General features: G+C 72.4%; 34 protein-coding genes (2 of these 34 cut by a window edge). 22 read left to right on the forward strand and 12 right to left on the reverse strand.

Features of this window, described 5'->3' with window-relative positions; translation table 11 throughout:
• The 3 genes in view from ACFZBU_RS03720 to ACFZBU_RS03730 are tightly spaced (each overlapping or abutting the next) and all read right to left on the reverse strand, a layout consistent with a single transcriptional unit that may run on beyond the window.
• A protein-coding gene (locus ACFZBU_RS03720; RefSeq protein ID WP_391581838.1) for a phosphopantetheine-binding protein crosses the window boundary here: on the reverse strand, window positions 1-3,093 show its 5' portion. 210 nt of this gene lie to the left of the window's left edge; the window shows 3,093 of its 3,303 coding nt (coding positions 1-3,093); the start codon lies at window positions 3,091-3,093; its stop codon lies off the left edge, out of view.
• Window positions 3,090-4,496 carry a condensation domain-containing protein gene (locus ACFZBU_RS03725; protein ID WP_391581839.1) on the reverse strand — a complete coding sequence of 469 codons (1,407 nt, stop codon included), beginning with the start codon at window positions 4,494-4,496 and terminating at the stop codon, window positions 3,090-3,092. Before ACFZBU_RS03725 ends, ACFZBU_RS03720 begins: the two co-directional genes overlap by 4 nt.
• On the reverse strand, window positions 4,493-5,548 hold the full coding sequence (locus tag ACFZBU_RS03730; RefSeq protein WP_391581840.1) for a threonine aldolase family protein: 1,056 nt from the start codon (window positions 5,546-5,548) through the stop codon (window positions 4,493-4,495). The genes ACFZBU_RS03725 and ACFZBU_RS03730 overlap by 4 nt, the downstream gene beginning before the upstream one ends.
• 369 nt (window positions 5,549-5,917) lie before the next feature.
• On the opposite strand from ACFZBU_RS03730, the gene ACFZBU_RS03735 reads away from it, so the two are divergent.
• Both ACFZBU_RS03735 and ACFZBU_RS03740 read left to right on the forward strand, forming a co-directional pair.
• The gene (locus ACFZBU_RS03735) at window positions 5,918-6,124 is read left to right on the forward strand and encodes an MbtH family protein (protein ID WP_391581841.1); all 207 of its coding nucleotides are present in this window, start codon (window positions 5,918-5,920) and stop codon (window positions 6,122-6,124) included.
• Window positions 6,124-8,817, forward strand: coding sequence for an AMP-binding protein (locus ACFZBU_RS03740; protein ID WP_391581842.1), 2,694 nt, complete (start codon window positions 6,124-6,126; stop codon window positions 8,815-8,817). The genes ACFZBU_RS03735 and ACFZBU_RS03740 overlap by 1 nt, the downstream gene beginning before the upstream one ends.
• Before the next feature lie 274 nt (window positions 8,818-9,091).
• Here the strand turns inward: ACFZBU_RS03740 and ACFZBU_RS03745 are convergent, their stop codons facing one another.
• The gene (locus tag ACFZBU_RS03745; RefSeq protein WP_391581843.1) at window positions 9,092-9,856 is read right to left on the reverse strand and encodes a thioesterase II family protein; all 765 of its coding nucleotides are present in this window, start codon (window positions 9,854-9,856) and stop codon (window positions 9,092-9,094) included.
• A 156-nt stretch (window positions 9,857-10,012) separates the two neighbouring features.
• Between ACFZBU_RS03745 and ACFZBU_RS03750 the strand changes: the two genes are divergently transcribed.
• The 6 genes from ACFZBU_RS03750 to ACFZBU_RS03775 are packed head-to-tail and all read left to right on the forward strand — an operon-like array spanning window position 10,013 to window position 17,875.
• Window positions 10,013-11,341 (forward strand): cytochrome P450, encoded by a 1,329-nt coding sequence (locus ACFZBU_RS03750; protein WP_391581844.1) that lies wholly within the window; start codon window positions 10,013-10,015, stop codon window positions 11,339-11,341.
• Window positions 11,338-14,709, forward strand: a complete 3,372-nt coding sequence (locus ACFZBU_RS03755) for a condensation domain-containing protein (RefSeq protein ID WP_391581845.1) — start codon at window positions 11,338-11,340, stop codon at window positions 14,707-14,709. The genes ACFZBU_RS03750 and ACFZBU_RS03755 overlap by 4 nt, the downstream gene beginning before the upstream one ends.
• Window position 14,710: 1 nt before the next feature.
• On the forward strand, window positions 14,711-15,724 hold the full coding sequence (locus ACFZBU_RS03760; protein WP_391581846.1) for a GHMP kinase: 1,014 nt from the start codon (window positions 14,711-14,713) through the stop codon (window positions 15,722-15,724).
• Window positions 15,721-15,921: a hypothetical protein gene (locus ACFZBU_RS03765; RefSeq protein ID WP_391581848.1), complete on the forward strand. Its 201-nt coding sequence runs from the start codon at window positions 15,721-15,723 to the stop codon at window positions 15,919-15,921. The genes ACFZBU_RS03760 and ACFZBU_RS03765 overlap by 4 nt, the downstream gene beginning before the upstream one ends.
• Entirely contained in the window at window positions 15,918-17,120 is a 1,203-nt protein-coding gene (locus ACFZBU_RS03770; protein WP_391581849.1) for a thioester reductase domain-containing protein, read from the forward strand. Before ACFZBU_RS03765 ends, ACFZBU_RS03770 begins: the two co-directional genes overlap by 4 nt.
• Before the next feature lie 17 nt (window positions 17,121-17,137).
• Complete coding sequence (locus tag ACFZBU_RS03775) at window positions 17,138-17,875, forward strand: class I SAM-dependent DNA methyltransferase (RefSeq protein ID WP_391581850.1); 738 nt, start codon at window positions 17,138-17,140, stop codon at window positions 17,873-17,875.
• 75 nt (window positions 17,876-17,950) lie between these two features.
• On the opposite strand, the gene ACFZBU_RS03780 is transcribed toward ACFZBU_RS03775, so the two are convergent.
• Window positions 17,951-21,028 (reverse strand): amino acid adenylation domain-containing protein, encoded by a 3,078-nt coding sequence (locus ACFZBU_RS03780; protein ID WP_391581851.1) that lies wholly within the window; start codon window positions 21,026-21,028, stop codon window positions 17,951-17,953.
• Window positions 21,029-21,243: 215 nt separating this feature from the next.
• Between ACFZBU_RS03780 and ACFZBU_RS03785 the strand changes: the two genes are divergently transcribed.
• From ACFZBU_RS03785 to ACFZBU_RS03795, 3 genes are all read left to right on the forward strand, one after another.
• Window positions 21,244-22,413 (forward strand): winged helix DNA-binding domain-containing protein, encoded by a 1,170-nt coding sequence (locus tag ACFZBU_RS03785; RefSeq protein ID WP_391581852.1) that lies wholly within the window; start codon window positions 21,244-21,246, stop codon window positions 22,411-22,413.
• A gap of 341 nt (window positions 22,414-22,754) precedes the next feature.
• The gene (locus tag ACFZBU_RS03790) at window positions 22,755-24,296 is read left to right on the forward strand and encodes an alpha/beta hydrolase (protein WP_391581853.1); all 1,542 of its coding nucleotides are present in this window, start codon (window positions 22,755-22,757) and stop codon (window positions 24,294-24,296) included.
• 222 nt (window positions 24,297-24,518) lie between these two features.
• Window positions 24,519-25,736, forward strand: a complete 1,218-nt coding sequence (locus ACFZBU_RS03795; protein WP_391581854.1) for a cytochrome P450 — start codon at window positions 24,519-24,521, stop codon at window positions 25,734-25,736.
• On the opposite strand, the gene ACFZBU_RS03800 is transcribed toward ACFZBU_RS03795, so the two are convergent.
• The 4 genes from ACFZBU_RS03800 to ACFZBU_RS03815 all read right to left on the reverse strand — a co-directional run bounded on the left by ACFZBU_RS03800 (window position 25,704) and on the right by ACFZBU_RS03815 (window position 29,785).
• Entirely contained in the window at window positions 25,704-26,483 is a 780-nt protein-coding gene (locus tag ACFZBU_RS03800; protein ID WP_391581855.1) for a tryptophan 2,3-dioxygenase family protein, read from the reverse strand. The two genes, ACFZBU_RS03795 and ACFZBU_RS03800, sit on opposite strands and share 33 nt — an antisense overlap.
• Complete coding sequence (locus ACFZBU_RS03805; RefSeq protein ID WP_391581856.1) at window positions 26,480-27,733, reverse strand: pyridoxal phosphate-dependent aminotransferase; 1,254 nt, start codon at window positions 27,731-27,733, stop codon at window positions 26,480-26,482. Before ACFZBU_RS03805 ends, ACFZBU_RS03800 begins: the two co-directional genes overlap by 4 nt.
• Window positions 27,734-27,884: 151 nt before the next feature.
• Window positions 27,885-28,766: a class I SAM-dependent methyltransferase gene (locus ACFZBU_RS03810; protein WP_391581857.1), complete on the reverse strand. Its 882-nt coding sequence runs from the start codon at window positions 28,764-28,766 to the stop codon at window positions 27,885-27,887.
• A gap of 218 nt (window positions 28,767-28,984) precedes the next feature.
• The gene (locus ACFZBU_RS03815) at window positions 28,985-29,785 is read right to left on the reverse strand and encodes an SDR family NAD(P)-dependent oxidoreductase (RefSeq protein WP_391581858.1); all 801 of its coding nucleotides are present in this window, start codon (window positions 29,783-29,785) and stop codon (window positions 28,985-28,987) included.
• A 311-nt stretch (window positions 29,786-30,096) separates the two neighbouring features.
• Between ACFZBU_RS03815 and ACFZBU_RS03820 the strand changes: the two genes are divergently transcribed.
• The 9 genes from ACFZBU_RS03820 (at window position 30,097) to ACFZBU_RS03860 (ending at window position 41,191) form a co-directional block, all read left to right on the forward strand.
• Window positions 30,097-31,932, forward strand: coding sequence for an amino acid adenylation domain-containing protein (locus ACFZBU_RS03820; protein WP_391581859.1), 1,836 nt, complete (start codon window positions 30,097-30,099; stop codon window positions 31,930-31,932).
• Window positions 31,932-33,182 (forward strand): cytochrome P450, encoded by a 1,251-nt coding sequence (locus ACFZBU_RS03825; RefSeq protein WP_391581860.1) that lies wholly within the window; start codon window positions 31,932-31,934, stop codon window positions 33,180-33,182. Before ACFZBU_RS03820 ends, ACFZBU_RS03825 begins: the two co-directional genes overlap by 1 nt.
• An 11-nt stretch (window positions 33,183-33,193) precedes the next feature.
• Entirely contained in the window at window positions 33,194-34,369 is a 1,176-nt protein-coding gene (locus ACFZBU_RS03830) for a cysteine synthase family protein (RefSeq protein WP_391581861.1), read from the forward strand.
• Window positions 34,366-35,598, forward strand: coding sequence for an ATP-grasp domain-containing protein (locus ACFZBU_RS03835; protein ID WP_391581863.1), 1,233 nt, complete (start codon window positions 34,366-34,368; stop codon window positions 35,596-35,598). Before ACFZBU_RS03830 ends, ACFZBU_RS03835 begins: the two co-directional genes overlap by 4 nt.
• Window positions 35,595-37,259, forward strand: coding sequence for a lyase family protein (locus ACFZBU_RS03840; RefSeq protein WP_391581865.1), 1,665 nt, complete (start codon window positions 35,595-35,597; stop codon window positions 37,257-37,259). Before ACFZBU_RS03835 ends, ACFZBU_RS03840 begins: the two co-directional genes overlap by 4 nt.
• Entirely contained in the window at window positions 37,256-38,026 is a 771-nt protein-coding gene (locus tag ACFZBU_RS03845) for a thioesterase II family protein (protein WP_391581866.1), read from the forward strand. Before ACFZBU_RS03840 ends, ACFZBU_RS03845 begins: the two co-directional genes overlap by 4 nt.
• A gap of 60 nt (window positions 38,027-38,086) precedes the next feature.
• Window positions 38,087-39,112, forward strand: coding sequence for an ATP-binding cassette domain-containing protein (locus ACFZBU_RS03850; protein WP_391581867.1), 1,026 nt, complete (start codon window positions 38,087-38,089; stop codon window positions 39,110-39,112).
• Complete coding sequence (locus tag ACFZBU_RS03855) at window positions 39,109-40,011, forward strand: ABC transporter permease (protein ID WP_391581868.1); 903 nt, start codon at window positions 39,109-39,111, stop codon at window positions 40,009-40,011. Before ACFZBU_RS03850 ends, ACFZBU_RS03855 begins: the two co-directional genes overlap by 4 nt.
• 334 nt (window positions 40,012-40,345) lie before the next feature.
• Window positions 40,346-41,191: a DUF4097 domain-containing protein gene (locus tag ACFZBU_RS03860; protein WP_391581869.1), complete on the forward strand. Its 846-nt coding sequence runs from the start codon at window positions 40,346-40,348 to the stop codon at window positions 41,189-41,191.
• A gap of 26 nt (window positions 41,192-41,217) precedes the next feature.
• Here ACFZBU_RS03860 and ACFZBU_RS03865 read toward each other — a convergent pair whose 3' ends face one another.
• Both ACFZBU_RS03865 and ACFZBU_RS03870 read right to left on the reverse strand, forming a co-directional pair.
• The gene (locus tag ACFZBU_RS03865; RefSeq protein ID WP_391581870.1) at window positions 41,218-41,733 is read right to left on the reverse strand and encodes a hypothetical protein; all 516 of its coding nucleotides are present in this window, start codon (window positions 41,731-41,733) and stop codon (window positions 41,218-41,220) included.
• 354 nt (window positions 41,734-42,087) lie between these two features.
• Window positions 42,088-42,732, reverse strand: a complete 645-nt coding sequence (locus ACFZBU_RS03870) for an FMN-binding negative transcriptional regulator (RefSeq protein WP_391581871.1) — start codon at window positions 42,730-42,732, stop codon at window positions 42,088-42,090.
• Between the two features lie 378 nt (window positions 42,733-43,110).
• Between ACFZBU_RS03870 and ACFZBU_RS03875 the strand changes: the two genes are divergently transcribed.
• A complete protein-coding gene (locus ACFZBU_RS03875; protein WP_391581872.1) occupies window positions 43,111-44,463 on the forward strand; it encodes a lysine N(6)-hydroxylase/L-ornithine N(5)-oxygenase family protein in 1,353 nt (450 codons plus the stop codon).
• 239 nt (window positions 44,464-44,702) lie between these two features.
• On the opposite strand, the gene ACFZBU_RS03880 is transcribed toward ACFZBU_RS03875, so the two are convergent.
• On the reverse strand, window positions 44,703-44,918 hold the full coding sequence (locus ACFZBU_RS03880) for an MbtH family protein (protein WP_020553678.1): 216 nt from the start codon (window positions 44,916-44,918) through the stop codon (window positions 44,703-44,705).
• A gap of 682 nt (window positions 44,919-45,600) precedes the next feature.
• Between ACFZBU_RS03880 and ACFZBU_RS03885 the strand changes: the two genes are divergently transcribed.
• Window positions 45,601-57,671, forward strand: partial view of an amino acid adenylation domain-containing protein gene (locus ACFZBU_RS03885; RefSeq protein ID WP_391581873.1) — the 5' portion only. The gene runs 5,437 nt beyond the window's last position; 12,071 of the gene's 17,508 nt are visible here — the first part of the coding sequence; its start codon is at window positions 45,601-45,603; the stop codon falls past the right edge of the window.

Genomic DNA, 57,671 nt, shown 5'->3' on the forward strand with positions numbered 1-57,671 from the left:
CACATCGGCGGGAGCGACGTCCACACCGTGGGTCGCGTGCACCCGGGCCAGCACCTGGATCAACTGGAGGGAGGTGCCGCCGAGTCCGAAGAAGTTGTCGTCGCGGCCCACCCGGGGCACACCCAGGACCGGAACGAGTACGTCCCGCACCAGGGCGCGTTCCGTGTCGGTCTCGGGCGGTGTGTACGGGCGGGAGTCGAACCGGGCGTTGCGTTCGGCGGCGGCCCGGGCGGCGTGGTCGAGGTCGGCGCCCGCGGGCATCGCCGCCGCGGCGTCGTGGGCGTCGTGGGCGTCGTCGGAGTCGTCGGAGTCGTCCGCCTCGACCACGAGTACACGTTCGGGCACGGCGACGGCCGGCAGGTCCCGGCGGAGCAGGTCGACCAGGCCCTCCGGTGTCGGATCCGGCCCGGCGGGTGCGCAGATCGCCGCGTACGGATGCTCGGCCCGGCCCCAGTCGAGCGGTTGCACACCCGCCGCGGCCGGCCGGCCGGTCCGTCGGGTGAGGGCTGCCGCGAGGTCCTCGACCAGGATCGAGCGACCGCGCGCGCACACCCGGTCCTCGGGCAGTCGGACCAGGCGCAGCGTGCCGTCGGCGCCGACCCGGACCAGCGCGCCGGTGTTCACCACCCGACCGCCGGTGCCGGCCGGATCGGGCCTGAAGTCCGTTGCGCAGGCGGCTGGTTCGCCGAGGTAGCCCGCGCCGGGGTCCACCGGGGCCCACAACGTCCCGGTGCCGCCGACGGGCACGGCCATCAGGTCGTCGTTGAGCACGTGGTGGGGTGCCGGGCAGGTCGAGCCGCGCGGGTCCGGGCCGGTCAGCACGGCGTCCGGGGCCGCCGCGGCCCACCAGCGGCCGCGCGGCGCCCCGGCATCCTGCTCGCCCGGCGCGGCGGGCTCGGTGAGCCGCCGATACGAGGAGCGCAGCTCCAACAGGTGCACCGGGACGGACTCGGCGAACGTGTACGGCAGTTCGGCCACCGTGGCGCCGGCCTCGGCCAGCGCGTCGAAACGCGCGTCGGCCGTACCACCGGTGGGCAGCAGCAGCGCGGCGCCGGAGCAGGCGGCGGCCAGGACACAGATCGCCGCTTCCTCGCCGCCCCACTCGAAGTCGGGTGCGAACACGTCCGAGGCGGACAGCCCCGAGGCGTCGGCGTGCCGGGCCGCGGCGCGCAGCAGCGCGGGGGAGGGGAGCCGCAGCACGCGTGGCGACGGGTACGCCCGCAGGCCGACAAGGAGTGCGCCCGGGGCGTCGCCGGGCGGGCGGGTCGATGCCGTGCGCGGCTGATCATCGGCGGTCGGGATCGGGGTGATCGTGCCGTCCGGGAACAACTCGAACCGCGCGTGGGCCGCGTGCGCCACCCGCTCCGACCAGGCCTGTGGGTCCGCGGCGCAGCGCACCAGAACGTCCGCCCCGAAGCCGAGCGCGGCGGGCAGCGCGACGGCGCCGGCGGCGGAGTCGTCGGCGTGCAGGACCACCGCGTCCCCGACCCGTACGCCGGCCTCGGCCAGCGCCTCCCGAATCGTGCGCACGGCCGCCGCGGCGCGCGCTGCCGTCATCGTGCCGCGCGGTGCGCCGATCACCACGTCGTCCGGGGACCGAGCGGCCCATCCGGCCAAGGCATCGACGCTGCCGAAGTCGCCATCCCGGGGGGTCGCGGGTGTGGCGTCCGCGTGCGGCGGCGTCGCGGGTGACGCCCCCGCGCGGGCCGGCGGCGGGGGTACGGCACCCGCGCGCGGCGAGGACACGACGCCTGCGGCCGGCCGCGTCCCGGTCCGCGGTGCCTGCTCCCGCTCGGCACTCGCCGCCGGGTCCAGGAAGCGCGCCACGAGGGCCGTGAGCGCGTCGACCGTGGACCGGTCGAAGAGGTCGGGATCGTATTCGGCGAGCAGTTCGGCCGCTCCGCTCGGATCACCGGTCAGCACCAGTTCGAGGTCGTACATCGGCACGGGCGAGGGCAGCAGCCGGATCCGGGCGGGGCCGCCGGCCACTCGCGGCGCCGGCAGGGACACGGCCTCCAGGCCCACCGGGAGCAGCGGTTCCGCCCCCCACGTGGGCGGTTGCAGGTCGGCCAGCGCGGCGATCGGCAACGGATCCGACCCGGATGCCGCGACGGCCTCCCGGGCGCGGTCCGTGAGCGAGGCCGCGTCCACGCCGCCGTCGATCCGCAACGCCAGCACGCCGGCGGTGCCGAGCCGACCCACCAGGTGCTCGGTCTGCGGGGTGTGCCGACCGGGATCGTCCAGGCCCAACCGCAGCGGCGAGGAGGCGCCGAACCGGCGCAGGGCCGCACCCACCGCGGCCACCAGCGCGACCGGCGGGTCGACGGGCGCGGGCGCCGGGCGGCGCAGTGCGGCACCCGCCGCGGACGGCGGCCCGGCGACGGGCGGTCGGTCGTAGGGCAGCAGCGAGGGTCGCGCCGGTCCCAGGCGGTCGGCAGCCCTGGGCAGCAGGTCGGCCAGGCGCTCCGGGCCGAACCGACGACGATGCCAGTACGCGTGGTCCGCGACGTCGAATCCGCCCACCGGCGGCGCCGTGCCGTCCTCGTAGGCACGTGCGACGGCGGCCAGGAGCAGCCCCACGGAGGTCCGGTCGAGGGCATGTCGGGCGACGGCCAGCGACAACACGGTGTCCGGCTCGCCCGCCCGGTTCGCCCCGCCGTCGGTGATCGCCGCGCGGCACAGCGGACCGTGCCGAGGGTCGAACGGCTCGGTCCACGCGGGCTCGTCCGGCGAGTCGTGCCAATCCACCCGGGCACCTCGACCCGGCGTCTGCACGAGGGCGCCGCCGCGCTCGCCGACGAGCAGGCCCAGCGCGGGAGTTGCCGCCGCGACGGATTCGACCGCGGCGCGCAGCCGTTCGTGGTCGAGCCGGTGCCCGGTCTCCAGGCGGCCCGCGACCGCCATCCGGGCCAGGTCCGGCACCGCCGACGCGGCCGTGTACAGCCACTCCTGGTCCAGCGTGAGCGGCACCTCGGCGCCCTCGGGGCGCGACTCGGTGAACTCCCGGTCCCGCGCCTCGTGGTCGATCCGGCGCAGCACGGACCGCAGGGCCCGACGGCGGGCCTGCACCGACAACCTTCCCGGCTCGGTCATTCGAGGTCTTCCCCCTTCAAGCTGTCGAGGATCCGCCGCCGCTCGCCCGGGGTCATCCAGGCCACGTCGCGCACGGCGCGATCGGGCCGGCTCACCGCCCAGTCGAGGAACACGCCCAGTCGGGCGGCCAGATCCGCGCCGGTGGCGTCGTCGAACAGGGCCTTGCTGTAGTCGAGGCGGACCATCGGCCGGGGTCCGCCGAGCAGGAACGTGGCGTTCAGGTCGAAGCGACTCAGCTCGTACTCGGGTGCCACGAACTCGCAGTCCAAACCGTCGAGTTCAAGGGAGGGCGGGGCATCCACCGAGGAGCAGAAGGCGCGGAAGAGCGGGTTGCGATCGTTGCGCCGATCCGGACGCAGCGCGCGGACCAACTCCTCGAAGGGCAACGCCTGATGGGCCAGCGCGTCGGCGAGTGTCAGATGGGTACGGCGCACCAGATCGACGAAGGGCTCGTCCGGGCGCAGCGCCGAACGCAGGCACAGCGTATTGACGAAGCAGCCGATCAGCGGCTCCAGGGCCAGGTCCGTGCGCCCGCTGACCGGGGTGCCCACCACGAAGTCGCGCTGACCGCCGTAGCGGCCGAGCACCGCGAACCACGCGGCCAGCGCGACCGCGAACGAGCTCGCGCCCGCCTGCGCGGCCACCGCGCGCAGGCGCCGCACGGTCGCGGGGGACACCTCGTGCTGCACCGTGCCCATCGCCCCGCCGACCCCGTGTCCCGGCCGGTCGGTGGGCAGCTCCAACTCCGTCACGCCCGCCAGCGCGCTGCGCCAGTGCCGCAGCAGCGATTCGCGTTCGCGGTCCAGCGTCTGCCGCTCCCACCAGGCGTAGTCGCTGTAGGAGACCTCGGGGGCGGGCAGTTCCGGGACGCCGCCCCGGCGCAGGTCCTCGGCGAGTTCGCGCAGCAGGATCGCGGTGGACCAGCCGTCGAAGGCGAGGTGATGCAGGGTCAGGACCAGCACGACGGCGCCGTCCGGGTCGCCCAGGCCGGCCAGCCGGACCCGCAGCGGGGGTTCGCGTTCCAGGTCGAAGACGTGCCGCAGCTCCTCGGTCGCCGTCGCGACGGCGCGCTCCATGGCGTCCGCGCCGGGCGCGGCCGGTCGATGGTCCACGGTGGGCGGGCCCTCGGCCAGGACGCGCTGTACCGGCGGCCCGGCGGGCCGTGGTTCGACCACGGTGCGCAGTGGTTCGTGGCGGCGCACGAGGCGGTGGATCGCGCCGACGAGCGCGTCGACGTCGGGCTTCCCGCGCAGCAACAGCGCGACCTGGAGGTTGTACTCGGCGGTCGGCGGCCTGCTGGTGTGCACGAACCACAGCCGGGCCTGCGCGGTCGACAGCGGCGCGGGACGCTCCGGGACGGGGACGACCGGGGGGCGGGGGAGAGCCGGGTCGGCGGCGCTCATGCGGGCACCGCCGATGCGCTCAGGGCGGCCGCGGCCCGCGCGGCGGCGTGCACGGCCCGCGCCACGTCCGCGTCCGAGACGTCCCGGTGGGTGACGAACCTGACCACGCCCGGAACCACTTCGGTGACCAGTACGCCGTGTGCGGCCAGCGCCGCCACGAACGGCGCAGCCGGGTCGCCGATCGGCATCGTGACGATGTTGGTGGGCGGCGGGTCCGGCGCCGCCCACTCGGGCAGCACCTCGCGCAGTCCGCGGGCGAGTTCGGCCGCACGCCGGTGATCGGCGGCGAGTTCGTCGATCCCGTCCAGCGCGATCGAGCCGGCCGCGGCCACGACGCCGACCTGCCGCAGCGTCGCGCCCAGGCGCCGGCGCACGTCGGCCGCGCGCACCCGCACCTCGGCCGTGCAGCACAACAACGAACCCATCGGCGCACCCAGTCCCTTGTACAGGGAGAACGTCAACGTGTCGCAGAGTGCTCCGACGGCGGTGGGCGGATATCCGCCCGCCAGGCACGCGTTGAACAGCCGGGCGCCGTCGCAGTGCAGCGGGACTCCGGCCGCGCGGCAGGCCGCCGAGACCTCGCCCAGGCGATCCAGGTCCCATACCGAACCACCGCTCGCGCTGTGCGTGTTCTCCACCGAGACCAGGCCGGTGCGCGGGGCCCGCCAGTCGTCGCGGGCGAGCGATTCGGCGATGTGCTCGGCGCCGAACATGCCCGAGTGCCCGCGAATCGGCGTGAGTTGCACACCGGCGAGGCCGGAGGTGGAGTGCGACTCCCAGCGGACCAGGTCGGAGTCGGCCTCCGCGAGCACCTCGTGGCCGGGCGGGACCAGCGCCATCACCGCGGCCAGATTGGCCATCGTGCCGCCGATCACGAACAGCGCGTCCTCGGTGCCGACCAGCCGTGCGGCCCGCTCCTCCAGGGCACGTACGGTCGGGTCCTCGCCGTAGAAGTCGTCGCCGACCCGGGCCGTGGCCATGGCCTCGCGCATCCGCGCGGTCGGCTGGGTCACCGTGTCCGAGCGCAGATCCACGAGTGCGGAATCGCTCACCGGAAGCCTCCTCGGGTTGCCCGGGGCGGTCGACACCGTCGCGCGCGTCATCGCACGACGGACACGAGGGCACGCGTCGCCGGACGAGGGCACGCGTCGCCCCGAACCGGCATCGTGCGCCGGAATCCGACGCGCCGTCGATTATCTTTCAGGAACCCGTCGGCCCTTTCCGGAGTATTTCCCGTGCCCTTCCGGGATCCGGACCCGATGGGTAATTCTGGGCGTGGTGGAATTCACGCCGGAGTCGATCCGTCCGAGTCGATACGCACCGGCCGGCCCGATACACCGGACCCGACGACGGCCCACCCGACGACTGCCCATCGGGCGACAACCACCCGAGGACATGCCCGACGACAATTGGAGAGTTCGATGGAGGAGCAGGCGGACGACCGCGTCTACAACGTCGTGGTGAACGACGAGGACCAATATTCCATCTGGTTCGCCGATCGTGCGTTGCCGGACGGGTGGCATGCGGAGGGCACCGGCGGCAGCAGGCAGGAGTGCCTCGATCACATCGAACGCGTCTGGACCGACATGCGCCCGCGCAGCGTCCGCGAGCGCCTGGCCGTGGACTGATGGGCGAGAGCCCCGCCGACCCGCCGCCCGACCGGGACCGGACCGGGGACGACGCGCCGACGACCCTGCTCGACCTGCCCATGGAGGCGGCCAGGGGCAACGGCCCGGTGCTGCACACCCGGACGCACGTGGTCGCCGCCCCCGACGACATGCCGGACCGCCGGCCGACGTCGGCCACCGTGCTCGCCGCCTACGTCGCCGTCCTACGGCGATACACCGGCGCGCGTGCGCTCGTGATCACCACGGACTCGGCGGCGCGACCGGACGAGCCGGGGCCGCGGGCCGCCGCGGCCGATTCGGACCGGGCCGGCAGCGGCCGGGCCGCCCACCCCGCCGCCCGGATGATCCGGGTGACCGGTGACCCGCGTGCCACCGGCGCGGAGGCGATCGCCGAGGCGGACCGGTGGTTGCGGGAGGCCGCCGAGGTCACCGGATCCGACCGGCCGGCCCGCTACTCCGCAGGCTTTCGGGTCCGGGGGGAGTATGCCGATTGCTCCGGCTCCTCCCGCGCGCCCGGCGCGGACTCCGGCCGGCCCGGGCCCGGCGGGGCGCGCGACGCAGACGGCGGAGGACGCGCACCTGCGGGGCCGGGGGACGCCGACGTCGGCGGGTCCGGGCCCGCGCGGGCGGGCGGTGACGCGGAGCCGGGCCGGTCCGGGCCCGCGCGGGCGGGCACCGCCGAACTGACGCTCACCCTGGTCCGGGACGCCGAGCGCGATGCCGCACACCTGGAGGTCACCCACGACGCGGACCTGATCGACGCCGACACCGCCGCACGATTCGGTCGGCACGTCCTGCGCCTGCTCGACGGCATCTCCCGCCGTCCGCACACCCGCGTCGCGGACCTGGACCCGCTCGGGCCCCAGGACCATGCGCTGCTGCGCACCTGGGGGGCCACGCCGGACATTCCCGACGCGTTGCGCCCGCTCGGGCGGTTGCTCGCCGAGCGGGCGGCGGCCACGCCGGACGCGGTCGCCCTCGGGTACCGGGACGAGACGCTGACGTACGGCGAACTCGACGCGCGCGCGGACGCCCTGGCCCACCGGCTCCTGGCGGCGGGAAGCGGGCCGGGCACGGTGGTCGGCCTGTGCATGCCCCGCTGCCCCGAGTCGGTCGTGGCGATGCTCGCCGTGCACCGTGCGGGCGCCGCCGCGCTGATGCTCGACCCCAAGGCGCCCGACGCCTACCTGGGCCGCTTCCTCGAGCAGGCCGGGGCGCGGCTCGTGGTGACCACGCGCCGATTCGAACGCACCCTGCCGCCGGAGGCGAAGCACGTCCTGGTGCTCGCGCCGACCGGTTGCGTCCCCGGCCCGGCCGCCCCCCGACGGCCGCTGCCGGAGCCGACGTGGGCCGATTCGGCCTTCCTGGTACAGACTTCCGGGTCCACCGGCACACCCAAACTGGTCGTCGTCACCCACCGCGGCGTGGCGCACGCGGCCCTGGCGCAGATCCGCGCGCACGGGGTGACGGCGCGGGAGCGCGGCGGGTGGACCTTCCCGCCGCAGACCAACGTGTCGGTGACGGTCGTGGTGTGGGCCCACCTGGTCGCCGGCGCGTCGTTGCAGATCGCGGCGGACGAGGACCTGTCCACGCCGGAACACCTGCGCGACTGGCTGCTGTCCCGGGAGATCACCCAGGTGTTCGTGGTGGCTCCGCTCGCGGAGGCGCTGCTCGGCATCCCCTGGCCCGCCCGCACCCCGCTGCGCACCCTGTTGACCGGGAGCGATCGGGTGCGCCGCTGGGCGCCCGCCGAACTGCCGTTCGAGGTGGGCAATTGGTACGGCGCCAACGAGGTCAACATCGTCACCTCGCCGCTGATCCCGCGGGAACGACCGATCACCTCGCATACCGCGACGGCACGCGATCGCACCCTGCCGCCGCCGATCGGGCGCCCGTGGCCCGGCGCCCGGCTGTACGTCCTCGATCGCGAACTGCGGCTCGTCCCGCCCGGCGTGGTCGGCGAACTGGCGGTCTCCGGGCCCGAGCAGGCGCGCGGATACCTGACCGCGCGGCAGACGGCCGAGCGCTTCGTGCCGGACCCGTTCGGCGACGTGCCGGGCGGTCGGCTCTACCTCACCGGCGACCTGGTCCGCTTCCGCGCGGACGGGGTCCTCGAACACCGGGGCCGAGCCGATCACCAGCTCAAGATCGCGGGCATGCGGGTCGAGGTGGGCGAGGTCGAACAGGCACTGCTGGCCGCCGAGGGCGTACGCGCGGCGGCGGTCGCGGCCCCGGAGGACCCACGGGGCGTCCGGCGCCTCGTCGCCTACGTGGTGGCATCGGACGGCCTGGACACCCACGCCCTGCGCCGCGAACTCGCCCGGGTGTTGCCGGACCACATGGTGCCGCAGCTGTTCGTGCGGCTGGACGCCCTGCCGCTCAATTCGGGCGACAAGATCGACCGCAACGCGCTGCCGATGCCCGACTGGGCGCCCGCGGCCGGCCCGGGCCCCGACGCCGGCGAGCAGCGTACGGCGGTGGAGGAGGCTCTGGTGCGGGTGTGGGAGGAGATCCTGGGTCGCGAACACCTCAGCGTGCACGACGACTTCTTCCTGCTCGGCGGCGAGTCGCTGAGCGCCGGCCGAGCGGTGCGGCTGATCGCCGAGCGGCTCGGCGTGCCGCTCAAGGTCCGGGCGCTGATGCTCAACCCGACGCCGGCCGAACTGGCCCGCGAACTGGCCCACTCGGCCTGAGCGACTCTGCCGACGCCGGACGCCGGACGCCGGACGCCGGACGCCGTGACCCGGCGCGAGCGATCGATGCCGGATGCCGGATGCCCGGCCGCGTGACCCGGCTCGGGTGACCGGCGGCCGGCGCCCGGCGACGGGAGCACGGCGCCGAGACGAAGGGCGACCGGTCGGGACGACGAGCCGAGGCACGAAACGCGACACGACGAGACGAGGGGCGGTGCCCGACCGGTGCTTCCGGTCGCTCACCGCCCCTCGCCCGTCCGAGCCTGATGTGCGGTCAGTCGGGTGCCCCGGCGCGGGCGAGATCCTCCGTCACGACGTCCACGAGAACCTTGGGGCAGCGCAGGAAATCCAGGTGCCTGCCCGCCAGCGCCACCACGCGCACGTCCGCGCACTCCGCCCACCCCGGCGCCACCGTCTCCGGCGGCACCACGTCGTCCTCGGACCAGGAGATCACCGTCACCGGACACGGCAGCCTGCGGGTCACGTCGTAGCGGTAGGGGCGTTGCAGCACCAGGTCCTCGCGCAGGACCCGGGCGCCGAGTTCGGCCATCTCGTCCGGCGGTTCGCCCTGGCCGGTCTGCCGATACCGCTGCCGTACCTCCGCCGCCAGATCGGCGGTGTCCAGGTCGACGAAGTTCAGCTCGCCGTACAGGCCCTTGTGCGGGGCACCCCAGCTGGACGCGAACAGCCGCTCGGGCAGCGGCAGTCCCCGATCCTCCAGGGTCAGGATCGTCTCCAGCGCGAACGGCACTGCGCCGCAGTGCCCGATGAAGGCGAACGGTCGGTCGAGCAGCGGCGCAAGCTGCGCGACGAGGTCCGCGGCGAAGCCGGCGTGGTCGGTGGGCGCGCTCTCGCGAAAGCGATTCTCCCGGCCGGGCGGCTGAAGCGCGCACACGGCGGTGCCGTCGGGCAGCGTCTGCGGCCACTGCCGGTACGAGGAGGCACCGACCCCCGCGTACGGGAAGCAGAACAACAGTGATCCGCTGTCTTCCGGCGGCTTTCGAAGCAACCATTTCCCGGTCTGCACAGGTGTATTCACCCCAAACACGGTAGTCGTCGAAGGACCGGCCGAAAAGGCGGTCGACGGTTTATCGAAAGACTTCGGAAAGAAGTTCGCGAACGTGTCCGGCCGATTCCTTTCGCGGCCGAGAAAGAATCATTGCCGAGGCGTGCCGGTCGATATACGTTCCGGACTGTGCGTGCGCCGCACCGAGTGCGCCTGGACGCAGGACGGGAGAACTCCGCGATGCTCATGACCGGCCCCGGGACCGACGAGCGAGTGCCCCTCGACTCGATCGATCTCTACGATCCACGTCGATTCCAGACCCACCCGCAACACGTCGCCCTGGCGACGCTGCGCGAGGTGGCGCCCGTATGGGCCCAGCACACGCCCGACGGCGCCCGGTTCTGGTCCGTCACGCGTTACGACGACGTCGTGCGCGTGCTCAAGGACGCCCGCCGGTACAGCTCCGAGCACGGCACGATCCTCGACGTCACCGGCGGGGACAGCGCCGGCGGACGGACCATCAACCTGATGGACCGTCCGCGGCACACGGCGATCCGCACGCCCGCGTTCCACACCATGACGACGAACATCCTCGCCCAGCGCACGGAGAACATCCGCGCGCACGTGTTGCGGATCATCGAACCGCTGACGGCGGGCGGCGACCACGACTTCGCCCGGACGATGTTCGATCTGCCGATGGCGGCCGTCGGCGAGATCCTGGGCATCCCGCGCCGATATTGGGCCGATATCCCGCGCTGGACCATGGCGGGAGTCGCCCCCGACGACCCGGAGTTCGCCAAGGGTCAGACCGCCGAGACGCTGCGCGAGGCGCACCACGACCTGTTCGCCATGTTCAGCGAACTGATCGCCGACCGCCGCCGCGAACCCCGGGACGACCTGGTCTCGCGGCTCACGCGTGTGGAGATCGACGGCGCGCCGATCGACGACAGCCTGGTCCTGCTCAACTGCTACAGCTTCGTCATGGGCGCCACCACCACGACGCCGCACACCGCAACGCACATGCTGCTCGCGCTGCTGGAGCGGCCCGAGGTCTGGCGCCGCGTCCAGGAGAACCCGGAACTGGCGGCGGCGGCCGTACAGGAGTCGTTGCGCTGGTCCACGCCGACCAACCACCTGATGCGCCGCACCCTCACCGAGGTCGAGATCGCCGGCACCAGGATCGGCGCGGGGGAACTCGTGGTGGCCTGGGTGGCCTCCGCGAACCGCGACGACCGGGTGTTCACCGATCCGTTCTCGTTTCTGATCGACCGCAAGCCCAACCCGCACATCGCGTTCGGCATCGGCCCGCACTACTGCGTCGGCGGGCCCGCGGCCCGGGTGGCGCTCACCGTACTGCTGGAGGAACTGGTCACCCGATTCGACCGGTTCGAGCTCGCCGGGGACCCGGTCCATCTGCGCTCGAACTTCATCAACGGACTCACCCGGCTGCCGATCACCGCCCACCCGCGCACCGGGGCGGATGCGGCGGCCCGGGCGAAGGAGGTGACCCGGTCATGACGGCCGCCCCGACCGAGGAACTGCCCGCGACGCCGGTCCAGGAACAGATGTGGCTCGTCGACGAGATGGACCGCGACGCGGCCGTGTACAACGAACATCTGGCCTTCGAACTGGTCGGGCCGCTGTCGGTGGCCGCCCTCGAAGCCGGATTCGACCTGCTCGTCGAGCGGCACACCGCGCTGCGCACGATCCTGCCCGTGGACAAGGGTCGGCTGCGCCAGTCCGTGGTGGCTCCGTGGTCGGTGCGGCTGGATCCGCCGGTCGACTTCACCGATCGTCCCGAGGACGCGCCGGACTGGGCCCGGACGTTGGTGGAGGAGCCGTACAGTTCGGCGGTGACCCCGCCGGTGCGATTCGGCCTGGCCCGGCTCGGCCCGCACCGGCACCTGCTCGTGCTCGCCTTCCACCACGAGGTGATGGACGCGGGCGCCGCCGCGCACCTCCTCGACGAACTCGCGGTGGCCTACACCGCACACCTCGCCGGCCGACGGGCGGAACTGCCCCCGGTGACCGCCGACTACCGCGATTTCACCCGGTGGCACGGCGAACTCCTGGACAGCGGCGCCCTCGACCCGGAGCGGGCCGCCTGGGTGGCCGAACTGACCGACGCGCCCCACGTGTTGCGAATCCCGGAGGACACCCCGCGGCCGGCGACCAAGCGCAATCGCGGCGCACTGGCCATCCATCGTTTCCCGGCGGGCCTGGTGCCCCGGCTGCGCCGGTTCGCCGCGGGCCATCGGGTCACCCCGTTCCACACGCTCTTCGCGGCGTTCACGACCGTGCTGCACCGGCACACCCGCGCCGAGGACATGGTCCTGGGCATCTGCGGGGACGGACGACCGGAGCAGTATCCCGACGTGGTCGGCCCGATGTCCTGCATGATCCCGGTGCGCATGCGGGCGCCGGGCGATCTGCCGTTCGCCGATCTGCTGGCCGCCGCGCGCGACGCCACGCTCACCGCGTACGACCGGCAGTTCATCCCCTTCCGGCAGGTCGTGCGGGAGAGCCTGGCCGGCCGGGACCCCGGCCACTCGCCGCTCGTCCAGGTCGTCTTCAACGCGCCACCGCTGCACTTTCGTCCGGACACCTTCCCGGACCTGACCATGAGCGTGGTGCACGTGCCGCGCGGGCGTTGCCGATTCGATCTGCTGTTCAATCTCGAATGGCACGGTGACGACGTCGTGGCCACCGTCGAGTACGACACCGCGATCTTCGCGGCGGCGACCGTCGAGCGGCTCGTCGACCACTTCGCGACGGCCGTGGAATCGGCGATGGCCGATCCCGGTGCGACCCTGGACACCCTGGAACTGGGCCCGCCCCCAGGCGCCTTCGCGCCGCCGGGACGCCCGGTGGACGACGAGGCCCGGCATACCCTGGACACCCCTTCCGGGCCGGTGCTCTTGGATCCCGATCCGTCCTGGCCGGGCGGCGACCGGGGCGAGGTGTCGGCCGTTCCCGGGCTCGCCGAGGTCAGGGAGCCGACCGGGGCACTCGCGCCCTACGGTCTGGAGGGCGTGCTGCACGTGGACGGGAGCCCGGTGCCCGACCCCCCGACCGGCGGCTCGCTGCGCGTTCGCCGGGTCGAGGACGGCCGGCTGCTGTGGCGGATCGCCGGCCCGCTTCGAGACGACGAGCCGGCGCGGCAGCGGCGGCCCGACGCCGCCCGGGTCGGCCGGCGACGTGCCCCGGCCGTGGAGCGGCGCGTCGTCGAACTGTGCCGTGAACTCCTGGAGGACGACTCGATCACCGGCGCGGACGACTTCTTCGCGGTCGGCGGTCACTCGATGATCGCCTCGCGCCTGGCCCAAGCGCTCTCCGACGAGTTCGGGGTGCACGTCCCGCTGCTGTTCGTCTTCGAGAACCCCGAACTGCACGAGTTCGCCGCGGCGATCGCCGCCCGCCACCCGGCGGTGGCCGACGCGCTCGCCGAGTTGGCGAATCTCACCGACGACGAGATCGGCGCACTCGCCGACGAGCCCGAGGAGCCCGACGGGTCCGACGGGTCCGGGCCAGACGGTCCGCTCGTGCCGAGCGAGCGCAGCACCGCGCTGGGTGCCGCCGAGGAACCGTTCTGGCTGATGGAGCAGTTCGCCCCCGGCAGCGCGGTCAACACCCTCACGCTGTCGCTGCGGGTGGAGGGCCCGCTGGACGAAGGGGCGCTGGAATGGGCGTTCGCCCGCGCCGTGGACCGCGAGGAGATCCTGCGCACCACCTACCATCTGGCCGAGGGCGACGCCGCGCCGAGCCGACGGGTGCACGACGAACACCCGTTCGAGATCGAGGTGGTGGACCTGCGCCGCACGCCCGCCCCGGAGCGCGAGCAGGCCGCCGCGGAGGTGGCCGCAGAACGGGCGCGCCGAGGCTTCGACGTGTCCGAACTGCCGCTCATCCGGCTGACCGTGGTCCGCCTGGACACCGGCACTCGCGACCTGCTGCTGACCTGCCACCACCTGGTGATGGACTACTGGGCGGTCACCAAGGTGCTGTTCCCGCAAATCGCCGCCTGCTACCGGTGGCGCACCACCGGCGAGGGCGAACTGCCCGCGCCGCGCACCACGACCTTCAGCCACATCGTCGCCGCCGAGCGCCGGCGGGCGACGACCGCCGCCGCGCAGGAGCACCGGCGCTACTGGCGGCGTCGCCTGGCCGGCCTGCGCGAGCTGACCCTGCCCACCGACTTCCCCCGTCCCGACGGGCCGTCCTTCGACGGGGACGTCGTCTACCGCCTGGTGTCGCCCGCCGTGCGCGACGCGGTGTACGCCTTCGCCCACCGGGAGCGGATGACCCCGTTCGTGGTGGTGGCCGCCGCCCTGTCCGCGGTGCTGCGGCAGTGGTCCGGGCAGGACGACGTGCAACTGCTGACGCCGTGCGAGAACCGCCTCGACCTGGACGCGGCGGACGTGATGGGGGCGTTCGTCAACCTGCTCGTGCTGCGCTTCGACGACCTCGACACCCGCAAGACCTGGCGCGAACACCTGGCCGCGACCCGGGAGACGGTGGCCGGCGCGTATGCCAACCAGTCCTGCCCGGCCGGTGACGCGCTGCGCGCCGCGGGCGCGGATCCGCTGGTGCTCAGCGGGCGCGGATCGTACGTGACGCTCAACGTGTTCCAGGCCGAGTCCGGCTTCGCGTTGACCGGCTGCCGGACCCACCAGGGACGCATCGTGGCGAACGCGCAGACCGGCACCGACCTGGAGGTGTCCACGCTGATCGTCGAGGACGGGCTGCTCTTCGACGTCAAGTACCGCACCGCGCTGTGGGAGCGCGCCTCGGTCGAGCGTTTCGCGGCCGCCTGCGAAGCGGCTCTGGTCGAGCTGATCGAGCAGCCGGACGGCGCGCTGCCGGCGCACCGCACGGGACTCGCCTGACATGGCGTCCGCCGTCGATCCCGACGCCTTCGACCGGTGCCGTGCGGGCCGACTCACCGTGGTCGGGGCGGCCGCCCGGCCCGGTCCGGCCCGGGGCAGCGCCATGGCCCATCACGGCGAGATCCTTCAGGGCGTCTTCGAACGCGACGACGGGGGGCTGGCGCACGCCGTCGTCTCGCTGCCGCTGCCCGCGCTGCACGCGCACGCCACCTTCGTGCCGGCCCGCACCTTCGCCGTCACGGTCAGCCCGGCGTGGAAGACCAAGGCCGCGGGTGCGGCCCGGGAGACGCTGCGCTGGCTGGGGGTGCGCGAGGGCGGGCGGTTGAGTGTGCACAGCTCGATTCCGGTCGAACGCGGCATGGGCTCGTCCACCGCGGACGTGGTCGGCGCGATCCGGGCGGTGGCCCGGGCACACGGCCGGGCGCCGACCGAAGCGGACGTGGCCGCCCTTGCGGTGCGCGCCGAAGGCGCCTCGGACGGCGTGATGTTCGGACCCCGCGCGGTGTTGTACGCCAACCGGGAGGGCTACGTCCTGGAGGATCTCGGCGGCCCGCTGCCGGCCCTGCACGTGCTCGGCTTCGACGTGGGCGGCCCGGACGTGGACACGATCGCCCAGCCCCCGCGCGAGTACCGGCCGAGCGAGATCGAGCACCTGCGGCACCTGCGGGTGATGGTGCGCCGAGCGGTGGCCGAGGCGGACTGCGCGCTGCTGGCCCGCACGGCCACCGCCAGTGCCCGGCTCAACCAGCGTTTCCTGCCCCAGGCCGCACTGCCGCTCGCCGAGCGGATCTGCCGGGCCGGCGACGGCCTCGGCGTACAGGTCGCGCACAGCGGCCGGGTGGTGGCCGTCCTGTTCGACCCGGCGGCCGACGGGCTCGGCGCACGGCTGGCCGACGCCCGCCGGCGACTGCGAGCCGCCGGAGTAGAGCGTGTGTGGTCGTTTCGTACCGATTCCGTGGCGGCCGGGGAACCGGTCGGGCCGCGCGACGCGGACAACCGTGAGGAGCGGTGGTGAGGACATCGATCCCGATCCTGCTGACGCAGGACGACCTGCGGATTCTGGCCCCGGAGCAACCGGCACCGCCGGCGCGCCCCGACCGGCCGGCATCCGACGAGACCCGCGCCGTCGACCCCGCGGGTGACCGGCCCGCCGGGGCCGCCGAGGACGACGGCTGGGACGACGGCCCCTCGCCGCTGTGGAGCTGGCGATGAGCACCGCCGAACAGGACGCGCTGCTGCCCGCCGACGTGGTGCCGCACAACACGCCCGTGGCATCCGGCGAACCCGGGGCCGCCCTGGTGACCGGCGCATCCGGATTCCTCGGTGCCGCCGTGGTCGCCGAACTGCTGGAGCACACCGAGCAGCGGGTGTACTGCCTGGTGCGCCCCAAGGACGGCACCGCGCAGGAACGCATCGAGGCCGCGCTGCGCGGGTTCGACCTGTGGAGCAGCGCATGCCCGGACCGGGTGATCGCCCTCGCCGGCGACCTGGCCCGACCGGGATGCGGCCTGAGCGACGACGACCGGCGGCTCGTGCACACGGAGGTCGACACGATCTACCACTGCGGCGCGGGCGTGAACGTCAGCTACCCCTACGAGGCGCTGCGCGGCCCCAACGTCGCGGGCACCGTGGAGGTGCTGCGCCTGGTGTGCGAGGGCCGACCCAAACGGCTCGCGCACGTGTCCACGGTCTCGGTGCTCTACGGGAGCCGCCCCGAGGGCACGGAAGGCCCCGGCACGGTCGCCGACTTCACCGAACTCGGGCCGGCCGGGGTGCTCGGCGGCTACGGGCTGAGCAAGTGGGCGGCCGAACGCCTGGTCGCCCAGGCCCGCGAACGCGGCGTGGACGCCCTGGTGTTCCGCTCCGGCACGCTCGCCGGACACACCCGCACCGGAGTGTCCAACCCCAACGACTACGCCTGGCTGTTCCTGCGCACCTGCGCCGTGATGGGAGCCGCCCCGCTCGCGGGCTCCCCGCTCCAGTGGGCACCCGTCGACTACGCGGCGCGCGCCGTGGTGCGGCTGACCCGGGCGAGCGAGGGATCGGCCCCGCCCGCCTACCACCTGATCGCACCCGAACACACTCGCTACACCACGCTGTTCTCCTGGCTGCGCCGCTTCGGCTATCGGCTGCGACCCGTCGACTTCGCGCTCTGGCGGCAGCGGGTCCTGGACGCATCGGTGACCTCGAACCGGGACGAGCTGCGACAGATCGCCGCGACCCTGCCCGACGCCTCGGCCGGCTCCGCCGCGGTGATCCCCGAGGTGGCCTCGGACCGCACCGACGCCGAGTTGGCCGAAGTCGACGTGCGCTGCCCGGTCCTGGACGAGCAACTTGCCCGCAGATACTTCGAGGTTGGGCTCCGTCGGGCGGAGTTGCCCGAGCCGGACCGGATCGTCGGATCACGATGAGCGTCGAGGAGAGGACCATGGCCGCATCCAGCGCCAGCGCGTACAACGCCGTCGCCGAGGTGTACGACGAATGGACGGGCCCGCTGCCCGACACCCCCGCCACCGTGGAGTTCCTGGCCCGATACGCGGGTGGCGGCGCGGTCCTGGAACTGGGCGTCGGCACCGGGCGGGTCGCCCTGCCGCTGGCCGCCAAGGGCCTGGAGGTGATCGGCATCGAGGGTGCCGACAAGATGATCGACAAGCTCAAACTGCGCCCCGGCGGCGACGCGTTCCCGGTCGTTCTCGGGGACATGGCCGACGTCGCGGTGGACCGCACGTTCTCGCTGATCTACATCGTCTTCAACACCTTCCTGTGCCTGCTCGACCAGCGCGACCAGGTCCGCTGCCTGCGCAACGTGGCCGAGCACCTGGAACCGGACGGCACGCTGGTGACCGAGATGTACGTGCCCGACCCCCGGCGTACCGACGCCGACGGCCAGCGGCTGGCCACCGGCAGCGTCGAGCGCGACCGGGTCTTCCTGGAGGCCACGATGCACGACACGCTGCGCCAGCGGATCCGGACCCAGGTGGTGATCGTGAGCGAGAGCGGCATCCGCCTCTATCCCAGCCAGATCCGGTACGTGTGGCCCAGCGAGTTGGACCTGATGGCACAACTGGCCGGGCTCGAACTGGTCGAGCGGCACGGCGGCTGGGCGGGCGAGCCGTTCACGGCCAAGAGCACTCGGCACGTGTCGGTCTTCCGCAAGGCGGCTTGATCGGCCCCGCACGCGACGCCGCGGTCCCGCCCGGGTTGGGCGGGACCGCGGCGTCGGCTTTTTGCCGGGGTGCGGTCAGTCGATGGTCGGCTCCTTGTGCGCGACGGCCGCGACGAAGCGCTCCACGAGTTCGCCCGCCGCGTCCGCGTCGAGCAGGTCGACGCGGTGTTGCAGCAGGCCCACCACGTCGTCGCCGTCCGCCCACAGGTCCACCGACACCGGCAGCGCGGTGCGCTGCGCACCCGGGGTCGGTGCGCTCCCCGGCTCCGGCGCCTCCGGCTCCAGCCATACTCCGGGGGCGAGTTCGCGCGGCGCCGGCAACGCCTTGCGCAGGGTCAGGGCCAACCAGGGCAGTGCGCGGCGCAGTTCCGGAGCCCCACTGCGCACGCCCGCGTCCAGGAGGGCCTGGGCGGAGATCGCCGAGGCGTCCGCAGCCCGTCGGGGCGCGCCCGCCGCCGAGGTCGCCACGGCCGGTTCGGCGTCCTCGTCCCGGTCCACCGCCGACAATGTCAGGGTCGACAGCGGGGCGACCAGATCACGCGTGTCCGCCGAACGACCGGGCTCGACCCGGCCGACCACGACCGAGGATCCCCACTCCCGGGGCAACACCCGCAGCAGCGCCCCGGTCAGCGCGTGCTCCATCGGCACGCCGCGCGCCAGGGCCAGGTCGGATGCCGCCTGCACCGCCGCCGCGTCGAGCCGAACGGGCACCAAAGCGGTGTCGTACCCGCCCTCGGGAACCGGCACCGTGTCGGCCAGCGAGGAGCGGAACGCGGTGACCGCGTCCGCCAGGGCCACCCCGGAGGATGCCTCCCGCCGAGCCTGGGCGAGTGCGGCGAACGGCACCGCGACGGGTTCGACCGCGACGGCGCCCGCGTAGGCGTCCGCGAACTGCGACACGATCACCGCGAGCGACGCGGCGTCGGCCACCGTGTCGTGCACGCGGATCTCCAGCTCGAACCGCTCGTCCTCGAACTGCCGCAGTGCCGCCCGCAACAGCGGCCCCTCGGCCAGGTCGAACGGGGCGTCCATCGCCTCGTCCGCGCCGGTCGCCGCGGTGTCCCGAAGATCCTCCTCGAAGAGATCGAACTCCACGTGTGGCGAAATCAGTTGGCTGCCGTACTCGGCGACCGGGTCGAAGCGGGTGCGCAGACACTCCTGACGTCGCACCACCGCCGTCAGCGCCTCGGCCACCCGACCGGTGTCCACCGGGCCGGTCAGCCTCGCGCGAACCGTCAGACCGGGAGAGGTGATTCCGGGCACCAGCCGTTCGGCGTGGCACAGCGCACGCTGTTCGGGCGACAGCGCGACCCTGCGGTCCGCGGCTTCACCGGCCGCGGCCGGCGAAGCCGCCGCACGGTCGACCACCGCGGCCCACGCGCGCACCGTCGGTTCCGCGAACAACTCCCAGACAGGGAGCTCCAGTTCGTACTCGGTGCGAAGCCGGGAGACCACCTCCATGGCGAGCAGGGAGTGTCCGCCCAGGTCGAAGAAGCTGGTCCGGACGTCGACCTCGGGCAGGCCCAATACCTCGCCCCAGACCTTGGCCACGGCCGTCTCGGTCGGACCCTCCGGCGCCCCGCCCTCGTCGTTGCCGGCGGCCCGTTCGTCGCCGTCCGGGTCCGGGCCGTCGACGCCGGGTTCCTGCCACGCGAGCAGCGCCGCGTGATCGACCTTGCCGTTGTCCGTCATCGGCAGTGCGGGCAGGAACGACAGCCGATCGGGCACCATCGGCTCCGGCAGGAATCGACGGGCGTGCGCGCGCACGTCGGCAACGCTCGGTGTGTGTCCCGGCTCGGGTACCAGATAGGCGGCGAGCGCGTCCGCGTGTACCGACACCGCCGCCTGGCGCACCGCGGGCAGCTTCTCCAACACCGCCACCACCTCGCCGGGTTCGACCCGATGGCCGCGGATCTTGACCTGGTCGTCGGTGCGCCCGAGGAAGTGCAGATCACCGTCGGCGGACAGCCGGACCACGTCGCCGGTGCGATACATGCGTGCGCCGGGCACCCCGGAGAACGGGTCCGGCACGAACTTCTCGGCGGTCAACGCCGGTCGTCGGTGGTAGCCGCAGGACACCTGAAGCCCGCCCACGTACAACTCGCCGCGCGGTCCCGGCGGAAGCAGCTCGCCGTCCCGGTCCAGGACGTAGAGCCGGGTGCCCGGAATGGCGTCCCCCAGCGGCAGTCGGGTCGGATCCGAGATCGGCGCGAACGTGGCGTAGACCGTGGTCTCGGTCGGACCGTAGCCGTTGTGCAACGACTCGGTGCGCTCCATGAGTTCACGGGCCAGTCGCTCGGTCAGCTTCTCGCCGCCGCCGAACGCGCGCACCCGATGCCGGCCGGCCGTACCCAGGCCCGCGAGCACCAGCATCCGCCACAACGACGGAGTGGCCAGGACCGTGCTGACCCGGTGCCGATCGATCAGGTCGAGCAGCACGTCGGGGTCCCGGGTGCGATCGTCGGGCGGCAGCACGACGGACGCGCCCGCCGCCAACGGAACGAACACGTCCGTGATGGACATGTCGAACGCGATCGAGGCCACCGACAACACCACGTCGCCCTCGGCCATGGCCGGCCCGCACGCCCGCAACGCCCGGACCAGGGTGGCCAGTCCGCCGTGCGTGGCCAGCACGCCCTTGGGCGTGCCGGTCGAGCCCGACGTGTAGATCACGTACGCGGGATCCGAACGGAACAGGCGCACCGGCCGGGCCCGCCCGCGCGGCGGCTCCGCGTCCAGGCGCAGCGCCGGGGCCGCGTCGGCGACCGCCGCGGGCGCATGCCGATCCACCAGGACGAGTTCGGGGCGCGCATCCGACAGGGTCAGCGCGATCCGCTCGCCGGGGTGGGCGGGATCCAGCGGCACGTACACCCTGCCCGCCCGCAGGCAGCCCAACGCGGCGGCCACCAGGGCCGCCCCGCGCCGTCCGCAGACCGCCACCCAACCTCCCGGCGAGACCCGATCGGCCACCGCCGCCGCCCAGCGGTCCGCAGCCGCGTCCAGCGCGGCGAACGAGGTTTCGCCGCCCGCGTCGAAGACGGCCGTCAGGTCCGGCGACCGGCGTGCGACCGCGGCCACCGAATCCGGAAGGGACACGATCGCCGGCTCGGCGCAGGCGCCACTCGTTTCGCTCTCGCGATCGGGAACAGGCATCGTCATCCGTTCCGAGGCGACTCGGCACACGCCTCATTTGCCGGGGCAATCGCATTACCTGCACGATTACCCCGGATCGGCGAAGGGCGCAAAGATTCTGTCGCGTCTCTGTACGGAATCCGTCGAAATTCCGGGTGCCGGCGAATATCCGCGTAGCATCGTCATGCATTCCGACCGACGCGTCCGAGAAAGCGATCGAACGAAGAGGTGCACGCGTGAGCCGAGTCGACAGCGAACAGGTGGACCGGGAACAGGTGCTCGCGTTCCGCGCGGCATGCCAGCATCTGACCGACGCGGATCCGGCGCCCGATCTGTGGGCCGCGGCGGCCGCCGCCGGGGCACAGAACACCCCGCCCGGCAACGGACCGCTCGCCCTGCTGGCCCGCTCCCCGGGACTGACCGCGGTCGAGGTGGACCGGGCGCTGGCCGAGGACAAGTCGCTGTTGCAGGCCTGGACGGTGCGCCAGTCGCCGTATCTGTTCCCCACCCGCGACCTGCCGGTGTTCACCCGGCCGATGTTGCCGGAGGACGAGGAATCCTGGCGGGTGGCCGTCCAGGGCTTCGTACCGATGCTCGACGGGACCCGGCGCTCGGCGGTGGAGGTCGTGGAGCTGACCCAGGCGGCGATCGAAGACGCCCTGGACGGACAGGTGTTGACCAAGCGCGAGCTGGGTGTGGCGCTGGGGAAGCGGATGCCCGACGAGTTCTCCGGATGGTTCGAGCCGGACACCTTCAGCAGCTTCACCGCCATCCTGGCCCGGGCCGTCTCGCTCACCGGCGTCTTCGTGATCGCGCCGCGTGCGGGCCGCGAGGCGTCGTTCGTACGCACCGACCAGTGGCTGGGCAAGAAGCCGCCGCACCGGTCGGCGCCCGCCGCCCGCAAGGAGTTCGTCCGTCGATACCTGCGCGCGTACGGGCCCTCCACGCCCGAACACCTCGCGGAGTGGGCGGGCACCTCGCAGACCGTCGCGACCAAGGCGTGGCAGGCGGCGGCGGACGAACTGCGCGAGGTGCGCTACGACGGGCGCACGACCTGGATCCACCGCGACGACCACAAGGCGCTCACCACCTCGCCCGAAGTGCGCGGGCTGCGCGTGCTGCCGGCGTACGACCCGTGGCTGCACCTGCGCGACCGCGCCACCGCCGTCCCCGACCGCAAGCTGCACAAGCAGGTGTGGAAGCACACCGGCAACCCCGGCGTGGTGCTGCGCGACGGCGAACTCGCGGCGCTGTGGCGCGGGCAGAAGAAGGGCCGGACACTGCGGCTGACCGTGGAGGCGGTACGCACGCTGCGCAAGGCGGACCGCGAGGGCATCGAGAAGCTCGCCGCCGACATCGCGCCGTTCCGGGGCTGCGCCAAGGCCGAGACGGAGTTCGCGGACTGAGCCGGCGGCCGGGCAGCCGAGCCGATCGCGCGCCGCGGGCGGCGGGCGCGGCCGATACCCGGGCATCGCGCGCCCGACGCGCCCGACGCCCGACGCGCCCGGGCCGTCGGTGACCGCGCGTCAGGTTCACCCGCCCCGGTTTGCCTGTCGGCACCCGCGTGCGACACGCCCGCCCGGCCCGTCGGCCCTCGCGCGCCCCGCTCCGTCGGCACCCGCCGATCGCGACAGATCCGGCAAAGATCTCGCGCGGTCGGACGGGCGATGTTCGAGCATGTGGTGGCGTCCGACGTACCGCGCGCCCACCCGTCGGGCGAGGCGCGCCCGATCGCGAGGAGACCACCGTGCAGGCGCAGTCGCGACCACCGACCACGTCCCGCCGCCGCTCGTGGCTCGTGTCCACGGTCACCGTCCTGGCCGCCGTGGCGACCACGCTCGCCGTACCGTCCTCGGCCGTCGCCGCCCCCGGGCCCAAGGTGCCGAAGCTGACCTGGACCGGGTGCGGCGGCGGCTTCGAGTGCGCGACCGCCACCGTGCCGATGCGACCGGGGGCGACGGCCGACACGCGGACCGCCGACCTGGCGCTGATCCGCATCCCGGCCCGGGACCGGGCGCACCGGATCGGCACGCTCTTCGTCAACGGAGGCCTCCAGGGCGGCAACGGCGTGGCGCTGCTACGCACCCGCACGGCCCCCTTCGCGGCCCTCGCGGACCGGTTCGACGTGGTCGGCTTCGATCAGCGCGGCCAGTCGAACAGTTCGCCGAGCGCGCACTGCATGACCTACGAGCAGGAGCGGGAGATCGAGGAGCCGCTGCCCGCCTACCCCACGCTCGCCGACCGCCCGGCCAAGCTCGCCGAGGCCAAGGCGTTGACCACCGCGTGCGGGCGCAACACCGACCCGACCCTGTTGCGCACGATGAGCACCGCCGACTCGGCCGCCGACCTGGACCTGTTGCGCCGGGCCGTGGGCGACGATCGGCTCAACTACCTGGGCCAGTCGTACGGAACGGTGCTCGGACAGATCTACGCGGCGCGCTACCCGCACCGGGTCGGCTCGATGGTGTTGGACGGGACGATCGACGGCCGCGGGTACGTGTCGGATCCGCTGCGCTTCGACCGGGAGCAGCTCGTCGCTAGCGAGTTCGCGCTGAGTCGCTTCCTCGACTGGTGCCGGGCCACGCCCGCGCTGTGCTCGTTCGGCGCCGGCGACCCGGCGGCCGCCTTCGACGCCCTGGTGGCCAAGCTGGAGCGCAACCGACTCGCGTATCCGGGGCGGCACGACATCCTCACCGGCGGCCTGCTGCTCACCCAGGTCATCGGGGGACTGATCAACTCCGCCGAATGGCCGCGCTTCGCCGGCTACCTGTCCGCGACGGCCGCCCAGGAGGTGCCCACGACCGAACCGCCCACCGGTCCGGACGACGTGACCGCCCAACAGCTCGCGAACTCCTGCCTGGACCGGGACATCCCCACCGATCTCCGGGCCCACGACCGGCACTTCACGGCGGCGGCCGCGGCATCGGCGCACTTCGGCCGGCTGTACGGCTACGGCGAACTCAAGTGCGCGCTGTGGCCGGTCCGGGCCGACCACCGATTCGAGGGGCCGTGGCGCTACACCGGCCGTGATCGGGCGCTGGTGATCGGCGTCGAGGGTGACCCGCTCGCACCGCTCGCCTGGGCCCGCAACGTGACCGAAACCATGGGCCGGGCCCGGCTGTTGAGCGTCAAGGGCGATGGGCACACCGCGTTCGGTCGGGGCAGCGCATGCGTCGACGGCGCGATCACGGCCTACCTCGTGTCCGGACGGCTGCCCGGCCGGGGCGCGAGCTGCACGTTGCCCGGGCCGTCCACGCCGCCTGCGCCGCCCGCCGGCGCGGCCTCCTGAGCGCGGGTCGGCGGGTCCGGGGGCCCGGGAGCCCCCCGGACCCGCCGACCCGTGGACCCCGCCCGACGCCCCCGTGGAGCCCGTCGACCTCGCGGACCGAAACAGCGTGTCGACCCCGAGGACTCGACACCCCGAGGACTCGACACCCCGACGTCACGACACCCCGACGTCACGACACCCCAACGCCACGACACCCCGAGCAGACACCGGAGCGGGTAGCCGATGAAGCAGGAATCACCGCTCGTACCACCGCTGTTCAGCCCGGCCTTCCTGGCCGACCCCTACCCCACCTACGCGCATCTGCGGCGGACCACACCGGTGCACCGCATCGCGACGCCGCAGGGCTTCGACATGTGGCTGCTGACCCGGTACGAGGACGTGCGCGCCGCGCTGACCGACCCCGGGTTCAGCCGCGACCTGCACCTTGCCCCGCCGGAGGCGACCGCGCTCACCGGTGATCCGGACAGCGCGATGAACCGCAACCTGCTCACCCTCGACCCGCCCGACCACACCAGGGTGCGCAGGCTCGTGCAGAGCGCGTTCAGTACGCGCCGGGTCAACCTGCTGGCCGATCGGGTCGAGACCATCGTCGGGGGGCTGCTCGACGCGGCCCCGCGCACGCGGCCGTTCGACCTGATCACGGCCGTGGCGCATCCGCTGCCGATCACCATCATCTGCGAGTTGCTCGGGGTGCCGGCGACCGAGCGGGACGACTTCCGCGCCTGGACGGACGGCATGGTCTCCAGCGCCCGTCCGGACTCGCAGCGGCTGCTGCGGCAGGCCCAGGAGGACCTGCTGGCGTACTTCCTCGACCTGATCCGGCGCAAGCGGGCCCGGCCGGGTGCCGACCTGCTCAGCGCCCTGGTCGAGGCCCGGGACGGCGGCGAGCGGCTGTCCGAGGCCGAACTGGTCGGCATGGCGTTCATGTTGCTGGTGGCCGGACACGAGACCACGGTGAACCTCATCGCGACCGGCATCAAGCTCCTGCTGACCCACCCGGGTGAGCACGCCCGACTGACGGCCGATCCCGCGCTGTTGCCGGCGGCGATCGACGAGATCCTGCGCTACGACGGGCCGGCCGGGATCGCGTTCATGGTGGCCCGTCGGGAGGTCGAACTGCCCGGCGGCGTGGTGCCGGCCGGGGCGGTCACCGCGGCGCTGTGGCACGCGGCGAATCGGGACCCGGAGCGTTTCCCGGATCCCGACACCTTCCGCATCGACCGGAGCGAACGTTCGCATCTGGGCTTCGGCCACGGCATCCACCGCTGCATCGGCGCGCCGCTGGCCACGATGGAGGCCCGCCTTGCGCTGGGCGCCATTCTCGGCCGGTTCCCCCGGATGCGGTTGGCCGTACCCGCCGGCGAACTGCGCTGGCGGCCCGCGCCGTTCTTTCGCGGCCTGGTGGAACTACCGGTCGTAGCGGACCCCGACGCCGACTGAGTCGACCGGGCCGGGGGAGTGCAACGCGGCCCGTGCCTCCCACAGCTCGGGAAAGGGTGCCGCGAGGCGCCTGGCCAGGAAGTCGGCGCCGGTGGTGCGACCCGTGCCCGGTCGGGCACCGATCTGCCGCACCACGACCTCGACGTGCGCCAACTGGCAGCGCCGTACCGCCTGGGCCAGATCGACCAGACCCTCGGCCAGCAGATACGGCAGACCCGAATGCGGCGCCCGCCGGTAGACCTCGGCCACGGTCAGATCCCGCTCGGCCAGGGCGGTCAGGAAGCCGCGGAACAGCTCGCTGTCCGCGCCGTACAGGCCCAACGCGCGGTAGAGCGCGCGAAACTGCCCGGACTGGGCCCCGCTGGCCCGGCCGAGCGCGCCGCGGAAGCGGGCGAAGGAGGAGACGGTCAGCCGCTCCAGGACGGTGAAGTGTTCGGCGATCATGGCCAGTACGTGCGTCGTGCGGCGGACCTGCTCCAGGCACAGTTCCAGGTCGCGTGGCCGGGAGCGGACCGCGTCGGTGGCCAGCCCCAGGTCCAGGAGTGCCTGCTTGAGCCACAACTCGCAACTTTGGTGGGTCACGATGAAGAAGTGCTCGGCGGCGTACGTGGATCGGTCGCTCTCCGCCGTGGTCGGGGCCTGCGCGGTCAGCACCGTCGCCAGGCGCAGGTACCCGTCGTAGGTCGGCTCGGCGGCGTCGGCGGCACTCTCGTGCGCGGCCGACGTGCGGGCCGCGGAGCCGTTCACGCCCGGCCGCCGCGTGCCGCGGCCAGCACTCGTTCGACGCCCGCCGCCAGCAGGTCGCCGTCGCCGCAGAAGGCGATCCGCAACAGCCCGTGCGACCGGGGCGAGTGCCCGATGTCGGTCACCCGGCACTGCGCGTCGACGGTGGGCCGCAGTGCGAAGCCCCGACCGGGCGCGACCGCGGTACCGTGCTCGGCGAGCAGTTCGGCCGCGAACACCTCGGCGTCCAGGCCCACCGAGGCCACGTCGAGCAGCGCGTACCACCCGCCCGGCGGCACCCGACCGAGCAGGCCCGCCGCCACCAGGCCCGGCAGCGCCCGATCCCGGTTCGCGCGTACCGTCTCGCGGTTGCGCGCCGCCGCCTGCGGCACGCCCAGCGCGGCAAGGGCGGCGTACTGCACGGGAGTCGGCGGGGCCACGATGCTGGCCTCCTGGACCACACGCAGCGCGCTCGCCGCCTCGGCGTGCGGCACGGCGATGTAGCCGAGCCGGTAGCCGGTCATCGCGTAACTCTTGGAGAAGCTGAACGCCGAGTGCACCAGCCGTTCCCGCTCCGGCACATCACGCTCCAGCGAGGCCATGGACACGTGCTCGCCCTCGAACACGAAGTGCTCGTACGCCTCGTCGCTGATGATCCGCCAGCCCCGCCGCCGGGCAATGTGCAACACGTCGCGCAGGAAGGGCTCGTCGAGCACCACGCCGGCGGGATTGGCCGGAGTGTTCACCAGGATCAGCCGGGTGTGCTCGCTGCCGGCGTCGGCCAGCGAGTCCGGATCGGGGCGGAAGTCGCGGTCCAGGGGGTAGAACCTCGGTCGCAGCCCGGCCAGCAGGGCCTGCTGGAGATGGATGGGCCAGTGGATCTCCGGCAGCAGGATCTCGGCGCCGGGCTCGGCCATCGACTGCATCAACGCCGCGAGCCCCTGGCACGACCCCGGTGCGACGAACACCCGGTCGGGGCCGGTGTCGTGGCCGTTCTCGCTCGCCAGCTTGGCGGCCAGCGCCTCGCGCAGCTCGATCATGCCCTCGGCCGAGGTGTACGCGGCGCGCCCCTCGCGGGCCGCCGCGCCCAGGGCCTCGATCGCCTCGATCGGCGGCCCGAACGCCGGTTCGCCCACGTGCAGTCGGATCGGCGCCCGACGGTGGACCAGCTCCCACGCCTGGGCGGACCGGAACACGTCGTGCAGACACGACGGCGGGATGGACGCCGCGCGGGAGACGGCCGGATGCGCGGCGCTCATCTCGAAGGTCGACATGATGGCTCTCTTTCCGCCGGTACGGCTGTGGCTACGGCGATGCGGACGAGTTCGCCGGGCACGCCCCCACGGGTCGCGCCGACGGGAGCGGGCTCGGGACCGGAGCGGCTCGCGGCCGCGGCTCGGGAACCGGGGCGCGCTCGGGATCGGGTCAGGACCTCGGCCGGGGCGCGAACTCGTAGAGGTAGAAGCTCTGCAGGTCCGCCGGCCGGTTGCCGATGACGTTCGTCGACAGCGGCCGGAATCCGTTGAGTTCGAGGTCGCGGCGCACGATCAGCGGCGAGAGCTTGTGCTCCTCGTCGAAGGAGGTGGTCAGGTCGTCGCGGGTGATCTGCAACTCGGCCAGCACCACGGTCCAGTTGTCCTTGGCCATCGCGTAGTCGATGACGAACTTGTACCAGTGCCACAGCGCGCGGCGGCGCTTGGCTTCGAGGTCGCGCGACCACTGCGGGACGACGCCTTGGGCGCGGTAGGCATCCACCTCGCGCTGCGTGGTCAGCACCAGGCCGTCGGCCAGATGGATCACCTCGGCGGTGGTCACCCGGGCCGCGTCGGTGTCGTCACAGTATTCCGGGCAGAACTCGTCGCCGATGATCAGCACGCCGTCGTCCACGAGCAGGCTGCGCACATGGTCGAGGTAGGTGTTCGGCAGATGGTGGTGCGAGCCCCAGGAGATGATCACGTCCAGCGGCTCGCGCCACTCCTGGAACGGCCGGTCGAAGACCTCGCCGCCGGGGATGTCCTCGAGCCGCGAGCGGGCCTGGGCGATCAACCGGGGCTCGATCTCGTTGGCGATCACGCGGTGTCCCGGAAGGTGGTGGGCCAGCATCGCGGAGACCACGCCGGAACCGGAGCCGACGTCCATCACGGTCAGCGGGCGGCCCAGGGTCCGGGCGCGCCGGGCGACCAGGTCCACGATCATGTGGTCGCCGTCGGTGATGTCGGGGTGACCGTGGCGCATCGTGTCGCCGATGTCGATGTCGGCGAACTCGGGTCGTCCGTAGACGGTCGTGGTGTCTTCGGTGGTGGTCACGGTCGGTCCTCCTGCGCTGTCGATGAGGTGCGGTCCGTGGTGCGGATGGCTTTCGGGTGTCCGGGTGTCTCTCGGTGTTTCGGTGTCTCGGAGTCTGTGCCGGTTTCGAAGGTCCGGGTGTTCGGGGTTCGGGTGTTCGGGTGTCCGGGTGCGGAGCGCGCGGTACCGCGCGCCGCGTGCCGGGCGTCGGTCGAGCTGCGCGGGCCGGCGGCCCGGGCCTACGCGGTACGGCCGCCGTCGACCGGCAGCAGGACACCGGTGACCCAGGCGGATCTCTCGGCGTCCAGGAGCGCGCACACCCAGTGCGCGACCTCGTCCGGAGTGCCGAAGCGCCCCATGGGTGTGCCGGCCAGCAGACCCGCGCGCAGGGCCGTGGTCGCGGGTCCGTCCAGGCCGAGATCGTCGTACATCGGGGTCTCCACCGGTCCGGGCAACACCGCGTTCACCCGTACGTCGGGTGCCAGCTCCCGGGCCAGCGAACGGGTCAGGCTGTTCAGCGCGGCCTTGCTCGCGCCGTACAGGGAGCGCCCCGGCATGGCCAGGGCGCCCCCCACCGAGGAGACGTTGACCACGCTGCCGCGGTGTTCGCGCAGCGCGGGCAGGCAGGCCCGGATCAGGGCGACCGGGCCGCGCACATGGGTGTCGAGCATGGCGTCCAGATCCTCACTCGCGGCACTCTCCAACGGCGCGAACCGGGCCACGCCGGCGTTGTTGACCAGACCGTCGATCCGGCCCAGCCGATCGATCGCCGCGCCGACGAGGGCATCCGCGCCGCCGTCGGCGCGCACGTCCCAGGGCAGTACGGCCACGCGGGCCCGCTCGCCGCCGGCCAGCCGGACCAGTGCCGCGGTCTCCTCCAGTGCCTCGACGCGCCGGCCCACGAGGGCGACCGACGCCCCGGCACACGCGGCCTGCACGGCGACCGCGGCGCCGATACCGGAGCCGGCACCCGTGACGAGAACCGCCTTGCCCGCGAGCGCCTTCGAGATTTCCCACGCGGCCGAATCCACAGTGTCCATCCACGGTGTCGTAGGTGTCATGGGTGTCGTTGGAGGTCTTTGGAGGCGTATCCACTCCACCTGTACACAGTGCCGTCATGTTTACCGGTGAAATGCCGTGGCGCCATGATTCTTTCCCGGATGTTTCCCGCCGCGCGGAAGCTTCTCCCCGACTGCCTCGACCGCCTTCCGATCATGTCTGCACCACCTCCCGACCACTTCCCGACTACCTTCCGAATTCCTTCGGGGGCATTGACCGGCCACCGCATCGGGGTGATTGTCGAAAAGCCATTCCTTTGGCTGTTCGGCGAGGCGGAGCGGAGCGGAAGGCGATGACGACGACGAATACGACGGCGTGCGAAACGCATACGATCGAGCGCGAGTCGGTCGTACTGCACGAGCTGGTCGAGGATCAGGCGTTGCGCGACCCCCACGCGACGGCGGTCGTCTCGATCGAGGGCGACACCCTCAGCTACGGAGAACTCCTGGCTCGCGCCCGCGACCTGACGACCCGTCTGCGTGCCGCCGGGGTGGGGCACGAGGATCGGGTCGCGGTGACCGTGCCGCGCTCGCCCACGGCGATCGTGGCCTTCCTGGGCGTGCTGGCCGCGGGCGCCGCCTATGTACCGATCGATCCGGACTTCCCCCTGGAGCGACAGCGGTTCATGGTCCGGGACTGCCGGGTGGCCGCGGTGGTCGCCGAGCGCGGCGGTATCCCCGACTTCGTGGACGACGGTGTTCCGGTGTTGTTCGCGGACGCCGAGGCCGTCGCCGACCCCGCCGGCGAGGATCCGCTCGCGGATCTCGCGGCCGGCCGAGTACGTCCCGACCAGGCCGCATACGTGATCTACACCTCGGGCTCCACCGGCACGCCCAAGGGTGTCGTGGTCGAACACGCCGCCGTGGTCTCGCTCGTCCTGGACGACGAACGCATCGCGGTGCAGCCCGGCCAGTCGGTCGCCCAGTACGCGCCGATGGCCTTCGACGCCTCGACGTTCGAGATCTGGGCCGCGCTGTGCCGCGGCGGCCGGGTGGAGATCCTGCGAGGCGGCCCCGTCGCGGTCGAGGACCTGTCCGCCGAGCTCGCCAAGCGGCGCCCGGACTGGCTGTTCCTGACCACCGGCCTGTTCCACGTCCTGGCCGACCACGCGCCGCACGCGCTGGAACCGGTGGGCACGCTGATCACCGGGGGCGACGTTCTGTCCCCGCAGCACGTGCGAACGGCCGCCGCTGTTCCCGGACTTCGGGTCCTGGCAGCCTACGGCCCCACGGAGACCACCACGTTCGCGTCGCTGCACGCGATCGATCCGGACGACACGACCTGCGATCGGGTGCCGATCGGCACGCCGTTGCGCGGCCGCACGATGTACGTCCTGGACGAGGACCTGCGCGAGGTCGCGCCCGGCGAGAGCGGCGAGCTGTATCTCGGTGGGGCCGGGGTCGCCCGGGGCTACCTGCGGCGTTCCGCACTGACCGCCGAACGTTTCCTGCCCGACCCCTTCGCGACCGACCGGGCGAGTCGGATGTATCGCACCGGCGACCTGGCCCGGCGCCGCGCGGACGGCGCGTTCGAATTCCACGGCCGGACCGACCGCCAGGTCAAGATCCGCGGCTTCCGGATCGAACCGGGCGAGATCGAGGCCGTGCTCAACGCCCGCCCCGAGGTGGCCGAGGCCGTGGTCGCCGTGTTCGGCACCGAGGCGGACGGCAAGCGGCTGGTCGGCTATGCGGTCCCGGCCGGCGACGCCCGGGTGACGGCCTCCACGATGCGCACCTGGCTGCGCGAGCGGCTGCCCGCGCACATGGTGCCCGGCACGTGTCTGGTCCTGGACGAGATGCCGCACGACCCCAACGGCAAGCCGGACCGCGGCGCGTTGACCGCCCCGTGGTCCAGCCGCGACCGACTGGGCGAACTGCCCGATTACCGGGCGCCGCAGAGCGAGGCCGAGTCGCTGATGGCCGACGTCTGGGCCGAGGTGCTCGGCCTGGACCGGGTCGGCGTCGACGACAACTTCTACGAGCTCGGCGGCGACTCCATCCTCAGCGTGGACACCATCGAGCGGCTGCGCCTGCTGGGGATCCACTGCTCGGCCGGGGCGTTCTTCCGGCACCAGACGATCGCGGAACTGGCCGAGGCGACCGGCGGCGAGCGAAACGGCGCAAGCTGATGGAGATCACCGCACCGCCGGCCGGCCCGCACGTACGCTACGACGACGTCGACGTCACCGACCCCGGCGTCTACGAGGAGTGCCAACACGCCAGGTGGCGGGCGATGCGAGCGGACACGGCGGTCACCAGACACACCGCCCCCGCCACAGGGGACGTCTTCTGGGGCTTCCCCCGGTACGCCGAATGCGACCGCATCGTCAAGGACCACCGGGTCTTCGGCTCCGAGGACGGCACGATCCTGGCCTCCGTCGGCGTCGGGGACAGCGCCGGCGGACGGACCATCACGCTGATGGACCCGCCGCTGCACGGCGACATCCGCCGGCCCACCATGCGCACCCTCGGGCATTCGGTCGTGCGCAAGCGCGCCGCCGGGATCCGCGAGCGGGTCCGCACCCTGGCGCAACCCTGCCTGGACGGCGGCGAACACGACTTCGCGAAGCTGATGCGACTGCTGCCGATGGTGGTGATCGGCGAACTGATGGGCATCCCCGACCGGTACTGGGAGACCATCGCCCACTACACCACCGCCAGCATCGCCCCCGACGATCCCGAATACGTCAGCGGCGAGAGCACCCACCAGACGCTGCGCCGCGCCCACCACGAACTCTTCGCCTGCTTCACCGAGATCATCGACGCGAAACGGGCCCATCCGGGCGAGGACCTGATCAGCGCGCTGATCACGCTGGAGACCGAGGGCGCCCCGCTGGACGACCTGCGGGTGGCGCTGAACTGCTACAGCTTCCTGCTCGGCGCCAACTCGACCACGCCGCACGTGGCTTCGCACACCCTGCTCGCGCTGGCCGAACGCCCGCACCTGTGGGACGACGCACTGGCCGACCCGAGCAGCACCACGCTGCTGGTGGAGGAGGGGGCGCGCTGGACGACGCCCACGAACCACCTGGTGCGGCGGGTCCGGGAGGACACCGAGGTGGCCGGAACCACGCTGCGCAAGGGCGATTGGGTGTGCGCGTGGGTGGCCTCGGCGAACCGGGACGAAAGCGTGTTCCCCGACCCCTACACCTTCGATCCGACCCGATCCCCCAACCCGCACCTGGCCTTCGGCGGCGGACCGCACTACTGCATCGGCGCACCGTCGAGCCGGATGGCGCTCGGCATGCTCTTCGACGAACTCGGCAGCGCGCTGGAAGGTGTCGAACCGGCGGGGCCGGTCACGCACTTGCGGTCCAACTGGATCAACGGGATCACCTCCATGCCGATGCGATTCCACCGCCGCCGGAGCAGCCGGTGAACGAGCGAGCGATGGGCGCGCAGGCAGCGAACGGGCATTCGGCGAACGGTCGGACGACGCACGAGCAGGCGGCGGACGGGCACGCCGCGCCCCACCGGATGGAGGTCGTCGGCGACGCGGTGGCCGCCCTCGAAATGCCCCGCCTGGTCAGGCTCGAACACAATCTCTACGCCGCCTGCTTCACCGTGATGAAGCTGCTCCCGGCCCGCTACATCCTGGACACCGCCGCCCGCCGCGGCGAACTGCGCCCGGGCATGACCGTGGTGGAGACCAGTTCGGGCACCTTCGGACTCGGCCTGGCCATGGTGACCGCACTGCGCGGATACCCACTGATCCTGGTCAGCGACCCGGTCCTGGACGCACCGCTGCAGGCCAGGCTGGAATCCCTGGGCGCCCGCGTGGAGATCGTCACGGAACCGGCGGCCGTCGGTGGCCACCAACGCGCCCGCCTGGACCGGCTCGACGCGATCCGCAAGGAGTGCGAACCCGCGTTCGTCCCCTCCCAATACGACAACCCGCTCAACCCCGCCGCCTACGCGGGAGTCGCCGATCTGGTCCGGCAGCGGATCGGCCGGGTGGACACCCTGGTGGGTTGCGTCGGCTCCGGCGGCTCGATGTGCGGCACCGCGTACGAGCTGCGCCGGCACCGGCCGCAGACCCGCGCGGTGGCCGTGGACACCCACCACAGCGTGCTGTTCGGGCTGCCCGACGGCCCCAGGACACTGCGCGGACTCGGCAACAGCCTGATGCCGGCCAACGTCGCCCACGACACCTTCGACGACGTGCACTGGCTGGGCGCCGCCGAGGCGTTCGGGGCGACCGACCGGCTGCACCGCGAACACGCCCTGTTCATGGGCCCGACCAGCGGCGCGGCCTACCTGGTGGCCCGGTGGGAGGCCCGACGCCACCCCGACCGCACCGTGCTGGCGCTGTTCGCGGACGAGGGGCACCGCTACCAGTCCACCTCGGGCGACCCGAACTGGCTGCGCGAACACGGGCTCCATCTGCCCGTGTTGCCCTCCGAACCGCACCCCGTCACCGACCCCGCCCAAGTGCGCGGCCACTGGGACCACATGGTGTGGAACCGCCGCCCCGCACCCGGCGCCGCACGTCTCGGCCCGGACGCGGCCCGGCCCGCCCCCGATTGCGCCCCCCGGCCCGCGGACGAGCGGACGCGCGTCCGATGACCGCGACCCTGGTCCTGGTGGAGAGCAACACCACCGGCAACGGACGGGCCCTGGTGCGGGCGGCCCGTCGCGAGGGCCTGCGGCCGGTGCTGCTGTGCGCCAGCCCGGACCGCTACGACTACGTCCGCGCGGACGGCGTCCCCGCCGTGGTCACCGACACCGGCTCCGGGGATGCGCTGCTGGCCGCCGTGCGGCGGCTGCGCGGACCGGTGGTGGGCGTGACGAGCACCTCCGACCACTACATCGAGCCGGCCGCCGCCCTCGCCGAACGACTCGGCCTGCCCGGACCCGACCCGCACGCCGTCGCGATGTGCCGGGACAAGGGCCGACAGCGCAGCGCCCTGGCCGCGGCCGGGGTGGCCGTACCGAGGAGCGCCACCGTCACCGACCTCTCGCACGTCGAGGCGGCCCGGCACCGGCTGGGCACGGGACCGTTCCTGGTCAAGCCGGTCACCGGAAGCGGCAGCGTGGGCGTACGCCTGTGCGCCGACGCGGACGAGGCACGCCGGCACGCGGGCCCGCTCCTGGCCGAGGCGGTCAACGAGCGCGGACTCGCCGTGCCGACCGGGGTGCTGCTCCAGGAGTACGTGCCCGGCCCGGAGTTCTCCGTCGAATTGCTCGGCGGCCGGGTCGTGGGCGTCACCGCCAAGCACCTGGGCGCGCTGCCGCGCTTCGTGGAAACCGGACACGACTTCCCGGCCGCCGCCGACCCCGGCCTGCTCGCCGCACTGCGGGCCGGGGCCGTGGCGGCCGTCACCGCCCTGGGGCTGGCCGGCTGCCCGGCCCATGTCGAACTGCGGGTGGGTCCGGCCGGACCGGTCGTGATCGAGGTCAACCCCCGCCTCGCGGGCGGCCACATCCCCGAACTCGTGCTCGCGGCCCGCGGCGTGGACCTGATCGACGGCCTCCTGGCCGCGGCCCTGGGCCGCCCGGTGCCGCCGCGCCCGGCGGGAGTCGCGGGCGCGGCGGCCGTACGCTTCCTCCTCGCACCCGCGCACGGCGTCCTGGCCGGCGTCGACGGGACCGCGGATGCTGCTCGGCTGCCCGGCGTGCGACGGGTCGAGGTCGGCGTCGCGGTGGGCACCCCGATGACGCGACACGGCGACTTCCGCGACCGGATCGGGGCGGTCCTGACCACCGCACCCGACACGGCGACCGCCGCGGCCGCGGCGGACCGGGCGCTGCGCACCCTCACGGTGCGCACGACGGCGAACGGGAGCCCGCGGTGACCGGGGAACGGGTGCGGGCCGAATCGGCGCCGACGGCGGAGCAGGCGGCTCCCCTCGACCCGGCCGACGCCGACCGGGTGCACACCGGTGGGCGCGTCCCGCTGCACCCGCGGGTCCGGGCGCTCACCCAACAGCCGGGCGTTGACGCGGCGTTCGCCGGCGATCTCGCGCTGACCACGCAGATCGACCGAGCCCATGTGGTGATGCTCGCCGAGCGCGGCATCCTGCCGACGGCCGCCGCCGCCCAGTTGCTCGGCGCCGTGGACGCGCTGCGCGCCGAGAACTTCGCGTCGCTGCACGGCCGCCCGGCCCCGCGCGGCTGGTACCTGATGTACGAACTGTTCCTGACCGAACGGCTGGGTCCCGACGTCGGCGGCCAACTGCAACTGGGCCGCTCCCGCAACGACCTCACCGCCACCCTCCGCCAACTCAAACTGCGCGGACCGTACCTGGACCTGCTGTGGGAGGCGCTGCGCCTGCTCGGCACGCTCACCCGCACCGCCCGCCGGCACGCCCGCACCGTGATGCCCGCGTTCACCCACCACCAACCCGCCGTGCCGATCACCTACGGCCACTACCTCGGTGGCGTCGCGGTGGCGTTGGCGGCCGACATCGAGGCGCTGGCCCGGGTGGCCGAGGACCTCGACCGCAGTCCGCTGGGCGCGGGCGGGGTGGGCGGCACCACGGTGCCCATCGACGCGGGCCGCACCGCCGCGCTGCTCGGCTTCGCCGGGGCGCGCGCCAACTCGGTCGAGGCGGTCGCCTCGCGGGACGCCGGGTTGCGGCTGACGGCCGCGGGCGCCGTGCTGGGGGTGCTGCTCGGCCGGGTGGCCACCGACCTCTCGGTGTGGACCGGCCCGGACAGCGGGCTGTTGACCGTGCCCGACAACCTGACCAGCGGCAGCTCGATGATGCCGCAAAAGCGCAACGTCTTCGTCCTGGAACACGTCGCGGGCAAGGCGGCGGCCCCCCTGGGCGCCTTCGTCACGGCCGCGACCGCGATGCACAAGACACCGTTCAGCAACGCCATCGCGGTACACACCGAGGGCATGCGTCCGATCGAGGACGCGGTGCGGCAACTCGCCCAGGCCGCAGAGCTGTTGCGCCTGGTGGTGGCGGCCGCGCAGCCGGACGTCGAGCGGATGACGGCGTGCGCCGAGGCGGGCTGCACGGCGGCGACCGAGGCCGCGAATCGGCTCGCCCTCGACACCGGCATCGGCTTCCGGGCCGCGCACGCCGCGGTCGCGGGCGCGGTGCGCGAATCGCTGGCCGACGGCGGGGAACCGCTGGCCGACGTGCTGGCCCGACTGCCCGAGGCGGGTGGCCGGACCGACCTGACGGCTTCGGCACGCACCGTCGCCGAGACCGCCGAGTACGGCGGGGGACCGGGACCGCGGGCACTCGACCACTGTCTGCGCACGACCCGGCGCCGATTGGCCGAACAACTCGGCCTGCTGCGCGTGTTGCGACAGCGCTGGAACGGCTACGAACCCGGCCTGGACGCCGCGGTGGCCGCGGTGCGGCGCGCGGGCGGCGAAGAAGGCGCCGCCGGGAGCGGCGACCGCCGGGCGGCCGACGGGGGACACACCGACCGGGCCGGCGGGTGCGATCGCGCCGACGCATCGAGCGCCCGGGCCGCTGCGGATGGGAGAACCACGTGACGACCAAGCAACGCCGGGGCCCGTGGGTGACGTTGCCCCAACCGCGTCCCGACGCCGAGGTTCGGCTGTACTGCCTGCCGTACGCAGGCGCGGGCGCGTCCGCCTTCCGCGACTGGCCCGGGGCGCTCGCCGCGCTCGGGTCCTACGAGGTCGCCCCGATCCAGTACCCGGGACGGGAGAACCGGCTGCGCGAGCACCCGTTCATCGACGTCGACGCGATGGCCGCCGAGGTCGCCGCGAGCATCGATCGGCCGTACGCGGTCTTCGGCCACAGCATCGGCGGCCGACTCGCGTTCGAGCTGTGCCGCCGATTGCGTGCCCTGGGCTGCCCCGACCCGCTTCGGCTGTTCGCGTCCGGGTGCCCGGCGCCGCAGCACCCACCCGCGGCGATCCGCGACTCGGACCTGCCCGACGACGAGTTCATCGCCCGCGTGGACGGCATGGGCGGACTCCCGGCCGAAGTGCTCGCCGATCCCGAACTGCGCGAACTGGTCGTCCCGGTGCTGCGCTCGGATTTCACCATGGTCGACGACTACGACTACACGCCGCAGCCCCCGCTGGCGTACCCGATCAGCGCCTTCGTGGGCGACGCCGATCCGGAGGCCGACCCGGACACCGCGGCCGGCTGGGGCGAGCAGACCGCGGCCCGCTTCGCGCTGCACGTGCTGCCCGGCGACCACTTCTTCCTGCACAGCGCCCGCCGCGCCCTGCTGGCCACGCTGGTCGCCGACCTGGCCGGCGCAACCGCCGCCGCCGGTTCCCCCTGACCCGCCCGCATCCGTCGACGCCGCCGACGGCGCCGACGCCCTGGAAAGGACCGTGGAGCCATGTCGGACGCAATCGCCGTCGAGGCGCTGCACAAGAGATACGGCGACGTGCAGGCCCTGGACGGCCTCGACCTCACCGTCGAACAGGGCTCGGTCCTGGGCCTGTTGGGGCCCAACGGAGCCGGCAAGACGACCGTCGTGCGGATCCTCGCCACACTGCTGCGCCCGGACTCCGGATCGGTGCGGGTGTGCGGCATCGACGTGTTGCGCGAGCCCGAACGGGTACGGCCCCTGATCGGTCTCACCGGCCAGTACGCGGCGGTCGACGAGAAGCTGACCGGCTTCGAGAACCTGCGCATGCTCGCCCGGCTCGCTCGGCGCGGCCGGGCCGAATCCCGCGACCGGGCCGACGAACTGCTCGCGGAATTCGGCCTCGCCGACGCCGCCGGACGCCTGGTCCGCACCTACTCGGGCGGCATGCGCCGCCGGCTCGACCTCGCGGCCGGCCTGATCGCCCGCCCCGAGGTGATCTTCCTGGACGAGCCGACCACGGGCCTCGATCCCAGGAGCAGGACGGCGATCTGGAAGGTGGTCGCCGACCTCTCCGCCGCCGGCACCACCGTGCTGCTGACCACGCAATACCTGGAGGAGGCGGATCGCCTCGCCGACGCGGTCGTGGTCGTGGACCACGGCACGGTGATCGACCGGGGCACCCCGGAGGAACTGAAGGACCGGGTGGGCGGCGAGCGGCTGGAGATCCGGTTGGACGACGCCGGCCAGTACGAGCGGGCCGAGCAGGTGATCCGGGGGGTCGTCGGGGACAGTCCGTGCAACCACGACGGCGAGGGGCGGATCACCGTGGCGGTCGCCGGCGGGGCGCTGCTGATGCCCGAGCTGATGCGCGAGTTGCACGCGGCGCAGGTGATCGTCGTGGACACCGCTGTGCGCCGCCCGACCCTGGAGGACGCCTTCCTCGCGCTGACCGAGCGTCGCCAGGGCCCGGCCTCGGATGCCGACCCGACGCCGGCACCCCCGGAAGCCGAACACGTCACCGCGGTGACGGCCGGAAGGACGGACCAACGATGAGCGGCATCTCGACGGAAAAGACCGCGAAGACCGAGAAATCCGCGAAGTCCGGGAAGGCCGCGGACACCGCGCGGACGACGAAGGCGTCCGCGGTGGCCCCGGCGGGGTCCGGCGCGAGCGAGCGCGACCCCGGCGGCGGGATCGGCTGGTGGTTCTCCGACGCCGGGGAGATGGCGCTGCGCAACCTCAAGCACCTGCGGCGCACGCCGGACCTGATGATGTACGCGCTCATCCAACCGGTGATGTTCATCCTGCTGTTCCGCTACGTGCTCGGTGGGGCGATCGACGTGCCGGGCGGCGACTACGGGCAGTTCCTGCTGCCGGGCATCTTCGTGCAGATGGTGCTGTTCGGCTCGGTCGCGGGCACCGCCGTCGGAGTCGCCGACGACATGAGCAAGGGCATCATGGACCGGTTCCGGTCGATGCCGGTGAGCCGATCGGCCGTCCTGGCCGGCCGCACGTTCTCCGAACTGGCCCGCACCCTCGTGGCCGTCGTGGTGATGGTGGTGGTCGGGCTCCTGGTCGGATTCCGCTTCGACGGCGATCCGCTGCCGATGGCGGGCGCGTTCCTGCTGCTGTTCGCCTTCGGCTACGCGTTCTCCTGGCTCGCCGCGCTGATCGGCATGGCCGTCAGCGGGCCCGAGGCCGCCCAGGCCGGGGGCACCGCATGGCTGTTCCCCTTCACGTTCGTCAGTTCGGTCTTCGTTCCCGTCTCCTCGATGCCGGGGTGGCTCCGGCCCTACGCCGAGCACAGCCCGGTGACGGTGGTGGTGGACACCCTGCGGGCCTGGCTGGGCGGCACCGACGCGGGCTCGGCCGGCTGGCAGTCCCTGGCCTGGACGCTGGGTATCGCCACGATCTGCGCCCCACTCGCCGTCGCCCGCTACCGCAACAAGTGAGAACGGCCGCCGCAGCTCGTCCGGATCGCGATGCGCCGGGTGATGGCGCCATGCCGGGGTGCCCGGGCTTGAAATGGCGCATGTATTGCGCCACAATGGCGTCATCAGGGCAACCGCCAAGGAAGTCGCCGGTTACGAAGGGCAGTCGGTGGACGCGTGGCCGGAACAGGTAATCTCCACCTGGAGCGGCACGATCGCGCTTCCCGTACCGTCGATCGGCGCGGCAGACGGGACCGGGAGCGCCACATCGCCAGGGTGTGCCGAACCGACCGGACCGATATCCCACCCGTCCCACCTTGGGGGACGCCCGCCGCAATGACGAGAAGGGACAGCCGTGCCTGTTTTCGATACTCCCGAGCCGATCTCCGTCACGCTCGACATCCATGTCGGCGACGTGCAGATCACCGCCGAAGACCGGACCGACACCGTCGTCGAGGTGCGACCGACCGACGAGAGCGACGCCTCCGACGTGAAGGCCGCCGAGCAGACGAGTGTCGAATACGCCGACGGCGTACTGGTGATCAAGGCGGCCAAGCCCACGGTGCCGGCGATGAACTTCTCCCGGAAGACCCGTTCGGTGGATGTGTCGATCACCCTGCCTGCCGGCTCGCACGTGCGCGGCGAAGCCGCCTTGGGAGACCTGCGCGGTTCTGGGCGCCTCGGTGATTGCACGTTCAAGACGTCCACCGCGCATGTCCGACTCGACCACGTCGGTTCGTTGCGTCTGGACACGGCAGGCCACATCACCGTGCGCCGCGTCGACGGCGACACCGAGGTCAAGACCTCCACCGGGCGCATTCGCATCGGCGAGATCGGCGGTGCGGTCAAGGCCAAGAACTCCAACGGCCACACCGAAATCGGCAGGGTCACCGGCGACGTCCATGTCCGCGCCGCCAACGGCGACATCACCGTCGAGCACGCGTCGGGTCTCGAAACCGACGCCAAGACCTCCAACGGCAGCATTCGCGTCGGGGAAGTGACCCGCGGCACGGTCGTGCTCAAGACGGCGTGCGGTGACCTGGAGGTCGGCATCGGCGCGGACCGGCCGGCGAAGCTGGATCTGACCACCGGATACGGGCGCGTACACAACACGCTGGAGCCCACGGACAAGTCGTCCGAGGAATCGGTCGAGGTACGGGCGCAGTCCTCCTACGGCGACATCACCATCCACCGCGCCTGACGAACGGCTCTCCGCACCCGAGACGACTACTGCACCCAGCCGTTGAACTGCTGCTTGCCGCGATGGGATCGCCTGCTGTTGGCCAGTGCCGCGGCGGAGGCTCGAACCATCCACGTGTTGACCGAGACGCCCTGCCTGGACGCCGCCTTCTCGATCTCTTCCTTCATCTCCTGCGGAGGTCGGAAGTTGATCCTGGCCGTGGCGCCGCTGCGGACGCCGCCGGGCGATCCGGCCAACCAGTCGCTCGCCGCGTCACCGGTCTCATCCGCGGCATCGCCGGCGGGGCTGCTGTCGTCACCCGCGGGCGGAGTCACCACGAAACTGGGGTCCATCCCCCGCAGCCGCAGGTCCACCGAGCCGGGTGCCAGCTCCCGGGTGATCTCGTCGGCCGCGGCCGACAGAACCTTGAGCAACGTGAGTCGAACGGCCGATTCCAGCGGGGCGACGAGGCGCTCGGCAACAGCGCGGGCCTCGGCGTCTCCGGCCGCAGCGGCTGTCACCAACTCGTCGCGCAGCGCGTCGACGTACTCCCGTAGTTCCATGGATTCATCATGGCACACCGATTGCGCCGCATGGCGCCTGGTCGGCCCGGCACGCGTGTGACCACCTCCGCCAAGGAATATGTGGTGTTCCCATCGCCCGATGGTGGTTGTCCGTATCTCGGCAGCGCGCCGTACGCGGGCGGATTCGACCCACCTGTCGCCATCGGGATCAACCTGGCGCCATCGGCACGCCACGGGACCCACTGCCGCCGCCGCGTACCGCGGCGGTGACCCGGGACGGGCTCGGGGCCGGTATCTCTCGCGAGATACCGGCCCCGAGCCCGTTCGAACACCCCAGGGCCGACAGGATTCGAACCCGGCGGGGCGCCCGGACGCCGACACGGCGGATTTCGGTCACGGCAACCGGGTCATGAGCTCGGCCGTCTCCCGCTGGAGGCTGCACGCGCGCCTGCTGAACGACTGCTGCACCCGCTCGCGGACCTCGGCCGGTTGCTCCTGGCTGAGTTTGAACATGCCTTCCGCCCCCGTGACGGTGACCCGGAAGGCGCCCACACCGGGGACGATCTTCCGGAAGTAGTCGACCGACTCGGTCTGGTCCCAGCCGGCGCCGAACTCCGACTCGAAGGTCAGCGCGGTGGCCCGCACCACGCCCAGCGTCTCCTCCAGCGAGTCGATCCTCTCCACGACACCGCGTACGTGTACCGAGGTGAAGTTCCACGTCGGAGCGGCGGGCGTCACCTCGTACACGGTGGGCGACACATAGCCGTGCGGGCCGGTGAAGGTCAGCAGCAGGACGGTTCCCGTCTCCAGCGCTTTCCAGTGCGGATTCGCCCGGTTCATGTGCCCGAGCAGGGTGGCGCCCGAAAGGTCGTCGGACCACGACCCCGTCATCTGCGGATCGGGTATGACGGGCAGGTGGGTCGCGAACGGGCCCGCGCTGGGGTCGCCGTTCATGACCGCAAGGGCCAACGGATTGGCGCGGATCAGGTCTACCATCCACGAACTGTCCGGTTCACGATAGTGGCGGGGAACGAACATTCGGAATTCACACCCTTTTGTGATCTGGCTCGCGGTATGGCTCCGACTCGCCGACGCTACTACCGGTGCATCGAGCACTTGCGGCAATTCGGAGCCGGGAGGGAAGGCTGTCCCGTCGACAGGACGGCGGCCATGGGTACGCGGTGCACCGGGATCCTTGAAAGGTGGCTCCCGGTCCCTCTAGCTTGGCATTAATGCGTTCCCGAGAGTAATACTCGATACGCCGCTCCCGGGTGACCGGTCGAGATATTCGAGACCATCGGCCGCACACCTGTGGTGAGTTGACCGTGTTCCCCATTCGGGCCTCTGGGTTGCCGCAACCGACCCATTGAAAATGCGGAAGTCCCTGTCGCAGCGACGCTAGCGGGAGAATTTTCTATGGGTACGTTCGGACACGAGATCTACGACGTGGTCGGCATCGGATTCGGTCCGTCGAATCTGTCGCTCGCCATTGCCCTGGAAGAGCACCGGGCCAACGAGTCGGCCCGACCGGTGACCGCCGCGTTCTTCGAGCGGCAGCCCGCTTTCGGATGGCACCGGAACATGCTCCTCCCGTCGACCACCATGCAGATCTCGTTCCTCAAGGATCTGGCCACGTTCCGCAACCCGGTGTCGCGGTTCGGCTTCATCTCGTATCTGCACGCCTCGGGGCGGCTGGCACAGTTCGTGAACGCCCAGGACTTCTTTCCCACCCGGCAGGAGTTCCACCAGTACCTCGAGTGGGCCGAGTCGAGCGTCACCGACCGCGTCTCCTACGGCTCGGCGGTCACCTCGATCCGGCCGCCGCAGGGCACCGCGGCGCGGGACGCCAAGCACTTGGAGATCGAGGTCGAAGACGTCGCCTCGGGCGCGACCCGGCTGGTCAAGGCGCGCAACGTGACCGTCTCGACCGGCCTCGTGCCGCGCATGCCCCAGGGCATCGAGCGCGACGAACGCGTCTGGCACAGCTCGGAGTTCCTGGAGAAGTTCAACCGGATGCATGCCGCCGGGCTGGGCAGTGTGGCGGTCGTCGGCGCCGGTCAGAGCGCGGCCGAGATCACCCGGTTCCTGTACGACACCCTCCCGCACGCCCGGGTCTCGGCGATCCTGCCGGCCTACGGGTACTCCGTCGCCGACGACACCCCCTTCGCCAACCAGGTGTTCGATCCCGGGGCGGTCGACGAGTACTACTTCGGGACCGACCGGGCCCGGGAGGCGTTCTGGCGCTATCACAGGAACACGAACTACTCGGTGGTCGACGACGAGGTCATCAGGGACCTGTACCGGCGCTCGTACGAGGAGGAGGTGCGCGGCGGTCGGCGCTTGTACTTCCGCAACCTCACCCGGGTCGACCAGGTCAAACGCTCCGGGGACGAGACCCGGGTGTTCCTGCGTTCGCTGCTGGACGACGGAGTGCGCGAACTCGACGTCGACGCCCTGGTCTTCGCCACCGGCTACGACTCCCCGGAGCCCTCCGGCCTGCTCGGCGACCTCGACCGGTACTGCCTGCGCGACGAGGCCGGGCGACACCGGGTGGGGCGCGACTACCGCCTGGTCACCAGCCCCGAACTGTCCTGCGGCATCTACCTGCAAGGCGGCACCGAGCACACCCACGGACTGACGTCCTCACTGCTGTCCAACATCGCGATCCGCAGCGGCGAGATCGCCGACTCCGTCATCCGGCGTCGCGTCGAGCACGAACTCGAACTCGAACGCAAGGCCGCCCTGGAGGTCGCGCGGGAGACCCGCTGACCGCAGGCCCCACCCGCCGGCCCGCCGGCACTGCCGGCGGGCCGTCGGCATGTCCGCGACGAAGACGACCTGTCGAGGCCGAGGGGTGCGCGACGCACGACGAGGAAAAAGGTGGGCCCGGTGCCGCTTTCGGCACCGGGCCCACCCCCGGGGTCGTCCGGATCGCTCACCGAAGCGGGCGACCAGGCCGTGTCCGGCGGACCTTGGTGGGGCCACCACCAAGATCCACCGGACACGGCCTAGCCCGCCGCCATCGCCTCGCGCAGGCTCTTCGGCCGCAGATCGGTCCAGTTCTGCTCGACGAAGTCCAGGCACTGTTGGCGTCCGTCCTCACCGAATACGACCCGCCAGCCGGCGGGGACCTCGGCGAACGAGGGCCAGAGGGAATGCTGCTCCTCGTCGTTCACCAGGACGTAGAACCGGCCGTCCGCGTCGTCGAACGGGTTGCTGCTCATGGGCCACTCCAATTCGGGCTGCTTGCCGCGTGGTTCAGTTCGGGCAGCGTATCGCCATTCTCCGGCCGGTGGGGAGCGGGCCATCGAACGGAAAGTCCGCGGCTTCCGGTAAGCCCGTTCCCGTGCTGCGTCGTCGGGAATTCCCTCTGCTGTGGAAGTGGCTGCCGAGGGGAGCGATGATCCCGTCGTCCCGTTGACAGGACAGCCCCACCCTGGCTGGATGGATTCCGGCGTATCGACCGAGTGTGTTCGAAAGCGCGTCGGATTCCGCGGGGGAATTCCGGTGAGGTTTCCCGCGTCGACATGCCATGCTTTTCCACGGTCGGCCCGCCTCGGGTGACAGCATTCCGATCTCGTCGAGACCGGCCGCGGATTCGGCCGACGGTGATTCCGTCGCCACCGGGCCGGTGGTCGGACGCGCCCGACGTCAACACCATCGGTTCCGTCTCCGATGGGCGGTATGCCGTCGTCGTCCCCCGGAGCGCCTGCTCCGATCGCCGGGAGCTGCTCGGTCCACCCGCCGGGCGAGGCGGGCACGTGGAGGCCCCGCACCGGCGATGTGGTGGCCCGACCCCGACGGAGAGCCGGAGTTCGCCGACGACATCGATGAACCGGCGCCCGCCGAGGAACGCATCGGCGGCAAGCCGGCCCCTCTGCGCACGATGAACAGGAGTGCCAAGCAATGATCCCGTTGTCCTTCGCGCAGCGACGTCTGTGGTTCATCGACAAGTTCGAGGGGCCGTCCGCGACCTACAACGTGCCCTTCCTCATCCGGCTCACCGGCGATCTGGACGGGAAGGCACTCGCGGCGGCGGTTCGTGACGTGGTGACCCGTCACGAGAGCCTGCGCACCCTGATCGTGGAGAACGCCGAGGGCGTGCCCGCACAGCAGGTGCTCCCCGCCGAGCAGGTCCGTTTGCACATTCCGCTCGTCGAGGCGGGTCCGGCGGAGCTGGACGAGGCGGTGCGCGAAGCCGCCAACCAGGTGATCACGCTGTCCGAGGAGATCCCGGTCCGCGCCACCCTCTTCCGCGCCGGTGCGCATGACCACCGGCTCCTGTTGCTGATCCACCACATCGCCACCGACGGCGAGTCGCTGGCTCCGCTCGCGCGCGACCTGGCCGCCGCCTACACCGCCCACGTCCGGGGCGGCGAGCCGGACTGGCCCGAACTGCCGGTCCAGTACATCGACTACACGCTGTGGCAGCGTGAACTCCTCGGCGACGAGGACGATCCGGAAAGCGTCCTGTCCACCCAGCTCGGCTACTGGCGCGACGAGCTGTCCGGCGTACCGCAGCCGATCCGCCTGTCCACCGACCGCCCACGCCCACCGGTGGCCGGCCACCACGGTGACGGCATCGGCCTCACCCTCGACCCGGAACTGTTCGCCAGGGTGGAGCAGTTGGCCAAGCGCACCGACGTGACCACGCCGATGGTGCTCCAGGCCGCGCTCGCGGTGCTGCTCCAGCAGCTCGGCGCGGGCGAGGACATCGCCATCGGCTCCACCATCGCGGGCCGCACCGACGACGAACTCGCGGATCTGGTGGGGTTCTTCGTCAACACCTGGGTGCTCCGAGCCGACCTGTCCGGCGCCCCCTCCTTCGAGCAGCTCCTGGCTCGGGTGCAGCACAAGGCCCTGGCCGCGTACGACAACCAGGACGCGCCGTTCGAGCGCCTGGTGGAGATTCTCAACCCGGAGCGCTCCACCGCGTACCACCCGCTGTTCCAGGTGATGTTCACCTGGGCGACTCGCGGCTGGATCGAGTTCGACCTGCCCGGCGTCAAAGCGCATTTCGGCCCGCTGCCGACGCCCACGGCCAAGTTCGACCTGGAGTTCAACTTCTTCGACGACCCCGACGACCCGGGACTGTTGATCTTCCTGGAGTACGCGACCGAGCTGTTCGACCGGTCCACGGCGGAGGCCGTCATGGCCCGCTTCGTGCGCCTCATCGAGCAGTTGGTCACCGAGCCGTCCCGCGCGGTCGTGCTGGCGGACGTGCTGGAGGCGGGCGAGCGCGAGCTGGTGCTGCGCACCTTCAACGACACCGCGACCACCACACCCGAGCTCGGCATCCCGGGCCTGCTCGAGCGCCGGGTGGCGGCGACGCCGGATGCGACCGCCCTGGTCCACGACGACGAGGAACTGTCGTACGCCGAACTCGACGCACGGGCGGAGCGCCTCGCCCGGGAGCTGAGGGGTCACGGGGCGGGCCCGGAGACCGTCGTCGGCCTGGCCCTGCCGCGCTCGACGGACCTGATCGTGGGGATGCTGGGCATCCTCAAGACGGGCGCCGCCTACCTGCCGATCGACCCCAAGTACCCCAGCACCCGCCTGGACCACATCCTCTCCGACGCGCGTCCGCGGCTGATCCTGACCAACGCCGACACGGTCGGCGTGCTCCCGACGTCGGACGTGCCGACCCTGTTCATCGAGGACGTCGACTTCGCCGCGGTGGGCCCGGATGTGCCGCCGGCCGTGGTCCGGCCCGCGAACGCCGCGTACGTGATGTACACCTCGGGCTCCACCGGCACCCCGAAGGGCGTGACGATCACCCACCGCGACGTGGTCAACGGCGTGCTGCGCCTTGCCGACGCGGTCGGGATCGACGCGGGTACGCGGGTACTGGCGGGCACGTCGGTCAACTTCGACGTCTCGGTCTTCGAGACCATCACCACCCTGGCCGTCGGCGGCACCCTCGACGTGGTCCGCGACGTACTGGTGATCGCCGAGCGCGGCGGCTGGACCGGCGGGGTCGTCAGCACCGTGCCGTCCGTCTTCGCCGAACTCCTGGACCAGGTGGGCGAGAAGATCCGGGCCGACGCGGTCGTGTTCGCCGGCGAGGCGCTGCCCGCCGCACTCGTGGAGCGGGTGCGGAACACCATTCCCGGTGTGCGCGTGATCAACGCCTACGGCCAGACCGAGTCGTTCTACGCCACCACCTTCACCGCCGACCAGACCTGGAGCGGCACGGTCGGCGCGCCGATCGGTGTCCCACTGGGGAACATGCGCACCTACGTCCTGGGCCCCGGCCTTCAACCCGTGGCTCCCGGTGTCGTGGGTGAGCTGTATGTCGCGGGCAACGTGGCGCGTGGCTACCACGGCCGTGCCATGTCCACCGCCGAACGCTTCGTCGCCGACCCGTACGGGCCCGCCGGGGCGCGGATGTACCGCACCGGCGACCTGGCCCGCTGGACGGCCGACGGCGGACTCACGTACGTGGGCCGCGACGACGCACAGATCAAGGTGCGCGGCTTCCGGATCGAGCCGGGGGAGGTGGAGGCGGCACTGACCGCCCACCCCGGCGTGGCACAGGCCGTGGTGGTCCCCCGACAGGGGCACGGCAGCACCCGGCTGGTCGGCTACGTGGTGCCGCGGGGCGCGGGGGAGTCGGGGCTCGGCACAGTGGAGAGCCTGGGCGACCTACAGGTCGACCTGACGGCCGGGGTCTCCTCGCGCGAGCTGCGCAAGTTCGTATCCGGCAGGCTGCCGGAGTTCATGGTGCCGTCGGTGTTCGTGATACTGGACCGGCTCCCGCTGGCTCCCAACGGCAAGCTGGATCGCAAGGCCCTGCCGGAGCCCGAGTTCGCCGGCAGCACCCACCGGGCGCCGCGCACCCCGGTGGAGGAGATTCTCGCCGGGGTGTACGCCGAGGTCCTGGGCCTGGACCGGGTCGGCATCGACGACGACTTCTTCGCCATCGGCGGGGACAGCATCCGCTCGATCCAGGTGGTCTCGCGGGCCCGGGCGCAGGGAGTGGAGGTCACGCCGCGACAGGTCTTCGAGACGCGCACGGTGGCCGAGCTGGCCGAGACGGCGGGCAGCGGTGGCCGGCCCGGGCCGGTCCTCGACGAACTCGAGGGCGGCGGCGTGGGCTTCATGCCGCTCCTGCCGGTGAGCCACTATCTGCTGGAACTGGGCACCGGTCTGAACCGGTTCACCATGTCGATGACGGTGGAACTGCCGGTCGGGATCGACGAAGCCGGTCTGGTCGCGACCCTGACGGCGGTCTTCGACCGGCACGACATGCTGCGTTCGCGCCTGGTCGTCGGCCGGGAGACCGGTCTCGAGGTGGCCGCTCCGGGCACGGTCGACATCGCGCCCCTGATCCACCGGGTGCGCACCGACGGCCGCTGGGCCGACGACTGGCGCGAGCAGGCCGCCGCCGAACTGGACGCCGCCACCGATCGCCTGGACGCCGAGGCCGGGCGCATGGCGCGGTTCGTGTGGTTCGACGCCGGCGCCGGGGGCGCCGGGCGGCTGATCATCGTCCTGCATCACTTCGCCGTCGACGGCGTGTCCTGGCGCATCCTGCTGCCCGACCTCGCCGAGGCGTGGCAGCGCGTCCGCGACGGACGCACACCGGAACCGGAGCCGGTGGGTACCTCCGTCCGACGCTGGTCCCACGCACTGACGCAGGAAGCCCGCTCCGCCGAGCGGGCCGGTGAGCTGGCGCTGTGGCGCACGATCGTCGCCGGTCCGGACCCGGTGCTCGGCAGCCGCCCGCTCGACCCGGCCCTGGACACCATGTCCACGGTCGAGCACGTGCACATGAATCTGCCGACGGCGGCCACCGAGGCGCTGCTGACCACCCTGCCCGCCGCCTACCGCGGCGGCGTCAACGACGGCCTGCTGGCCGCCCTCGCCCTCGCGGTGGCCAAGTGGCGCAGGCAGCGCGGTGTGGACGAGTCCTCGCTGCTGCTGCGCCTGGAGGGCCACGGCCGCGAGGAGGGCGCCGTGCCGGGTGCGGACCTCTCGCGTACGGTGGGCTGGTTCACCAGCATGTTCCCCGTTCGCCTGGACGTGGCGGGGGTGGACCTCGACGACGCCCTGAACGGCGGCACGGCCGCCGGCGTCGCGGTCAAGGCGGTCAAGGAGCAACTGCTCGCCGTGCCGGACAAGGGCATCGGCTACGGCCTGTTGCGCTACCTGAACCCGCGGACCGGCGAAATCCTCGAGCGGCACGCGACCGGTCAGGTGTCCTTCAACTATCTCGGCCGGTACGCGAGTTCGGCCAACCAGGCGCAAGCACCGCGGGGCCCGGGCTTCACCCAGGTCGAGGGCACCACCGAACTCATCGCGGACCCGGACGCGAACATGCCCGCGCTGGCCGCGCTGACCGTCAGCGCGTACGTGACCGACACCGAGCAGGGCCCGCACCTCACCGCCCGTCTCGACTTCCCCCGCGCCCTCTTCACGCAGGCCGAGGTGGCGGAACTGGCCGCGCTGTGGCGCACCGCCCTGGAGGCTCTTGCGCGACATGCCGCCCAGCCGGAGGCGGGCGGTCTCACGCCTTCGGACGTGCCGCTGGTGAAGGTGAGCCAGAGCGAGCTGGACCGATGGGAGAGGCATCGCGCGGGCCTGGTCGACGTCTGGCCGCTGACCGCGATGCAAAAGGGTCTGCTCTTCCACGCCGAGTTGGCCGGTGGCGACTTCGACTCCTATCGGATGCAGTTCGTCTTCCACCTCGCCGGGGAGGTCGAGCCGCAGCGGCTACGGGCGGCCGGGCAGGCCCTGCTCGACCGCTACCCCAACCTTCGGGTCGCGTTCGTCGACGACAGCTCCGGCGACCGCGTCCAGATCGTCCGAAGCGGCGTCGAACTGCCCTGGCGTGAAGCGGACCTGACCGCGATCGCCGAGGGCGAGCGGGAGGAACGACTCAAGCGGTTCCTGGCCGAGGAGCACAGCACCCACTTCGACCCGGCCCGGGCCCCACTGTTGCGCCTGTCGCTGATCAGGATGGCCGCCGACACGTGGGAGTTGGTGTTCACCGCCCACCACGTCCTGTTCGACGGCTGGTCGATCCCCCTGCTCATGCAGGACCTGCTGCGTCTGTACGGCTCGGCCGGGGACCCCACCGCACTGGGCAAGGCGCGCAACTACCGTGACTTCCTGGCCTGGCTCGCGCGCCAGGACGAGCAGGCGGGCCGCCGCGCCTGGGCACAGGAGTTGGAGGGCATCGACGAGCCCACGCTGCTGGTGCCCGCAGACTTGGCCCCGCAAACCGAGCCGACCGGCGTCGGCCAGGTGGATGTGCCGCTCACATTCGACCAGTCCCGTGCCCTCTCCCGTCGCGCGAGCGAGTTGGGCCTGACCCTCAACACCCTGGTCCAGGGCGCCTGGGGCATCCTCCTCGCCGGCCTGACCGGGCGTCAGGACGTGGTGTTCGGCGCCACCGTCTCCGGGCGGCCGCCGCGGGTCACGGGTGTGGACGAGATGGTCGGCATGTTCGTCAACACCCTGCCGGTGCGGGTGAACTGCCCACCGAGCCAATCGCTCGGCGTCGTCCTCGGCCGGCTCCAGGAGCGGCAGGGCGCGCTCTTGGACCATCACCACCACGGCCTCCTCGACATGCACCGATCCACCGGATTGCGCGTGCTGTTCGACACGATGGTGGTCTTCGAGTCGTACCCGATCGACGGTGCCGCCCTGAGTGAGGCGTACTCGGCCGCAGGGATCTCGGTGACCGGGATCAGCCCGCTCAGCAGCACCCACTACCCGCTCGTGGTGATGGCCTTCGCCGAGCCGCACCTGAAGGTCAGCCTCCAGCACCAACATCACCTCCTCGACCGCGAACGGGCGGCCGACATCGCCGCGCGCTTCGGGCGGATCCTCAACCTGTTGGCCGAGGACCCGCAGGCCCGAGTCGGTGGCATGGACCTGTTGTTGCCCGCCGAACGCGAGCGCGTCCTCGTCGAGGTCAACGACACCGCGGCCGATACTCCCGAACTGACCATCCCCGGCCTGTTCGAGCGCCAGGCGGCCGCCACGCCGGACAGGATCGCCGTGACGTACGGCGAAATCTCCCATACCTACGCCGAGTTGAACGCACGCGCGAGCCGGCTCGCCGGTGAGCTGACCGGACGCGGAGTGGGCCCGGAGACCGTGGTCGCTCTGGCGCTGCCGCGCTCGGCCGACCTGGTCACCGGCATGCTCGGCATCCTGAAGGCGGGCGGCGCGTATCTGCCGATCGACCCGAGGTATCCCAGCACGCGCCTGGACCACATCATGGAAAGCGCCCGCCCGCAGCTGGTACTCACCGACGCCGCCACCGTCGGGGTGCTTCCCGAGACGGACGTCGCGACCCTGTTCCTGGGCGACGTGGACCTCGAAACCGCCGATACGGGCGTGGCGTCCGCGGTCGAACCGCGGCCGGGGCACGCGGCGTACGTGATGTACACCTCGGGCTCCACCGGCACCCCCAAGGGTGTCGTGATCAGCCACGCGAACGTGGTCAACGGTGTGACGCGACTCGCCGAACGGGTGGGAGTGAGCGCGGATACGCGGATGCTCGCCGGTACGTCGATCAACTTCGACGTCTCGGTCTTCGAGATCGTCACGACGCTGGCCAACGGCGGCACCGTCGAGGTGGTCCGGGACGCACTGGTGCTCGCCGAACGCGAGGTGGTGTCGGCGAGTGTGATCAGCACGGTGCCCTCCGTCTTCGCCGGGCTCGGTGACCGCATGGCCACGATGACCGCTCTGGAGACGGTCGTCTTCGCCGGCGAGGCGCTGCCTGCCACACTCGTGCACCGTGTCCGCGAGGCGCTGCGGGGAGTGCGGATCGTCAACGCCTACGGGCAGACCGAGTCCTTCTACGCCACCACGTTCGCCGTTCAGGCGGGCCAGGAGTGCCGGGCCGCGGACAACACCCCGATCGGCACGCCGCTCGCAAACATGCGCACCTACATCCTCGGCCCGGGCCTGGCGCCGGTACCGCCGGGCGTGGTGGGCGAGTTGTACGTCGCGGGCAACATCGCCCGCGGCTACCTGGGTCGTTGCGGGCCGACCGCCGAGCGGTTCGTGGCCGACCCCTACGGCCCGGCCGGTGCGCGCATGTACCGCACCGGCGACCTGGCTCGCTGGAACGCCGACGGGCAGCTCGAATACGCCGGTCGCGAGGACGACCAGGTCAAGATCCGCGGAGTGCGGGTCGAGCCCGCCGAGGTCGAGCGGGCCCTGGCCGCGCACCCGGGCGTCGCCCACTCCGTGGTCGTGGCCCGTGACATCGCGGGCGCGGGGGACAAGCAACTGGTCGCCTACGTGGTGCCGGATCCGGACGGCATCGACGACACCGAACAGGCGGAGCAGCAGGTCGACGAGTGGGAGAAGATCTACGACCAGGTCTACTCGGGCGAGAGCACCGAGTGGGGCGAGAACTTCTTCGGCTGGAACTCCAGCTACGACGGTCTGCCCATCGAGCCGGCCGAGATGCGGCACTGGCGCGACGCGGCGGTCGAGCGGATCCTCCGCCGGCAGCCCCGCCGAGTCCTGGAACTCGGCGTCGGATCGGGGCTGTTGATGGCCCATGTGCTGCCACACGTGGAACAGTACTGGGCCAGTGACCTGTCGTCGGCCGCCGTCGCGCGGCTGACCCGCGAGGCCGAGCAGGCCGGGTACGCCGACAAGGTCACCCTGCGGCATCAGCGCGCCGAGGACGTGACCGGGCTTCCGGCCGGCCACTTCGACGTGGTGGTCCTCAACTCGGTGATCCAATACTTCCCGCACGCCGACTACCTCGACCAGGTCCTCGGTCAGGCCTTCGAACTCCTGGCACCGGGAGGCCGGATCGTCGTCGGTGACGTACGCAACGCCGCCACCCTTCCCCTGTTCGGTACCGGAGTGCAGTACGCCCGACACCCCGACGCCGCGCCGTCGGCGGCGCGCTCGGCGATCGCCCGCGCGGTGCTCACCGAGCCGGAACTGGTCCTGGACCCCGAGTGGTTCACCCGGTGGGCCGAGCGACACGGTGCGGCGGGGGTGGACATCCGCCTCAAGCCGGGGCGCGCGCACAACGAACTGACCCGCCACCGCTACGAGGTCGTCCTGCACAAGCAGCCGGCCGACCCGGTGGACCTGGCCGGGGTGCCGGCCGTGCCCTGGGGCGGTGAGACCGACGCCGACACCCTGGCCGGCCTGGTGGAACGGTACGCCGAAGCCGGTGGCCCGGTGCGGGTCACCGGCATCCCCAACGCCCGGCTGGCCGGCGAACTGCATCTCGCGGTGGAGGCCCGGGTGCTCGACGGCCCCGCCTTCACGGGTGCCGCGGTGGACCCGCAGGACGTGTACGAGTGGGCCGCCGGACGCGGTTGGGGTGTGCTGACGACCTGGTCGGCGCAGTCGGCGGAGTGCTTCGACGCGATCGTTTTCACCGACGGCCCGTTGGCGATGGGGGAGTTCACCGGCACCTTCCTGCCCTCCGGTCGCGCCGACCACACGCTCGCCAACGCCCCGGCCTCGGCCGCACGGATCGGCGCGTTGATCGGCTCACTGCGCGGCTATCTGCAGAAGCGGCTGCCGGTGAACCTGGTGCCCGCCGCCGTCGTGGCGATCGCCGCGGTCCCGCTGACCGCCAACGGCAAGCTGGACCGCAGGGCGCTGCCCGCACCGGACTTCGCCCCGGCCGCCGGACGGGCCGCGCGCACCGTGCAGGAGGAACTGCTGTGTGAGCTGTTCGCCGAGGTGCTGGACCTGGAACGGGTGGGTGTCGACGACGATTTCTTCATGCTGGGCGGGCATTCGCTGTCGGCCACCAAGCTCGTCAGCCGCATCCGGTCCGAACTGGGCGCCGAGGTCGAACTGCGCACCCTGTTCGCCCACCCGACCGTGGCCGAGATCGCCCCGCACCTGGACGGGAGTGCCGGCGTCCAGACACCCCTGGTGCGAGCCATCGAGCGGCCGAAGCGGCTTCCGCTGTCGTTCGCGCAACAACGATTGTGGTTCCTGCACAGGTTCGAGGGTCCGTCGGCGACGTACAACATGCCGATCGTCCTGCGGTTGAGCGGCGAGCTGGACGTGCCGGCGCTGGAGGCGTCGCTCAACGACGTCGTCACCCGCCACGAGTCGCTGCGTACCGTCTACCCGGAGATCGGGGGGAAGCCGTACCAGGACATCCTCGACCCGGAGCAGGCCCGCATCGGTCTCACCGTGCAGCCGATTCGGGACGAGCAGGCGCTGCGGGACGCCATTGTCGCGACGGCCCGTCACACCTTCGACCTGTCCTGCGAAGTGCCGCTTAAGGCATGGCTGTTCAGCACCGCGCCGACCGAGTACGCGCTGGCGCTGGTGGTCCACCACATCGCCGCCGACGGCTGGTCGGCCGCGCCGCTGGCCCGGGACCTGGCCACCGCCTACACCGCCCACGTCCGGGGTGCGGTCCCCGAGTGGGCGCCGCTGCCGGTGCAGTACGCCGACTACACACTCTGGCAGCGCGAGTTGCTCGGTGACGACGGTGACCCGGACAGCCGGTACACCAGGCAGTACGCGTACTGGGCCCAGCAGTTGGCCGGCCTGCCCGAGCAGGTGACCATACCCGGCGACCGGCCGCGCCCGGCGGTGCTCGAATACCGGGGCGATCTGCTGCAGTTCACCCTGGGAGCGGACGTGCACGCGGGGGTCGGTGAGCTGGCCCGGGCTGCGAACGCGACTCCGTTCATGGTGTTGCAGGCGACCATGGCCGCGCTGCTCACCCGCCTCGGCGCGGGCACGGACATCGCGATCGGCAGCGGAATCGCCGGCCGCACCGACGATGCCCTCAAGGACCTCATCGGCCTGTTCGTCAACACCTGGGTGCTGCGCACGGACACCTCGGGGGACCCGACCTTCGCCGAACTCATCGCCCAGGTCCGCAGGTCGAGCCTGGCTGCCTACACCCACCAGGACATCCCGTTCGAGTCGCTCGTGGAGAAGCTCAACCCGAAGCGCTCGGCGTCGGTCCACCCACTGTTCCAGATCGCCTTGGTGCTGCAGAACAACGAGGAGGCGGACTTCGAGCTGCCCGGCCTTCGGGTGCGTGGTGAGGGCGTGGGCACCGGGACGGCCCGCTACGACCTGATGCTGAGCCTGAACGAGACGTTCACCGACCGCACCACACCCGCGGGCATCCAGGTCGCGGTGGAGTACTCCACCGAGTTGTTCGACGGCTCCACGATCGAGACCCTGATCGCCCGCTGGGAGCAGTTGCTGACCGCCGCGGTCACCACGCCGTCGCATCGCATCAGCCACGCGGACCTGCTCACCGCACAGGAGCGGCGCGAGTCGCTGATCGGCGAGCAACGGCACACCGGACCGAGCCTGGCGGCGGCCACGTTCCCCGACCTGTTCCGGGCCTGCCTGGAGCGGGCGCCGCAGGCGCTCGCCGTGGAGTCGATCGACGACGCCTGGTCGTATCGGGAGCTGAACGCGCGGGCGAACCGCATCGCGCACTGGCTGATCGCCCGGGGCATCGGGCCCGAGCAGCCTGTCGGTGTGTCCCTGCCCCGCAGCGCGCACCAGGTGGCGGTGGCGCTGGGCATCCTGAAGGCGGGGGCGGCCTATCTGCCGATCGCCCTGGACTACCCGGGCGACCGCATCACCCACATGGTCGCCGACTCGCGCCCCGCGGTGGTCTTCACCACCCGGTCCGCCGCCGCGGAGCTGCCGCTCGACCTGCCCACCGAACTCGTCGCCATCGACGACGAGGAGCTGCGGCGGGCCTGGCGGGAACTGCCCGACACCGACCCGGACACCGCTGCGGTCCCGGAGCACCCGGCGTACGTCATCTACACCTCGGGTTCCACCGGGCACCCCAAGGGCGTGAGCGTCACCCACACCGGTCTGGCCGCCCTGAGCGCCACGCACCGCGAGCACTTCGGCCTCGACGCGCACTCCCGCGTCCTGCAGCAGGCCTCGCCGAGCTTCGACGCGGCCTTCTGGGAGCTGGTGATGGCCCTGACCACGGGCGCGGCTCTGATCGTGCCCGAGCAGCAGCGCATGGCCGGTGAGGATCTCGCACATGCCCTGGCCACCCGTGGCGTCACGCATGTCACCGTGCCGCCCAGCGTCGTCGCCACCATGCCTGCCGACGCCGCGCGCACCCTCACCCGGCTGCGGGTGCTCACGGTGGCCGGTGAGGCGTGCCCGCCCGCACTGGCCGCCCAGTGGGCGCCGGGACGCCGGCTCATCAACGCCTACGGCCCCACCGAGACGACGGTGTGCGCCACCGCCAGCTCCCCCCTCACCACCGAGCGCGCCCCGATCGGCACGGCCGTCACCGACACCCGTCTGTACGTGCTTGACGGGCGGTTGGCCCCGGTCCCGCCGGGCTCTCCCGGCGAGTTGTACGTGGCGGGCCCGAGCCTGGCCCGCGGCTACGTGCACCGCCCGGGCCAGACCGCGGGCACCTTCGTGGCCGACCCGTACGGCCCCGCGGGCTCGCGCATGTACCGCACCGGTGATGTGGTGCGCCGCGGCAACGACGGGCAGCTCGAATACCTGGGCCGCAACGACGACCAGGTCAAGATCCGCGGCTTCCGGATCGAGCCCGGCGAGATCGAAGCGGCCCTGGCCGAGCACCACGGTGTGGCCCGGGCCGTCGTCGTGACCCGCAAGCTGCGCGGCAACCCCCAACTCGTCGGCTACGTGGTGCCCACCGGCGACCGCAACGCGGAGGCCGGCGACGACTTCGACCTGACCACGGGCGTGTCCGTCGACGAACTGCGCAAGTTCGCCACCGGACGGCTGCCGGAGTTCATGGTGCCGTCGGTGTTCGTCGTGCTCGACGAGCTTCCGCTGACCCCGAACGGCAAGCTGGACAAGGCCGCGCTGCCCGAGCCGGAGTTCACCGGGGGCGACTACCGTGCCCCGCGCACAGCCCGGGAACAGGCCATCGCCACCGTCTTCGCCGAGGTGCTCGGCGTCGAACAGGTCGGCGTCGACGACGACTTCTTCGCGGTCGGCGGCGACAGCATCCGCTCCATCCAGGTGGTCTCCCGCGC

Source organism: Embleya sp. NPDC008237, from assembly GCF_042956465.1.
Taxonomy (GTDB): domain Bacteria; phylum Actinomycetota; class Actinomycetes; order Streptomycetales; family Streptomycetaceae; genus Embleya.

Bases quoted from the DNA above. Each gene is read 5' to 3' on its own strand.
- ACFZBU_RS03815 (WP_391581858.1), bottom strand. From the start codon at position 29,785: ATGGACACTGTGGATTCGGCCGCGTGGGAAATCTCGAAGGCGCTCGCG.
- ACFZBU_RS03735 (WP_391581841.1), top strand. From the start codon at position 5,918: ATGGAGGAGCAGGCGGACGACCGCGTCTACAACGTCGTGGTGAACGAC.
- ACFZBU_RS03880 (WP_020553678.1), bottom strand. From the start codon at position 44,918: ATGAGCAGCAACCCGTTCGACGACGCGGACGGCCGGTTCTACGTCCTG.
- ACFZBU_RS03850 (WP_391581867.1), top strand. From the start codon at position 38,087: ATGTCGGACGCAATCGCCGTCGAGGCGCTGCACAAGAGATACGGCGAC.
- ACFZBU_RS03760 (WP_391581846.1), top strand. From the start codon at position 14,711: ATGGCGTCCGCCGTCGATCCCGACGCCTTCGACCGGTGCCGTGCGGGC.
- ACFZBU_RS03855 (WP_391581868.1), top strand. From the start codon at position 39,109: ATGAGCGGCATCTCGACGGAAAAGACCGCGAAGACCGAGAAATCCGCG.
- ACFZBU_RS03770 (WP_391581849.1), top strand. From the start codon at position 15,918: ATGAGCACCGCCGAACAGGACGCGCTGCTGCCCGCCGACGTGGTGCCG.
- ACFZBU_RS03780 (WP_391581851.1), bottom strand. From the start codon at position 21,028: ATGCCTGTTCCCGATCGCGAGAGCGAAACGAGTGGCGCCTGCGCCGAG.
- ACFZBU_RS03805 (WP_391581856.1), bottom strand. From the start codon at position 27,733: ATGTCGACCTTCGAGATGAGCGCCGCGCATCCGGCCGTCTCCCGCGCG.
- ACFZBU_RS03870 (WP_391581871.1), bottom strand. From the start codon at position 42,732: ATGTTCGTTCCCCGCCACTATCGTGAACCGGACAGTTCGTGGATGGTA.
- ACFZBU_RS03740 (WP_391581842.1), top strand. From the start codon at position 6,124: ATGGGCGAGAGCCCCGCCGACCCGCCGCCCGACCGGGACCGGACCGGG.
- ACFZBU_RS03820 (WP_391581859.1), top strand. From the start codon at position 30,097: ATGACGACGACGAATACGACGGCGTGCGAAACGCATACGATCGAGCGC.
- ACFZBU_RS03775 (WP_391581850.1), top strand. From the start codon at position 17,138: ATGGCCGCATCCAGCGCCAGCGCGTACAACGCCGTCGCCGAGGTGTAC.
- ACFZBU_RS03725 (WP_391581839.1), bottom strand. From the start codon at position 4,496: ATGAGCGCCGCCGACCCGGCTCTCCCCCGCCCCCCGGTCGTCCCCGTC.
- ACFZBU_RS03755 (WP_391581845.1), top strand. From the start codon at position 11,338: ATGACGGCCGCCCCGACCGAGGAACTGCCCGCGACGCCGGTCCAGGAA.
- ACFZBU_RS03825 (WP_391581860.1), top strand. From the start codon at position 31,932: ATGGAGATCACCGCACCGCCGGCCGGCCCGCACGTACGCTACGACGAC.
- ACFZBU_RS03865 (WP_391581870.1), bottom strand. From the start codon at position 41,733: ATGGAACTACGGGAGTACGTCGACGCGCTGCGCGACGAGTTGGTGACA.
- ACFZBU_RS03795 (WP_391581854.1), top strand. From the start codon at position 24,519: ATGAAGCAGGAATCACCGCTCGTACCACCGCTGTTCAGCCCGGCCTTC.
- ACFZBU_RS03875 (WP_391581872.1), top strand. From the start codon at position 43,111: ATGGGTACGTTCGGACACGAGATCTACGACGTGGTCGGCATCGGATTC.
- ACFZBU_RS03835 (WP_391581863.1), top strand. From the start codon at position 34,366: ATGACCGCGACCCTGGTCCTGGTGGAGAGCAACACCACCGGCAACGGA.
- ACFZBU_RS03830 (WP_391581861.1), top strand. From the start codon at position 33,194: ATGGGCGCGCAGGCAGCGAACGGGCATTCGGCGAACGGTCGGACGACG.